The sequence below is a fragment of the Limisphaera ngatamarikiensis genome (genome assembly GCF_011044775.1).
GTDB lineage: Bacteria > Verrucomicrobiota > Verrucomicrobiia > Limisphaerales > Limisphaeraceae > Limisphaera > Limisphaera ngatamarikiensis.
The window spans coordinates 1-50,236 of the sequence record NZ_JAAKYA010000077.1; the positions used below are offsets into that span (position 1 = coordinate 1).

The following is a 50,236-nucleotide window of genomic DNA, read 5'->3' on the forward strand; positions in this document are numbered from 1 at the left end:
GTCCAGTCCGGGCAGGGCGCGGATTTTTTGCCAGAGGTCAAACTGCTGGGCCAGCGCTTCCAGGGCGGGCAACCCACCCAGGGTGGACTGCTTTTGAGCGGGGACGAACTCGAAGCGGATCCTGGGCGAGCGTTTGGTGACGGTCAGCATGCTTCATTGAGGCACGGCGCGCGACGATATTCAACGCCGAACCCAAAAAAAATCTTCACCCGCCGGTGCAATACCTCAGGCGATGGCCAAGGTTTGGGGTGGGCAACTGGGCGTTGCCGCGGCGTTGGGGGCGCGGCCGGGCCGTTAAACCCTGCCCGGGCTCGCAGACATGGCAATTAGGACGGCCCGCGGGGCACCCACGCCGGGTTGACCAAAAACCGACGCGGGGCTTGGGCTTTCCAACCCTTCTGCTGGCCCCTTCCAACCCTTCTGCTGGCCCTGGCACTGCTTCCCTGGAAGGGCTGTTTCAGGCTACTCCCTGGCTCTTGGGGAATTGCGTTCGTCCGGCTGCTCTGCGTCTCTCGCAACCCGAGGTGGTCACCGTCCCGCGCGGGCAATGGTTTGGGCAGCCCTGTCCGGTCGCCAATCACACCGGGCTCAGTTGAGCCAACCGGCCGCGAACGCGGCGGGGCGCTCGGACGGTATGGGGCGACGCCGGTTGCAGGGTGCCTTCGGTCGGCCGGCCTGGGTAAGCCGCGCCGAGGGTCGGCTCTTGTAAGCGCTGGAGGGAGCTTGGCGGGCAGGGTTGTCGGGGAGGTCGGTGCCGGATAGCGCTCCCAAGTCCCTGAAGGCGAGCGCCAAGGTCGCGACACGCGCGGCCGCAAAAGGATTACGGCGTAGGGCATAACCGCTCCTGGTGTGACCCAGAACCGGGAGACCCGGTTTCGGGAGCGTTGAGCCTGCGCACGCTGCGGCTCTTGGCAATTGGGGTCGGAAATTATGGGCGGGAGAGGGGGCTGTAGGCCACGCGTCGGGGTTCCCGGACCCCGGGGCGTTACGGGACGCGGTTCCCAATTGGGTCGACCGCTGAAGGCCGTGGCCCGTCTTCAGGCCGTGAGGACAGCCGCGCTTCCCGGCTGGCGAATAGCCGCAAACGAAGATGATTCGATACAACCGGCTGCCGGTCAGCTTCTTACGCCGTGCAATCGCAGGTTCCCCGGCACCAGCGCAGAGCCGGTCACAGGCAGGGTCTCGGGGATTTCGACTTGCCGAAGGGGGCGTTCGTGATGATGTTTTGGGCGCCAGGGCGGAAGGGTGGCTGAGTGGTTTAAGGCACCTGACTCGAAATCAGGCGTAGCCGCAAGGCTACCGTGGGTTCGAATCCCACCCCTTCCGCCACTTTTCTTGCTCGGATTCTCACGCGATACCTGGGTCGGATGGAGGTTCTACAATCCGTGCCGCGGCACTTGCCCGGGTTGTGGCCGGGATTGGAGCCCTGGTATTGCCGGGGCCGGTTGGAAAGGCTCTGGGTGGGGACCGGTGTGGGAGCAGGATTCACCGCGCCTTGGATCCGGTTCTCGCACGTGCTGCCGCAGGCGGTTCGATTCAGACCCTCGCCTTGGCGGGGGAATCGGGCCGGCTTAAGATGCGGGTGTGAAACTGCTGGTGTTTGCCCATACGCCACCCCCTCACCATGGGCAAAGTTACATGGTGGAATTGATGCTGCGGGGCTTTGGCGGGGATTGTCGAACGCGGCCCCGTTCTGCGGGACCTCATCCGCTGGGCATCGAGTGTTACCATGTCAACGCGCGGGTTTCCAAGGACCTGCAGGACATTGGGGAGTTCCGTCCGGCCAAGCTGGTGCTGCTTTTGTTTTATTGTCTGCAGGCCCTGTGGATCCGGTTTCGATACGGAGTGGAGAACTTTTATTATGTGCCGGCGCCGGGGAAATATTCGGCCTTGTATCGGGACTGGCTGGTGTTGGGGCTGTGCCGGCCGTTTTTCAAGCGGCTGATTCTACACTGGCACGCGGCGGGATTGGGGCGATGGTTGGAAACGGTGGGTCGGATGCCGGCGCGGGTGTTGACCTGGCGAGCGTTCCGGGACGCGGACCTGTTTGTGGTGTTGTCGCGGTTCAATCGGGGTGATGTTCAGAAATTCTGGCCGCGACGGGTGGCGGTGGTGCCGAACGGCATTCCGGATCCATGCCCGCAGTTCGAGACGAACGTGTTGCCGCGACGGCTTGCGCGGCTGGCAGTACGCCGGGCATTGGTTCAGGGACGGGCACCCTCCGAGGCGGACCGGCTGGCCGCAGGCGCGGATGCAGATGAGGTGAAGGTTCTGTTTCTGGGGCACTGTCTGCGGGAAAAGGGCTTGTTTGATGCGATCGAAGGCGTGGCTGGCTTGCACCGGCGCCTGCGCCGGGAAGGTGTGCCGCTGCGGCTCCGGTTGCTGGTGGCGGGCAGTTTCCCCCGCGCGGAGGAGGAAGCGGAGTTTCGTGCGCTGCAAGCGGATCCCGAGGTGGGACCGCTGCTCACCTACCTCGGCTTTGTGAGTGGCGAACGAAAGGAGCAAGCACTTCGCGAAGCCGATCTCATGTGTTTTCCCACCTTCTATCCGGCCGAGAGCTTCGGCCTGGTGATCGTGGAAGCCCTGGCATTCGGCCTGCCGGTGGTGACAACGCGTTACCGCAGCATTGCAGAGGTGTTACCGCCCGAATATCCCGGGGTGGTGCCGAGCCGCAACCCGGCGGCGGTGACGGAGGCACTGGCGCGCCAGATGTGGGCCGACGACTTCGTCGGATTACGGCGGCACTTTTTGAACCAGTTCACCTTGGAAAAGCATTTGGAACGGTTGGCCGCGGCGTTTCACCGACTGGAGGTGGATGACCCGACGGACCTGACCGAATTCGCGTGGGGGTGGGCCGGTGGACGTTCTGGCCGGTGAACCCTCCGGGTTTGTCGGTTGGGCGACCCCACTCGTTCGGGTCCGGGTCTGTCCTGTGTTTGGGAGGCCTTTGTACCCGCAGGGACGCCTGGGTGATGGGCCCCGGAGCTGAAAAACCAGGGGCGTTTCACAAGTCAAACGCTGCTCGTTAAGTTTTCGGTATCGGATGGCCCTCCGGGGTAAGCGATCGCGTCGCGTCGCGGCGCCGGTCGCCAATTCCGACCCTAATTCAGGAGGGCATTCGTGTGCATGCCGGCAGAGCCCAACCCGGCAGACCTGCCGGGTCCGGTCTACACAGGTTTGAGTGGTTGCGGCGACCACCCGACAGCTTTGCACGGGGGCGGCCGCCTGCAGGAATACCCGGGCCGGGCAGTGGTGGTGGGTGCCAGGGGATGAGACGGAAACGCCCGGGACAGCTGACGGGAAGATTAGAGGAACTGCGAGGTTTCCCACCAAGGAGCCAAAAGGTCAATGAATGTCTCGAGGCAGGCTGCGTTTTTCTCCAGGAACCAGCCATTGGGGCAACCCCAGGAGCAGAAGGTGCAGGAGGTAGGGTTCCGTCCTTCACGGACAGGTACGTCGAGGTTGATAAAACCGCTCCGCCAGCGCGCTACCATGAGCCCCAATGCGGCCACTTCCTCAGCGGCCTTGCATCGTTTGGATTGGGGCCGGGACCCGTTCGGGAGCAGTCGTGCGATTTCCGCCAGATCGCTGAACTGCCAGGTGTCCCCGAGCATGCCTTCCCGGTTGCCATGAGGCGCCGGTCCGACCCTCGTGAGCCCCAGCAACAGGCTCATTTCCCCTCGTTGTTACCTTCCTGGAGGCGGAATTCTTTCTGGGCGGATTGGGTGGGGCTGGGCTCCGTGGCGTCCACGGGTGTGGGTTGGGGTTCGGCAGGAAAGGGCGGATGCATGGGACGAAGGCATCACGCGGAAGTTGACGGGGCGTTCGGGCTTTCGAGCCCAAGCAGGGACCTACACCCGCGATTGCCCTGGCGTTGCCAGGCAGAGGCGCGTGAGGGCAGTCTGGTTGGCGTGAAACGTGAGTCATGGTTATGGGCCGGCGACAGACGCCGGCGGCGTGGCGGCGAAAGGTGCCAGAAGGCCCGGCTGCTCATGGATGGCACGGCACTCGGTCTGGTTTTGTTTTGGATTGGGTCTTCCTGGCCAGCCACGAGCCGCGCGGGGATCGACCCGTACGAGGTACAGGTGGTGGAGCAGGGGACCGGATGGCCGGTGCCGCTGGTGGAACTCCGGACGACGCACCAGATGCGATGGGTCACTGATAACGCCGGCCGGGTGGCCCTGGATGCGCCTGAACTGATGCACCGTGAGGTTTGGTTGGAGATTCGAAGTCCGGGTTACGGCCTGCCGGCGGACGGTTTTGGCATGCGAGGCGTGCGGGTTCGTCCCGTGCCCGGCGGGCGCACCAGAATCGAGGTGCAACGAAGTAGCATCGCGCGCCGCCTGGGTCGGCTGACAGGTGCAGGGTTGCTGGCCGAGAGCCAAAAGCTGGGGCTTTACGGGGATTCCCGGGAGAGCGGAGTGTGGGGTTGCGACAGCGTGCAGATTGCCGCCCACCGGGGTCGCCTGTACTGGATCTGGGGCGATACGACCCTTGGACACTATCCTTTGGGGATTTTTCATGCCACTGCGGCGGTTACCTCGCTCGACCCCATCCCGAGGGCCGAACCGCCGGTGCGGATCGAATTCCAGATGGTCACCAATGCCGAGGGCCGCCCCCGGGCCGTGGCGGAAATGCCGGGTGAGGGGCCGACCTGGTTGTCCGGTTTGGTGAGTCTTCCGGATCGCCAGGGTCGGGCGCGGCTGGTCTCGGCTTATGCCAAGATCAAGCCGCCCTTGGAGGTGTACCGGTGGGGACTTTGCGTCTGGAACGAGGAGCGGCTCCGGTTCGAACCACTGAAGGTGATTTGGACGAAGACCGACTCGGATCCGCGTCCGCCACCGGTTCCCGAGGGACACGCTGTGCCATGGGAGGATCCCGAGGGCCGGCACTGGATCTTGTTTGGCAATCCGTTTCCGTTTTTGCGTTGTCCGGCCTCTTTTGAAGCCTGGCAGGACCCGGCCCAGTGGGAACGTCTGGAGCCGCCGGAGCACTTGTTGTCTGCAGAGGGTGCCCCTGTGCAGCCGCACAGCGGTTCGATTGCGTGGCATCCATGGCGACGGCGTTGGGTGGCGGTTTTCATGGAACGGTTCGGCAAACCTTCGGCCTTTGGCGAGGTCTGGTACGCCGAGGCGCAATCCCCGCTGGGTCCGTGGGGCCGTGCGGTGAAGGTGCTCAGCCATGACAACTACACGTTTTACAACCCCCGCATTCATGCGGAAACCCTGCGAAGCGACTCACCCGTCCTGCTTTTCGAGGGGACCTACAGTCGGGAGTTTGCGAACCGGCCGGAGCCCACGCCGCGATACGATTACAATCAGGTGCTGTACCGGCTTGACCTGGATGATCCGCGATTGGCTCCGGCGCAGAGTCCGTAAGGGATGCGGGTTTGGAGTTCGACTGTGCTCGCCGGGATTGCGGGTGGGCTGGATGGCCCACGGGCATTCCGGAGTCTCTCCATCCGGAGTGTTCGCGCGCTCGAAGGCCGTGTTTCCGTGTGGCTTACAGCCTTGCCCTGTCGAAACGGGTGAGCAGGGATGTGGAAACAAGATTGGTGGGTTGGCAGGGACTCGAACCCTGGACCAACGGCTTAAAAGGCCGCTGCTCTACCGACTGAGCTACCAACCCACGGGAGGTTGCCTTGCGGCCGGAGGTGAAGCTCCGATGCAACATCAATATGGAGGTTGCGCGGCATTTGGCAAGCCGGCTTTGGATTCAACGAGCCAAAACCTGCGGAACGGGCCAGGACGAGAGGAGTTGTCGTGATTTGGGGTCGGCGAGTCCCGTATTCGCCCGGGATGCTCCCGACGCGCCGGGGTACTGCAGGGCGCAAAGCAGGTGTCGGCTTCTGTGAAGGATTGGGACCAAAAGGAAGCGGGCGTGGTGCGGCGCTTGACGAAGCGGAGTGACCGGTCGCGTTCCGTTTGCGGTTCGATTTGTGTTGGGGTCAAAACCGGACGCTGGATTGCGCCGGGCGGGGCTTGGACCCGAAAAGAAGGAGCCGGAGGCTGTGCCTCCGGCTCCGGGGTGATGAGGTTTCCACGCCGTCACCCGCGGCGCTCAGAAGGGTGGTGCGGCCAACTCGGAGGGTCGCTGTTCGCACCGCACCACGGTAAAACCTCTATACCAACCCTTAGCGAACAGCGAAGGATTCGCGCAGCTCCGATGGTTTAGACGGTCGGGAGCCGGTTTTGTTCAAACAGGGCCGGACCCGGCTACAGATTGCAGAAGCTGCTGAATCGCAACGGATTACGCCGCCCACCGTGATCGCCTGCCGTCGTGGACACACCTTGTGCTATGATTGGTGGCCGGTGGCGGGGAACGGCTCCGACGAGAAACGCATCGCGGCCGGTCTTGGCCATTGCGGTTGCGGACCCAAAGCGTTCGGTTCCACGGCTTGGTTTGCCCCGATCCGGCCTTTGAGGAGCCGATTTTGTTGTGCCCTCCTTTTACGGAGGTGCAACACGAGACCCTTGCGGGTCTCGCAACCCGGCCGGCGCCGCGGGTGGTGGCCGGGCCCCCGGCGTGGAGGCGGCCGGGTCAGCGCAGAAGTTGTTGTTCCAAGAAGAGGACCACCTTGCGCACGTTGGGATCCACGTCCATGCGATCCTGCACCAGTCGGCAGGCGTGCAGCACAGTGCCGTGGTCGCGGCCGCCAAAAGCCTCCCCAATGGCACTCAAGGAATGGTCGGTAAGCCGCCGGGCCAGGAACATGGCGATCTGGCGCGGAAACGCGATGTTTTCCGGCCGGCGCCGGCTGGTCATGTCCGAGAGCCGGATGTCGAAGTGTTCCGCCACCTTTTTTTGGATGGCTTCGATCGTGACCATGGAGCGCCCTTCCTCGTGGAGGATTTCGCGCAGCAGCCCTTCCACCACCGGAATGGTGAGGGGTTTGCCGGTGAGGGAGGCGTACGAGACCACGCGGATAAGGGCGCCTTCGAGCCGCCGGATGTTGCTGCGGATGTGCTTGGCGAGGAACTCGTAGATTTCGTCCGGCAGCCGGGCATTCATCAACTCGGCCTTTTTCCGGAGAATGGCCAGCCGCATTTCGACGTCCGGCGGTTGCAGGTCGGCCACCAAGCCCCATTCGAACCGTGACACCAGCCGCTGTTCCAGGCCCTGGATTTCGCTGGCCGGCCGGTCGCAGGTCAGCACGATCTGTTTTCGTTCCTCGTGCAGGGTGTTGAAGGTGTGGAAAAATTCCTCCTGAATCCGCTCCTTGCCGGCCAGGAACTGGACATCGTCAATCAGCAGGACGTCGGTTTGGCGATAGCGTTTGCGGAACTGGACCAGGCTGCTGTTTTGCAAGGCGTCAATGAACTCGTTGGTAAACCGCTCGCACGAGACGTACGCCACCCGCGCACGCGGTTTTTGGCCCAGCACAAACTGGCCGATGGCATGGAGCAGATGCGTTTTGCCCAACCCCACGCCCCCGTAGAGGAACAGGGGGTTGTAAGACTTGCCCGGGGCTTGGGCGACCGCCATAGCGCTTGCGTAGGCGAAATTGTTGTTGCTGCCCACGACAAACGTCTCGAACGTGTATTTCGGGTTGAACAGGGGTTCCTGGCCCGGCTTGGGTGGCGGAGCCGCGGCGGGGGCCGCGGACCTGCTCGAGGTCGGAGGCTCCGCCGTTTCTGTTTCCTGGCTTTCCGGTTTGGGACCGTGCATTTCGCCCACGACCTCAAACCGAACCTCCATGCGACGGCCGGAGGCCAGCGCAATGGCGTCTTCCAGCACGGAGCGATAATTCTCTTGAAGCCACAGCCCGGAGAAATCGTTTGCCACGCCCAGCACCAGCGTGTTGTTGCTCTGCTCCAGAGCCCGCACCGGGGCAAACCAAAGGCGGTAAATGTCGGGCGCCAGAAGCGTTTGCAAATGCTTCCGGGCCGATGCCCAGATCTTTTGCGCCTCGGTTTCTCCCGGTCGCTGCCCGTGTTCGATCTGCTTTTGGGTGAGCATGTTATTCACGCCAGCTTCAAGAGCCGTGCCGGTTTGGTGTCCGTCCGGTCCGGCTCTTAACACCAAATCCTGCTGTGGGCAACAGAAAGTTGACGCGGACCTTTCCGCCTGCAGACGGTTAGGTCCGTGTATACAACCTGCTGCCTTCCAACTACTTGGGAAATACCGCCCCGCGGCCCGCCACCGGTGTGCTACGCCCGTCCTCATGGCGTCACCACGGCCACGTAAGCGATGCCCCTTGTAGCGCAGCCTGCGGAACAGGAAAAGCGGAAGATGTTATGAGTTGTTCACGGGTTATTCACCGGCTGTCCCGAAAACGTCCCTTTTGGGGCAACTGACCCGAAGTGGTTAATTGCCAACTGGTTGCTATGACGCTGCCCGGGCCCTGGTGAATTACGCCCCGGCCTTCCCGGGTATGTGTGGGTGTGCACAAGTCGGGGCTGGATTGCCTGTCCAGGAACTCCCGGGACAAAGCGGGTGCGGGATGCCGGACAGGGCACGGAGACTTTCCGCGCCAGTTCACGCTTTGAACCGGCGTTGGACCCGTCCAAAATGCGGGCGTGCTCGTACGGTACAGACAAGCTTGGCCCCTTGTGCTGATTCTTTGGCTGGGCCTGTGTGAAGCGGCGGTGGCGCAGAACGAAGAGGCGGATTACCAGGCCGCTGCCAGGGCGTTTGAGGATGAGCTCTGGGCCCGCGCTGACAGTGAACTGCAACAGTTCGTTGAAAAGTACCCCGAGTCGAGCCGACGTCCCTTGGCGGTGTTGCTGCGCGCGCAGGCCCTGCTTCGACTGGATCGCGCGGCGGAGGCGGTAAAACTGCTGGAATCCGAACAAGCGCGGGCCGGGGGGATGGCCGACGCGTTTCTGTTTTGGCTGGGGGAGGCCGAGTTGCGACGGGGCAAGCACGACGTGGCTGCTGTGCGATTTCGGGAATTGCTGGACCGGTATCCAACCTCTTCGTTGCGGTTGGAGGCGGCAGTGAATGAGGCCGCCGCCCATGCGGCGGCCGGGGGCTGGGACCGCGTGGTGGAGCTGTTGGACGCCCCACAGGGCGCGTTTCAATCGCAGGCGCGCGAAAAACCGGAGGCCGAAGCCGCACTTCGCGGGAAACTCCTGCTGGCCGAAGGTCTGTGGCGGACGGGCCGGGCGGAGCCGGCACTGGCCCTCTTGAGCGCCCTGCGGGACGCCAAGCTGCCTTCTTCGTTGGCGTTTCGGCGGCTGTGGTTGGAGGTCAAGGCCCTTGAGTCGCTGGGTCGGGCTGCCGAGGCGTTGCCCCTGCTCACCAACCTTACATCCCTGGCCCGAACCATGGGCGCTCCGGTTTGGGAGGGACGCGCCCGCATGGCTCATGCGGCCGTGTTGGAGACCACAGGCGACCCGGTCGGCGCCCTCGAACTGTACCGGTTGAACCTGGCCACCAACCTGCCGGTCGATCTCCAGCAGGAGGCCGTGATCCGGCTGAGCCGGCTTGCCCTGGCCACCGACAACACACCGCGGGCCGTTGAGGCACTGGAAGGCTTTTTGCAAGCGAACACCAACAGCCCAATTACGGACCTTGTGACCGTGGTATTGGGCGAACTGGAGTTGGAACGGTGTCTCCGGACAGTGGACCAGCAACGGGGCCCACTTCCCACCAACCTTTTGGCCCGCGCCCGGGCGCGTTTCGAGTGGGTTGTCCGGCAGTTTCCGGACAGTCCCCACCGACCGCGCGCCGAACTCAATCTCGGTTGGTGCTACTGGCTGGTGGGAGATTGGGCCGGGGCCGCCGAAGCGTTTGGCAGGGCGGTCGCGCGCCTGCCCGAGGGTGTGGGCCGTGCGGTGGCCCATTTCAAGCTGGGTGACGTGGCGTTCCGTCAGGGGAAGTTCCGAGAAGCCATGGAGCATTACCAGGCCGTGGTTGCCCTGGCTGACCGATCCCTGCTTGTCCGCACACAGTTGTGTGAGCCGGCGCTCTACCAGGTGGTGCGGGCGGCCGTTGAAGTGGGCGATCTGGCGGCGGTGGAGCAGGCCACCGGCCGGATCTTGCAAGAGTTCCCGGGCAGTTATTTGACGGAAGCGGCCCTGACCTTGCAGGGGCAAGCCCTGGCCCGTCACGCCAATCCCGGGGCGGCTCGCGAGATCTTCCTCAGCGTTTTGGAAAAGTTCCCGGATACCGCAAAAAGGGCAGACCTGCAGCTGGCCATTACCAGGACCTACGAGCTGGAGGGCGATTGGAAAACGGCAGCCGAGCTGCATCGCCAGTGGTTGGAGGCTTTCCCGGACCATCTGCTGCGGCCCCAGGTGGAGTTCGCCCTCGGCTGGGCCCTCGCCCGAACCGGCGACACGGCCGGTGCCCTCCAGACGTTTACCAATTTCGTGACCCGCTACACCAACCAGCCTTTGGCTGCACGCGCCCAATGGTGGGTCGCCGACCACTACTTCAACCTCGGCCCATCCGCTTTCATGGACGCCGAGCGACAGTACCAGCTGCTGGCGACCGTGTGGAGCAACCACCCACTGGCGTATGAGGCCCGGATGATGGCCGGTCGGGTGGCCATGGCCCGCCAGGCCTGGTTGGACGCCATCGGCTACTTCACCAACCTGACCAGCGACCTGCAATGTCCCGTGCCGCTCAAAATCCAGGCCCTGTTCGCCTACGGGGATGCCGTCCGAAGGTTGCCCTCCACCGACACGAACACGCCCCTGGCGAACTTCGAGGAGGCCGCGCGCATCTTTGCCAAGGTCCTGGAATTGGAGCCGACCAACGCCGCCGCAGCCCGTGCGTGGGGAGAGATGGGCGAGTGCTATCTGCAACTGGCCGCCCGGGACCCGGCCTTCTACATCGCGGCCAGCAACGCCTTCCACCAAGCCCTGGCGCTGCCGGCGGCGGACCTGCCGACCCGGTGCCAGGCATGGATGGGCCTTGGATTGGTGAACGAGCGTTTGGGGGCCCGGCTTAACGAGCCGCAGCGGGGACATCTTCTGCGCGAGGCAATGGACCGGTACGTCGACGTCCTGTACGGCCGGCCGCTTCGCCCCGGCGAATCGCCGGATCCATTCTGGACACGCCGGGCCGGACTTGAAGCCGCTCGGCTGGCTGAATCTCTGCAGGAATGGCGTCAAGCCCTCCGGATTTACGAAAGGCTCCGCGAGCTTTTGCCGCCCCTTCAGCCCGCCCTGGAGAAACGCATGGAACGCTTGCGGGAAAGAATCGCCGCAACGTCTGCCGGGGAGTGAGGCGACGAAGCCGTTGCGGGTTGCGTGGCCTCGGAGACCCCGCCCCGACCGACGGCGCCCTGGCCCGCACTTGACAAACCGCGCTTTTGGGCCATGCTAATCCACGCGTAATCACTGCAAGACTCCCTTGCCGCGAGCAACAACCTGAACTCTTGCAGCACACGCCGGTCCCGAACCGACCTGCTCCCTTGATTGAACCCGGAGCCCCAAAAGTCGGTCCAATCGGGTAATCCGACCCAGTGCCGGGAGGCTGGGTGGAAGGTTGTCGGCTGCGGCTGTTGAGAACGATCTATGCCACGAGTAACGTCCAAACGATCCGCACGAAAGCGAACGGAAGAAAACGAAACCAACCCACCGGGCGTGGAGGGCCCGGAGGCCGCCACGGCGGACTCCACAACGGGCGGGGCGGCCCCGGCCGAATCCGCAGAAGCAGAATGGACGCCCGGGGTGGAAAGCCAGGAGGCCGGGGAGGGGTCGGGCCGGCGACGTGCCCGGCGTGGCCGCAAACAGCGTGAAGCAGAACCGCAGGAGCCCGCCGAAACCGCCCCCACCAACGCCGAGGAACCCTCCACGGCACCGGAGGTGATGGAGTGGTCCCCGTCCATGGAAACGCCCACCGCGGAAGCGGTGAAACAGGCTGCAGCCGAGGCCGCCGCACGCGAAAAGGCCGAACAGGAACGGCAGCGGGCCCTGGCCGCCGCACGCCAGGAATCCGAACCGCCGGCCGGCCGCCAACGCGACCGCATCGCCGAATCCATCAACATCGCCAAGCTCCAGGCCATGTCCATGAACGAGCTCAACCAAATGGCCCGCGAGCTGGGCGTGGAAAACTACGGCACGATGCGGAAGCACGAAATCATCTTCCAGATCCTTCAGAAAAATGCCGAACGTGCCGGCGTGATGTTCTCCGAGGGTGTACTGGAGATCCTGCCCGAAGGGTTTGGCTTCCTTCGGTCCCAGAGCTTCAATTACCTGCCCTGTCCGGAGGACGTGTACGTGTCGCCCTCGCAGATCCGGCGGTTCAACCTCCAGACCGGCAACCGCGTGGCCGGGCAGATCCGGCCTCCCAAGGAAAAGGAGCGGTTTTTCGCCCTGTTGAAGGTGGAGGCCATCGACGGCGAGGACCCGGAAAAAGCCAAGGAACGGACGCATTTCGACAACCTGACGCCGCTGTTCCCCACACAGCGGTTCATCCTGGAGACCGAACCGGACGAACTGAGCACGCGGGTGCTGGACCTGGTCTGTCCCATCGGCAAGGGCACCCGCGGTCTCATCGTGGCCCCGCCGCGCACCGGTAAAACGGTCCTCATGCAGAAACTGGCCAACGCCCTTCTCAAAAACCACCCGGAGGTCTACGTCATCATCCTGCTCATTGACGAGCGCCCCGAGGAGGTGACCGACATGGAACGCACCTGCCGCGGTGCCGAGGTCATCAGCTCCACGTTTGATGAACCGCCCGAACGCCACGTGCAGGTCGCCGAAATGGTGCTGGAAAAGGCCAAACGAATGGTCGAACGCAAAAAGGACGTGGTGATCCTGCTCGATTCCGTCACCCGTCTGGCACGCGCCTACAACACCATCCAGCCGCACTCGGGGAAAATCCTGTCGGGCGGTGTGGACGCCAACGCACTCCACAAACCCAAACGGTTCTTCGGTGCGGCCCGGAACATCGAGGAGGGCGGTTCACTGACCATCATGGCCACGGCCCTGATCGATACCGGAAGCCGCATGGACGAGGTGATCTTCGAGGAATTCAAGGGCACCGGCAACATGGAGGTGCACCTCGACCGTGCACTGGTGGACCGCCGAATCTTCCCCTCCATCAACATCGAGCGGTCCGGCACGCGCAAAGAAGAGCTCCTCTATCACCCGGACGAGTACGCCCGCATCGTGCTGTTGCGCCGCGCCCTGACGGGCGTGCCGCCGGTCGAAGCCATGGAGCTCCTGCTCAACAAGCTCAAACAACACAAAACCAACGTGGAGTTCCTCCTCAGCCTGGACGTGCGATGAACCAGGCCGGGGTCCGTCTGGGGGAATGGTTCAGGGCCGGATCGGCAGGTACTGGCCGATCCGGCCCTTTTCGGCAATTGAAAACGACCGGTTCACCTTGCCGGGCAATCAATCCAGGGCTACTGATTTCGCGGGCATACAATGAACATGCATCCTTGGTTGAAACAACAGGGCAATATCTGGCGATCTGCGCTGCCCTGGCTGGCCCTCGGGCTGGCCGCAACGCTGTGGACCGGCTGCCGCAGGGAACAAGTCCAGGTGTACGAGGTCCCGAAGGACGCCGGTACCACGGCCGCCGCATTCCCGCACGGCGAGTTGGGCGGGCCCAAGCCGCGTCTCGAGTACAACGTGCCCACCGGCTGGCTCGAACAACCGGCCCGCGCCATGCGGGCCGCCAGTTTCCTGGTGGGTGACCCCCACGGCGAGCATGCAGACCTGGGGGTGATCCCGTTGCGCGGGTTGACCGGCCGCACCCTGGAAATGTGGAACCTCTGGCGCCAACAGCTCGGTCTGCCCGAAGGATCCGCCGAGGAAATGGACCAGAGCGCCACTCCGGTGACCGTCGACGGACACCCCGGACGCCTTTTTGATTTGGTCACGACCGAACCTCCACCCGGAGAAACCCAGCGAATCCGCATCCTCGGGGCCATGGTCGACGTGAATGACGTCGCCTGGTTCTTCAAGATGACCGGTCGTGACACCTTCGTCAGCAACCAGAAACCTGCGTTTGTTTCCTGGTTGGGCTCGGTGAAATTCCTGCCCGACGCCGGGGCTGCACCGACGGCGGAAAGCGGGTCCACGCCGGACCTGCCCAACTGGCAGGTGCCCGCGGCATGGAAACCGGCTCCGCCCGGCCAGTTCCTGGTTGCCAAATACGTGGCCGGCGAGGGCGAGCAACAGGTCGAGATCAACATCAGCCAGTCCGCCGGTGAAGGGGGCGGCTGGGTGGGAAACGTGAACCGCTGGCGGCGTCAACTGGGCCTGACTGAAGCCGGAGCCGAGGAAATCAGGCAACAGACGGTTTCTCTCAGCCTTGCCCAGGGACAGGGTATGCAGATCGAATTGACGGGCACCGACGTCCGAAAGGGTACCCCAGCCCGCGTGGTTGGCGTGATGGTGCCGCTGGCCGATCGGACCTGGTTTTACAAACTCATGGGTCCGCCGGCTGCCGTGGAGGAACAGAAAGCCGCCTTCCTTCAGTTCGTGCAATCCGCCCGGTATTGATACGGAGCCATGCCTCTCGAACGCCTTTTCCGCATCTTCAGTTCCCTCCGGCTCACGGTCGCCCTGCTGATCCTTGGCATGGTGCTGGTCTTTCTGGGAACCATGGCGCAGGTCTCCATGGGGCTGTACCGGGCCCAGAACGAGTTCTTCCGGAGTTTTTTTGTCTATTGGGGGCCGCCGGGCGCGTCGTGGCGGATTCCGGTTTTCCCCGGAGGCTACCTGCTGGGTACCCTCATGCTGATCAATCTGGTGGCTGCTCACTGGCGCTATTTCCGTCCCGATTGGCGCAAAAGCGGCATTGTACTGATCCACGCCGGCCTGGTGCTCCTGTTGCTGGGCCAATTTGCCACCGACCTTCTGTCGGTTGAGAGCACCCTTCACCTTCGGGAAGGTGCGGCCAAGAATTATTCCGAGAGGGATCGGCACGTGGAGCTCGCCATTTCGGACGTAACCGATCCCGAGCGTGAACGTGTCGTGGCCATTCCGCACCGGATCCTGGCCCGTCAACAAGAGGTGGAAGCCCCCGGTTTGCCGTTCCGTGTGAGGATTCTGCAATTCCACCCCAACGCGGCGGTGTCGCAACGCACCGCCCAGTCCACCCGTCCACCACCCGCCAACCAGGGATTCGGTCCGCAAATCGAGCTGATCCCCCTGCCGCATGTGACCGAGATGAACAAACGCGACGTGCCTGCGGCGGTGATCGAACTTGTCACGCCGGAGGGTTCACTCGGTACCTGGGTGGTGTCCGAATACATCAGCCAGCCCCAAACGGTCACCGTCAACAACCGCACCTTCACGCTGGTCATGCGGTTGCAGCGGGTGTATGTGCCCTGGACCATCCGCCTCCTGGATTTTCGGCATGACCGCTATCCGGGGACGGACATACCGAAGAACTTTTCCAGTCGCATCCTGCTGACCGATCCCCGCAACGGCACCGAACGCGAGGTGCTCATCTACATGAACAACCCCCTGCGGTACGGCGGCTACACTTATTACCAGGCCAGCTACGATCCGGATGACCGGGGCACCGTGCTGCAGGTGGTTCGGAATCCGAGTTGGCTCACCCCGTACGTGGCCTGTGCCATGGTCAGCGTGGGTTTGCTCCTGCAATTCAGCATCCATCTCTTCCGATTCACCGCCCGTTTGAACCGATGAAAACCTGGTTGCTCAAATTTCTGCCTTGGGCCCTGCTGGCGGTGTTTGCCGCGGATATCATGGCAATTCTGCTGCCGCGGCCCGAGGGCGAATTCCACCTGCAGGCGTTCGGTCGGCTGCCCGTGCTGGCCAACGGGCGCGTCCAACCGTTCGATTCCCTGGGGCGCAACAGCCTCCTCCAAATCCGCGGCACCGCCGCGGTACCCCTGGCGGAGAAAAAGAGTTACGAGTTCTGGAAACACCCGCCCAAGCTCCGGGCCACCGAATGGTTGTTGGAGGTGATGACCCGGCCGGACGTGGCGGATACGCGACCGATCTTCCTCATTCATCATCCCGAGCTGCTGGATGAATACAACCTTCGCGGCAAGGGCGTGGAAAAGTCAGGGCTCCACTATTTCGCCTTCAACGACCTGAAACCGGTGCTCGGACGGATCGAGTCCGAGGGCCGACAAGCCATGAACGTCGACTCCCGGGCTCGCACGGCCTACCAACGACAGGTGGCCAAGCTCTTCAACGCCGTTGCCCTGTACCAGAGACTCAAGTTCACGCTGCAACCCGAGGGAACCTCCGACATGACCGCCGAACTGCGGGACTTTCAGGAAGCCATCCCGGCCGGCATGGCCGCCCTGAAAGCACGGCAGGCCGGCAAGGAATTCGACCGCGCGGCGCTGGATCGATTGGTGGATCACCTGCGCCGGTTCGATCTAATGGCCCAAATGGCCTATCCCTGGGTGGTACCTCCTCCCGCACCGGACGCGCCGCGGGATCAATGGCGAAATCTCGGTCAGGTGTTGTTCGAAGCGGGCCTGACCGGCAGCGAACTGCCCCGGCCGGTATGGTGGTTGGCTGAGATGGCCGCCGGGTACGCCCGCAGGGACGCCGACCGTTTCAACCGCGCGGTGGCCGAGTACCGCGATTGGCTCGCGGCGAACGCACCGGCCGAGGCGCGCAAAGGCCGGGCCGAGTTCTGGTACAATCAACTGCAGGCCTTTCTCCACGCCATGATCATCTACCTGTGCGCCTTTCTGCTCGCAGCAGTGGCCATGCTGGCGGTGCAGACCTGGCCCGCCGTGAGCGAGAGCCTGCGGCGTTCCGCCTTCCTGCTGGCCGTGCTGGCGGTGGCGGTTCATACAGCCGGGCTCGCTTACCGAATGTGGCTGGAGCGCCGTCCGCCCGTCACCAACCTCTACTCCTCGGCGGTATTCGTCGGGTGGGCCGTCACCCTCCTGGGGGTGGGAGTGGAACGGGCGTACCGAATGGGCCTGGGCGTCGCGGCGTCGTCTCTGGTGGGATTTGTCACCCTGTTAATCGCGCACAACCTGGCCCTGGGCGGTGACACCATGGAAATGATGCGCGCCGTCCTGGATAACAACTTCTGGCTGGCCACCCACGTGATTACCATCACCCTGGGTTACGCGGCCATGTTCTTTGCCGGCTTCCTGGGCATCCTTTACGTGGTCCTCGGTGTGTTCACCCCCCTGTTGGCCTACAGGTTGGAGGTGGGGAAGTCTGCAGAGGAACCCAACCTCCGCCCCTTCGGCCCGGATGACAAAGCTGCGGCGACCCTGGGTGCCGCCCTGGCCAAGATGATCTACGCCGTGGTGTGTTTCGGCACCTTGTTCAGTTTCGCCGGTACGGTATTGGGTGGCATCTGGGCCGACCAATCCTGGGGCCGGTTCTGGGGATGGGACCCGAAAGAGAACGGTGCCCTCATGATTGTGCTCTGGTGCGCGGCGATCCTGCACGCCCGATGGGGCGGGCTGATCCGGGCGCGCGGGCTGGCCAACATGGCCATCTTTGGCAACATCGTCACCGCGTTTTCCTGGTTCGGCACGAACATGTTGGGGATCGGCCTTCATTCCTATGGCTTCATGGACGCGGCGTTTCGGTGGTTGCTCCTTTTTTACGCGACCCAACTGGCCGTCATTGCCCTGGGACTCCTGCCATTGGAAAAGTGGCGGAGCTTCCGGGTGAACCGGGAGGCGGTGGATGCCCCGGTCGGTGCCCCCGAACCGGCCTCGGGCAGTTAGCGGGACGTTGAAAATGCGCACGACCCACTCCTCAGGGCCGGCGGTGCCGGGGTTTGCAGGGAGTGATTGCAGTAGGTCGCTTGACTGTTGCGACATCTCCTTGAAGCAATGCGGGCTTTGTATGTGCCCTCCCCCTGCAGGATCCCTTTTCGAGGCGGGCCTGAGTGGCTTTGGCCCCTCTAATCCGGGGCTGTGAGTCAGGGCCGCCTGCGAGGAAGCTCTTCGGCCGCCGGTCCATTCCATTGCCCAGCCCTTGGCAGGTTGCTGAAAAAGTAGCCTGGACAAGTGACCCGAAGTATGTACGAGTCGTCCGAGGCCTGTCCGCGGCAAGCCTCAAGCTTAACCGGAGTTCCTCACCCCCCGGCAGCCTGTCGGACTTGGTTTAATCGGGCAAATGTGGCTGTGGTTGGGGTGGCTGAAAGGCCGGGAGCATAGGGCTCAGTTCGGCGGGGCAATTCCGCTAGCCGCTCCCAGAGCGTGAATTCCATTGCACGGGTCTCTTCCCCCCGCGGTTTCAGCGGGCCAGCATCCGTTTCAGTTCCACGCCCTGCCGGTACAGCCGTTTGAGGTTGCAGTCGGACAGAACCGGCGTCCTTTGCCACGACAGTTCCTGCGTCCCTGCAAACGGCACTTGCCCGGATCTCCTCACGTTCTTGAGGATCCCAAACACCGTTTGCAGCGTTGGCTGGCGCATTGTAGAGCGTTTTGTCCGCACTGGTGCGTAACCGCTGGCGCATCAGTTCGCCCATACTGGCGATGGCGCGGCGGCGGGTTCAGGGTGTTGTTCCAGGCCGCTTCGGTCCCGGTGATGTCCGGTCTTCTGCACGGCTGTATATACGTTTATGCCGGTGGCAAAACCTTGGCTGAGCAGGGCCCGGAGCATGCGGGGCGGGTATCGGGGACGCACTGTGCCGCAATGGTTGAACGTGAGCTGGCGCAGGTCGAGGGCGGCGATGGCTCCGAGGATGGAGTGAACCCGATGATGGTCGGGCAGCCACGGCCTCAGATCAGGTGGAAACAGCAACGGTGAGTTGCGGTCCATGAGAACGAAGCCGCTCGCCATGCATTTCAGTTATGCCCAGCCGCACTCTTGTTCAAACGGCCGGCTAAAAATCGGCTTCCCTAACTCCGACAGGCTGCTACAGGTGAGGTATATGAACGCTTTCAAAAGGGTGCGATGGGGCGATCCTGGGGGTATTGCACGGATCCCGTGCAGGTCGGGGGCAGGGCCCTCCTGGCAGCGTTGTTGCTCTGTGGCCTGGCAGTCCAGGAGGCCCGGGCGGACAGACTGGTTTCCTGGGGACAACACATGATGCCCTTGCTTCCGTTGGGAGCGCGTTTCACGGCGGCTGCGGCCGCAGGAGGTCATAGCCTTGCGCGTCTCCCGAATTGAACGGGGGTGGTGTGGGGATCGAACGATGAGGGACAGGCCAATCCTCCGGAAGGTCTGAGCAATGTGGTGGCCATTGCCGTGGGTAGGTATCACGGCCTGGCGCTGCGGAGCGACGGGACGGTCGTCGGGTGGGGAGCCAATTACAAGGGTCAAGCCAGCCCGCCCTTGAATTTGTCCCATGTGACGGCAATTGGAGCCGGGGGTGATTGCAGCGTGGCGCTTGTGACCATGTATCCGCGTTTGGCGGTCCCATTCCTACGGAGCAGCGGTGAAATGGAGTTCACGCTTTATGGAGAGGATGGTGTTGCGTACACGATCGCGTGCTCGGCGGACCTTCGGGAATGGCAGCCATTGACCAGGGTGACCTGCGTTAACGAGGTGGCGCATGTCAGGGATGGGACGGCCGAGGGTTCGCCCCGGCGGTTTTACCGGGCAGTGTCGGATGAGCCGTTGAATTCCGCCGTGGCTGGGTCCCGTCGGCAGGGTTGAACCAGGACTGCGGGGAGAGAGAGCCTGTCGGCGTGGAGATTGGAGACCACCAGGGTGTCGAAGTTCACGGAAGCGGGCGTCGTTTGCGGGCGATTCCCCGGAACGGCGTTCCGCACCATTAACACGGCGCCGGGGGTTGGCCGCGTACGCTGGCCGGAGGACCTTCACTGGAGGCCTTCAACCGTGAGTGACTCCTTGTGTGAGGTCGACGGCGGGTTGGGCGATCGGACGGATGATTGATTTTCGTGAGGGAGGGAGCGTGTGCTTTCCAGAGCCCGGGAGGGCACGATGAGCCCGGTCTGAGTGCGCCTGCAGGGTGAGCCGCGGGCGGTTCGATCGCCCGCCGGGGCACGGATCATTGCGGACCGGTGGAATGTGCTGATTCGCGGCCCCAAGACGGCGCTCCGGGGTTTGGCATCCATGCGGTCCTGGTTTGCGCCTGGCATGGCCGCCAGGGCAGCAGCAGGTCCGGAGCGCGGACCCTATGATGGCGTTCGGGACTGCCACCCGGTGGAGAAGGCATGCCATTCGGCAGGCCGGCAGGCTCGTCCCTGCCGGTCCAATGCCTCCGCTTCCGGTGCGCAGGGTGAAACGAGGACCGTGCGGGACCTTGCGAACGCCCCATTTCGGTTTGGAACGCACCGGATCCACGCATCATTCGCACCGCAGGCGGTAGAAGCCGCTGGTCGTCCCGGGTAGCGATGTGAAAGTCCAGTTTGTGCCTTCCAATGGACCGGCCCCGGTGAGCCATCGCGGCGGGTTGAGCGAGGGTGTGTATTCCACGTAAACCGACCCGGCGGTCTCGGTCCATTCGAGGGTTACCTGGCCGTCCGTTCCGAATCGGATGCCCGTGATCCGGCCGCCGCGCGGAGCGGGCGGACCGTATTGCAACGGCCAGGCTGCCGACCAGGGCGAACTCAATCCGCGCTGGTCCTGCGCGCTGACGCGCCAATGATAGAGTGTGCGCCAGACCATGTTCTCCGCGCCGGGCAGGCTGCTCAGCGGCAGGCTCAACACCCAGTTCGTGCCCGGCGGCAGCTCGAGGGCGGGAGTGTTGGTCGCATTGATCACCGGCAGCGTGAACGCCGGGTTATCGGCCACCTGGATGTGGTAGGAAACGACATGGTCGCCCTCGTCCGCGTCGCCTGCTGACGGCCACCACAGCAACAGTACGTCCAGGTTGGTCAGGACCAGCCCCGGCGGCGGGCCGGCAATCACCGGCGCCGCCGGCGGGCGGTTGGTCTCGTTCACGAAGAACGTCGCCGTGGCCATCCACGGGCCGACGTTTGTGCCGTCGGTTGCGCGGCAACGCCACCAATACTGTGCGTTGTTCGGCAGGTCCGTGTCCACCTGCCACGCGGTGGTGAACGACCCCGAGGCAATGGCCGGCACCTGTGCCATCAGCTGCGACAACTGGGGATCGCCATACACCTCGAACTGATACGCCAACGAATCGCCCTGGAAATCCACCGCATTGCTGACGATCAGTGCCACATGGGTCGAATTGATTCCCACCCCGGGCGCGGTTGAAAGGAACACGGCGTATTACGCGAACCACGGATCGTCCCTCGGTGGCCAAGTGACCCGGATGGAGTGGGAAGTAATCTCCTCGAGCGCCGGTGCGGGAATAACCACAGGCGCTTCGCCGATCAGAACGTCGTCCACGTACCACCCGTCCATGACCACGGAAGCGTCGGTCACGAGGCGGAAGCGGATGCGGACGTTGGCCGCGCCGGCGTAGGGCGAGAGGTCGAGTTGCTCGCGGGTCATGTCGAGCGTCGAGCCGGTGTAAGCGGCCAGCGGCGTAGGCAGCCATGACGCCCCGCCTTTGGTGGAAACCTCCACGAGGCCAAAATCATATCCCGGCTCCAGGGCATGGTAGTGAACGAAACCCAGCACGGGGCGCAGGGTCCCGGCCAGATTGACCGACACTGCCATGGCCAGGGCTGCATCTGTGCGGTTGGTGTAGTACGCGCCGGGGCTGTTTGTCGCGGAATGCGTTGGTGAGGCGAATCGACCGGTGGTCAGACCCCAGGGCGACTCAACCTGCCACCGGCCCAGTCCGTTTTCGAAGTCATCGTAAAACAATGCCCCGGCTGCAAAGCCAGTGAACAAAACCGGGGCGACCCATGCCAAACCCAGGCGCAAGAACAGCGGCGGGGGAAATTGGAGACCTCCTACCCAACTGGCTTCCTTCATGATTGAACTTTGATGCGTGGCACGCGACAGGCTCCACGGATTTTGTCACACTGTGGGCGGATATTGGCCCGATGCCACGCGTTTGCCCTTCGAGAAACGTGTTCGGAGGGCCGGCCGATGTGATCAGCCGGGGAGACGTTTGTTCATTGGGGCGCGGATGGTGGTTGGACGTTGGATCGATCAGGGCGGATTGAGTCGGGGCGGGTTGAGTCTGAAGGTCAGCCAGGCGCCGAGGCAAAAGAGAAGGGCGCTGTAGCAGAAGGCCGTGCGCATCCCCAAGCTGGTCCAAAGTGCGCCGACGAGGGTACTGGACAGGAAATCGCCAATGCCGTTGATGGTGGCCAGTGTGCCAAATGCCATACCGTGGTGCTGCTCGTCCACCAGCTCTGCGCAGAGAGAATCTTCCAACGTCTCTTCAATCGCAACGTAGACCCCGCCCAGCACGAAGATGGCGACAAGGGTCCAAACCGTGATCGGGACAAGGACAATGGTCCAGGCCATGATCGCTGCGAGGGCATAGCCCGTGGCGAGGAGACGATGTTTGGGGTAACGGTCCGCCAACCCGCCGGCCACCCACGCAAACCCTGCATAGCAGATGTTGTGAAGGGTGTAGAGGCCGACGGCGGCGCCGGCCGCCTTGGCGGCCCCCCATTGAGGTGCAAGCTCCCGGGCCGCCAGAAGGATCAGCAGGGTATGGGCGAAATCACCGGCACCAAAGAATCCCACTGCAAGGAGGAACTTGCGGAAGGCGGGAGGCAGACTCCGGAAGCGATCGGTCAGGCTTATGTGTGGGACGGGTGTGCGCGTTTTTTCCTTTACGAGGAACGCGATGCATCCCGTCGCGAGCAGGCCGGGAACGAGGGTCAGGGCAAAGAGGGTGGGGTAGTGATGATGGACGGCATCCAGTAGGAGGAATGCGGTGGCCGGCCCCACGATGGCGCCCAGGGTGTCCATCATGCGTTCGAAGCCGAAGGCGCGTCCGTACGTGTCTCTTGTGACGGCTCCGGCGAGCAACGCTTTGCGCACCGGTGTGCGAATGCCGCGGCCGAGCCATGCCACCGCCCGACTCACCAACACATGCCATGCTGCCGTGGCAAGTCCGAACGACGCCGTGCCCAGGGCAGTGACCAGGTAACCGGTCACTGCCACCCACTTGCGGCGGCGGAGTTTGTCCGTGTAGTAGCCGCTGAGCATTTTGGCCAGGCTGGACAGACCGTCCGAGACCCCCTCGATGAGTCCCAACCAAAACGCTGCCACGCCCATGGTGGCCAAAAAGACCGGCAGGACGGTGGTGGCGATTTCATGGGACCAGTCGCTCAGGAGGGATGCCAGGCCGATGCCCAGGACGGTTCGGTTCAGCCAGCGCGGTCGGTGGGGACTGGTCGCGTCATTCATGGTGCCGGGGGATGAGATGTACGGCGGTGGCTTTGATGTGGGCGTGCACCGTGGCCCCGGGTCGGAGGTCAAGTTCCTCCAGCGCGGGACCGGTGATGAAGGCGTACAGGGGGAAACCGGCATCCAGTTCGACGCATGCCAGCGGGGTGCCCGGCCGGACGGACACCACACGGGCCTTCAGCCGGTTTCGTGCGCTGCTGGGCCGGCCCTCCTCGCGTTGGAGGACCACATCTTCCCCGCGAATGCTGATCAGGACGTGAGGTCCGGGCTCGGACGGTGCCAGCGCCACCAGCCGTGTCCTCCCTGACCCCACCTCAACCGTGGCCAACCCGTCAACCACATGGAGGACGCGGCCGGGCACGAGCGTCTCCACACCGAGAAACCGGGCGACCTCGGGCGCAACGGGCTTTCCGAACACCGCGGTCTTGTCGCCCTGCTGCACCACCCGCCCTTCAAGGAGCACCGTCACGCGGTCGGCCAGGTAGAACGCCTCGGTCAGATCGTGGGTCACCAGAAGGACAGTCAGCCGTTGCTGTCGCTGCAGTTCGCGCACAAGCCACCAGAGCTCCCTGCGCAGGCTGGCGTGCAACGCGCTGAAGGGCTCGTCCAGCAGGACCACCCGGGGCTGGCTAACCAGGGCGCGCACCAGACCCACACGTTGCCGTTCGCCTCCGGACAGGGTGGACGGGAAACGATCCAGGAGAGGTCCGATGCCGGTGACGGAGACGAGCTTCTCGAGCAGGGGACGAAACTGCGGTTCGGGCAGCCGCCGCGCTCGCGCGCTGTAACAAAGGTTGTCGCGTACGGTCAGGTGGGGGAACAGACCGAGCTGCTGGGGGACGTAACCCAGGCCGCGCTGTTCCACCGGGAGACGGGTGATGTCCCTGCCGTCCAATCGGACACAACCCCGTTCCGGCGCCAGCAGCCCGAGCACGGCTTTGAGCAGGGTTGACTTACCGGAGCCTGATGGACCCAGCACGGCGTGACATTCGCCCTCAGCCACGGAGAGCTGAACCTCGTGCAACCGGAACCCACCAGCCGCCACGGTCAGGGACTCCAGCTCAAGCATGGTTCACCCTTCCCAGCAGCCTTCGCGCGGCATAAAGGGCCGTCAGGCCCACGGCGACCAGAATCAGGATCAGCGCCACTGTCCCCTCGATGTCGGCCGAGGCCAGGCGCAAAAAGATGGCGATGGGCAGGGTCTCGGTGCGCATGGCCATCGTGCCGGCCACCATGACCGTGGCACCGAATTCGCCCAGGGCCTTGGCCCAGGACAGGATGAATGCGGCCAGCAAGCCCCTTCGGGCCAGCGGCAGCGTGATGGTGAAAAAGGCATACCAGGGCGTGGCCCCCAGGGTACGTGCCACTGTTTCCAGTTCCTGCGGCACCTCATCGAAAGCGGTCTTGAGCATTCGAACCGCTACACCCAGCACGGTCAAAAACTGCGCCACCACAATGCCGGCGAAGGTGAAAACGATGCGGACGACGTGATTCTGAATCCATTCCCCCAAGGGATGGTTCAGGAAAACCAGGAGCATGGCTCCCAGGGCGGCCGGCGAAACCACGATGGGAAACTCCAGCACGGTATCCACCAGTTCACGCCCCCGAAACCGGTAGCGCGACAGAGCGTAGGCAGCCGGTACGGCCAGCAGGAATGCCAGGGCGGCCGCGATCGTGGCTGCTCCGAGGGAAAGTCGTACCGAGTACAGAACCCGTTCGGACAACAGGGTGGTTCGCAAGGTTGGCGGGTCGAAAAACCAGGCCAGGGAGATCACCAGCCCGCCGTAGATCAGCAGCACTGAGAGCGCGGCAACGATGGTGGTCCGGCGAAGTGTCATTTCCTGATCCATTCGGGCGGTACGCGGTACTCGCCACCCACCGGTTTGGACTCGCCCACCCAGGCCGCGGCCTCTTCGACCGTGGTGAAGTAGCGGTGGCGGGCGAAAATCGCCCGTCCTTCCGGGCCGATCAAAAATTCGATGAACGCTTGTGCGGCCGCGCGGTCTCTGGTGAACCGCGAAACGGCCACAGGGATGTAGCCGATCCTCGGGATTTGCGCCTTCGGGAGGGGTACGGTCTCGATCCGGGCGGGATCCCAATGCTCAAACACGCTCCAGCCGATCACGGCATCCACCATCTTCAGGGAGATGGCCGTGGCGGTTTTTTCGCAGGATTCCGTGTAGTTCACCAGATTGCGCCGGAACGCCTCCTTTTCGGCGGGTGTGAACTCCCTCTCGATGATCTCCACCGCATAGGCACCGACGCACACCCCCTCGGGGTTGGCAATGGCCACCCGCAATCCGGGGCGGGTGAGGTCCCTTAGTGTGCGGATGTTGCGGGGATTGCCCCGCTGCACGTTGATGGCCGGCACCACATACACAACGACCTTTTCGGACTCGGGGAACACGTCGCCGTCGCGTTTGGCCTTCTCCATGTAGTCGGAAGAACCGGGGAAATAAATGTCCCCCTGTCGGGCCAGTTTCATCTGGGAAAGCACATAGCCCGATCCGCCAAACACCAGGTCGACCTTCACACCGGTTTTCTGTTCGTACAATCGCGCAACTTCCTCCGTGGGGGGCCGGGAGGCCGCGCCCGCGTACACGAGCAGCCGATCGGCACCCTGGACGGGCTGCGTCCATAGCCCCGCCACCAGCAGGAGGTTGAGGGCCAGAAGGGAGCCGGTACGCACAGGTTTGAGTCCGGGTTCACCCAACATGGCTGTCATCTATCTGCGTCACTGTTCGAATATTGCGAGCCTGACACCCGGGCGGTTAGCCCGGGCACCGCTGCCGGGCCGGACGCCGAACGAAACGGTCTCGCGCCGGCATGCGCAGATCTTCGCTAACCCGGGCCGGGATGCAAGGCTCGGACATTTCTGTACGAATCGACCGCGAGCTCAACCCGGCCTGCCCGGCAGACATTCGCAAACACACGCAGGAGTCGGGCCCACCCGCAGGCACGGTTTCCGCCAGCAACGTGGGGTAGGGGCCGGCCCGTTCCTGCGGCGAGCAGCGTCTCGGAAGTTCTGCCGGGCACTTGCGCGCGCCGGGACCGGACGGGCACCGCGCCCCCAAACGGGTTGGAAGAGCCAACGTGGCAGGCGGGCGGGTGCGGCGGGTCGTCTGGAGGGTAATTCCCTTCTGCTCCTCCACCATCCGCAACACCCCAAGGCCACGGCCCGGTTGTCCGTGGACGGTGGGGAAACTTCGAGCCAGGGCCTCGTGCGTCGAGCGAGACAACCCGGTCGTGTGGAATCGAACCCGTTCAGCCGGGTCGAGCGCATCCCTGCTGCTGCGCGGCAGCATCAGCAGGCGGACCGATGTGCTCCGAGCGTATTGAGCAGCCCGCACACTGGCCCCCGACATCCAGCCGATCGGGGCGCGGGTTCGTTGCGTGGACCGGGGGTCCGTGGCATGCACCGACCCGCTCTGCCACTGGCCATACAGGCCATCCCTGGCCATTAGGAGGGGCGTGGGGGTTTCCGCCGTGGCGTGTTGTCCGCGCACCTCGACCTTCCGAAACCGGCACGGGTTGGTCGGGAGCGACCATGCCCAATACGAACCGCCGGGTGCGAAGGACGAGAATTCGCGGCCGAACAACCACCCGACGGTACATTCCCTGGTCCGGGCCGGCGCCCGGGCGGTGACGATGTAGGGTGCCGAGCGCCTGCATTCGGTGACGCTAAGGATCGCTCGGGGAATCCATCCATGCCGGGCCGGCTCTGCCTGAAACCAGCCGCGTGTTCCCTGCCGCCGGGCCATCGGGCGAGGCCGTGGATCCGCACCTGCCATATGTCGGGCAATATTTGACAGGGGCACGCCACTGTCAACCACGGCGCCGTTGGACCTGATTACCGTCCGTTCGTGACCTCCGGCATGGGCGCAGGCGTCCCCTTGGAGAGGCCATGCTCCCCGGAGGTTGGTACTTCAGAACCGGAAATCAGGCATCCGGTACGGGAGAGCTTCCAGCCACCTGTTGTAGCAGTCGCCGAACCACGGTGGTGACCTCGCCCAAACAGCATGAGCCTTGCGGGTTGCGGATTTCACAGGCGCAGTGACCCGCTTTGACCTCGGCGGCGATGCGTTGGGGAATGGTGCACCGGCCCGTGGCGCGGATTTCATCAAGCACCATTTTTTCGGTGAAGCCGAAGCAATAGCAGAGGGGCACCGGGTCGGCCGTTTCCTTGAGCCCGATGCGCTCGCGCACATCAGCCCTGGTGAGTACGATTCCGCTCTCGTTGAAGTAGACCACGTCGCACCCGGCGGTGCGACAAAAGTGGAATTGCCCGGCTTCCACGGTTCTCAGGTGTTCCGGTCTGACGTGGTGTTTGAGCGTACGCAACCCCACCGGCCGGCCAGCTTGACCGCAGCGCGGGCAACCGGCCTTCATGGGGCCGGCGGGCTGTACCTCAGCCGGAGCGGGCGATGATTTCGGCGAACAGCACTCGGACATAGGGGGCTTTCAATGACCGGTCCGCATGGCAGGTTCGGCTTTGAACCCGGTTTCATCAATCGCCGCGATGATTTTCTCGGGCGAAATTTTCGTGGCGTCGTATTGCACGACGGCTTCTTTCGCGTCGAAGCTGACCCTGGCTTGCGTCACGCCAGCCTGCTTTTTCAAAACCGCCTGGATGTTCAGCGCGCACGCCGCGCAATCCATGCCGGGGATCTTCACCCGGAGCACGGCAAAGTTCCCATCCGACACAGCGGACGGAGCACAACAGGTGTCCGCGCCCGGCCGAGCGGCTGATAAAACTGCTGAGGAAAGGCTGGGAAAGGCCGCTGTGACCCAAACAAAGACCGTGGCAATCCACAAAACCGCCTTGTTCCATTTCGCCGCCGGCTTGGCTGCGCACGCCGAGCCCGGTTCGCAGGCGGCCTTCGGTTTGCGATAGGTCAAATACCACGCCAGCGCAAGCAGGGCGAGCGTGATGCCCAAAAACACGGGACGCCACTTTTCAAACACGGCGGAAGCGGCGAGCCCGCCCGCGCCCAATGCCACGGCAAGCAGCGGGCCGATGCAGCAGAGAGACGCGGTGATGGCGGCGAGGATGCTGCCGCCCAAACTGGCCGTTCGGAGCGCCTTCGATTTGTCCATAAAACCCTTCATTTTCGATTTCCGGACAAACCTACGGCCTCTACCCGGCTAGAGGGTCAAGGGATTTTTTCGAGGTTCTTTTTCGGAGGGGAGTGATTCCCGCACTCGCTCGATCAGGTCGCAGAATTCGCCTGCGCACTTGCGGGCGCGTGCGGTTTGGCCGGCCCATTGCGCCACGAGGGCTGCCAGTTCCTGCCGGAAGGCTTCCAAAGCCGCGATTCGGGCATCCAACTGCTGCAGATGTCTTTGCGCGATTTCCGCGACGCGGCGGCACGGGCTGCGTCCGCCTTCGCGCAGGTCGAGGATGCTCTTGATTTCTTCCAGGGAGAACCCGAGCCGTTGGGCCTTTTTGATGAACCGGACACGGCGTACGGCCTCCGGCCCGTAAAGCCGGTAGTTGGCGGCAGAGCGCTCCGGCTGGGGCAACAGGCCGAGCCGCTCGTAATAATGCAGCGTTTGGACGCCAACCCCGGCGCGCTTGGCAACTTCACCGACTTTCAGAACAGACGCAGCTTCCGCCTTCACGACTTCGCGTAGAGTTCACCACCTTTCTCGACGAACTGGCGAGATTTTTCTTCCATGCCCTTCTGGAGGGCCTCGTGTTCGGAGAGGCCGTGTTCGGCGGCGTAGCGGCGGACGTCCTCGGTGATCTTCATCGAGCAGAATTGCGGGCCGCACATGCTGCAAAAATGGACCGACTTCGCGGCCCAGCAGTGTCCAGGGGTTGTCAGTGCCTCTTTCTCGCGGAGAGGAGCGCGGCGTCCCGGGAGAGGGCGGCATCATCGACGACTGGGCTGTGACCGAGTTTCGCCCGGGGCATGGGCCGACTTTGCAAAATCCGCGCGCTCCACCGCGCTAACGGCCTGCCGACAACTTCGTCCACGGCCGTCGCGCTCTCGTAGGCAACTTCGGCGCGCACGATGAACGCGTCCCAGACAAGTCTCGCCTTGAAGCCGGCGCGCGATTGGTCAACGCAGCGAATTGACCGGGCACAACGAACTCATGGACTTCGGGATGGAATCCCTGTGATTGTGGAATCCAGACCGTCAAGCCCGTGTCTAAAACTCGAACTGAACTCCGAACACGCCGAAGAACGTCGCCCCCGCATCGAGGCGGGCGGTGTGGCCGGCGGTGGTCGTCTCGAAGTCGGTCAGGTATTGGAACTGCCCGCCGCCGTAGAGCGACCAGCGCTCGGTGAGCGCATAGTTCAACAGGCAACTCGCATATGCGCCGTAGAGCACCTCGGTTTCGGAGGTCGAGCCGCGCGTGGTGACGGGACTGCCGCCGCCGGGCGTGGTCGTGTCCGTGAAGTCGTAGTCCAGCGTGGCTGGCGCGAGCACAAATCCGCCGCTCACATTCAAGGCCCAGCGTTTGCCCAAATCCCATTCCGCAAACGGCCCAAGGCGGATGCCGAACAGCGAGCCGGAAAGTTCGTCCTGCGTGGCGAGCGTGGCGGTGGCGCTGCCGACGGTTCGCGTGGGGGAATCACTCAGCAGCGGGCCAGGGCCGCCGAACGTTCCGGCGTAGGGCGCGGCGGGCGGCAGCACGCCGTTGAGGGCATAGCTGTCGGTGATTTGCGAGGTGGTGATGGCTTGAGAACGGCAGGCGCTGATGCCGATGTCGGTGTAGCTGAAGGCCGCTTCGAATCCTCACCGGGCTTTGCCGCTTGTTCCGAGTTCGCCGAGCACGCGCTGGCAGGTCAGTTCCAAGCCCATCTGCGGGTCGTCGGTCGCACCGGAGATGGCGGAGGGCGAGGTGGTCAGAGTGCTGTGGAATTGGAGCGTGTCGCCCACGACCTGGCCGGAGTTCTGGTAACCCCAGTTCCAGGTCAGCCCGCCGTCGTTGCCGCTGCTGTCCACGCGCACGTAGCCGTCGTCGTAGGTGCGGTCAATGCCGCCGCCGGTGGCCGGGCCGGGGTTGCTGCTCGCCGCCGCGCCGCCGCTGCGCGAGAAGTCGGCCTTGAAGTTGAGGACGAAGCGCGCGCCGAGGCTGAAGCGGTTCGGATTGTTGTTCGCGGGATTGGCTTGCGCCCACGCGCCGAGGGGAGTGGCGACCGCGACCAGACTGGTGATGAAAATCGTTTTCATGGTGTTCAGTTTTCGAGAGTTGACTCAGGGCATTTCCACCACGCGATAGAATCGCGCGCCGACACTGGCAGGTTTGCTTTCCGTCTTGGGCGGCCCGTCGTCATACCATTGCGTGCGGGTGGCGGCGGCCGTGAGGACCGGCTGTGCGGTTTTCCAGGTGACGGAATCGGCGCTGTATTGCACGGCGTAACGGCGTCCGGGCGTGGTGGTGAATTCGATGAGGAAACGCCCGTTGGCAAGCTCTGCGCTGCGGTCGGTGACCTGGAGGATCGTGCCGGTCGGCGCGGCGGGAGGCGTGGCGGTGGAGGCCTCCGCAGTGTAGGTCGGCGCAGCGAGCGTGCCGCGGGTGGCCCGGTAGAATTCGACGACAAAATCCACGCTCGCCCCGGCGGCCAGCGGCAGGTCGTATTGCAGGAACGGCGTGCCATTGGTCGTGCCGCTGGCGTTGAACACGGTGGCGTTCGTGGCGAGCGCGCTGATGAGAATGCGCGCGGCCGACACGCCATTCGTGCCCTGGTTGGTGAGCCGGATGGTCTGCTCGCAAAGGCCAGTCTGCGGATTGATGACCACGCCTGAGAGCGGCGTCACCGTGAGATTAGCCGCGCCGCTGCAGGGTGAACTCGCTTCCTCCACGATGACCAACTGCTTGGGTTCACTGCCATTCTGCGCCCCGAACTGCATGGGGATCGCCGGCCCGACCCAGTTCAACGTGGTCGTGCTGAAGATGCGCACGCTGTCGCTGCCGCGAAACGACACCAGACCGAGACTGCCATCGGCGGTGAGGTCAATGCCGTAAGCCCCGGACTGCGTGGTGTCAACCATGTTGGTCACGAACGTGACCACCGGATTTGTGCCGCTGCGGTCCACACTATGAACGAGCACGTCTTGTCCTTGGTCCACGCTGAAGAGACGGCTGCCATCGGGGCTGATGACGATGCCGCGCTCGCCGAGCCACGTGGACAGCCCGAGTGAAATCACGTCATGGACCGGATTGTTGCTGGCGCGCACGGCGCTGTTGCGGGCGAAGACGAACTGGCCGTCTGGCGTCACCACCAGCTCGCGTGTCGAGACGCCCGGCGCATCCGCGAAATAGGACTGCGTGGGCACGTCCACGATGTAAATCCGCCTCGCGCGCGCGCCCACATAAAGCCGGTTCCCGTCGGGCGAAATAGCGATGCCCTCGGGCGAGGCGGCGCTGTCGAGAATGACTTCCTTCACGATGTTCCCCGACGGCAGGTCCACAAAGACCACCGTGCCATCGCCGTTTCCCGAGCCGCCATTCTTCATCGCCACGTAAAGGCGCGCGCCGTCAGGGCTGACCACCACGTCGTAGGGCTCGGTGGCGGTGACGTTCGTGCTCGCGCCCAGGTCAATCGTCTGCACCACCGTCCTGGTGGCCGTGGCGATGACCGAGATGGTGTTATCAAATCGGTTCGCCACAAACACCCGCGAGCCATCGGGACTGGCGGCAATCCCGCGCGGGTCGTCGCCCACTGGAATGACAGCCACCACGCTTTGGCAGGTCAGGTCCACCACCCAAACATCATCGGAACTGGTGTTGGAAATGTAGGCGACCGGAGCGGCGTTCAAGAGAAACGAGCCGGCACACAATGCCAGCCCGCAAAGAGGTCCGATAGATTTCAGTAGGCGGCACTATCGAAGCCGCCGGTGGAGGTCAACATGAAATCCACCGGCTCGGGAACGAGCCCCTGAATCCTTAGCCAGCAATTGGGGCGGGGGTGCAAAGGGTGTTTTCGAATCGGAGGAATCTCTAAACGGGATCGGGTAGGGCTCCGTGGCCCATCGGTGAGGTCTCTGTGGCCGATCGGGGAGGGGTCGTCCGGGCGCCGGAAGGGCCGCAGGGCCGTGCCAGGGTGGTTTTTTCCAAGATGCGGGCATGCTCCGCCCTGGCTGCCAGGGGCGGTCGGCGCGCGCGGGGTTTGTGCCGTGGCTCCAGTTCAGCCGGAGGGCACCGCCGCTTCCGCCGCCCCGGCCCGCCACCAGCGCGCTTGCCACTGGTGCCACCAGTCCAGTCCGGGCAGGGCGCGGATTTTTTGCCAGAGGTCAAACTGCTGGGCCAGCGCTTCCAGGGCGGGCAATCCGCCCAGGGTGGACTGCTTGCGGGCGGGGACAAACTCGAAGCGGATCCTGGGCGAGCGTTTGGTGAAAGTCGGCATGCTTCATTGAGGCACGGCGCGCGAGGATATTCAACGCCGAACCCAAAAAATATTCACCCGCCGGTGCAATACTTCAGGCGATGGCTAAGGTTTGGGGGAGTGGCAGGGTCTCCATGCCTGCCCGAAGCCGTGGCCGTGCGAGTGACGCCGCAATTCCATTGGACAAACCCCGGCCCTGCCTCCATATTGCCGCCATGTCGTTTGCAAAACTGGGGCTGAAACCAGCCCTCCTACAGGCGGTCGAAGCCCTGGGTTATTCTGAGCCGACCCCCATTCAAGAGCGTGCCATCCCCGTGATTCTGTCCGGGCGTGACCTTCTGGGTAGCGCCCAAACCGGCACCGGAAAAACGGCCGCATTCGGTCTACCCATCCTTCAGCAACTGGGCGATCATGCCCACGGTCCACGGGCGCTGGTCCTCGAACCCACCCGGGAACTGGCCGGGCAGGTGGAGACGGCGTTGCGCGAGTTCGCCCGCTTCACCCCGCTGCGTGTGGGGTTGGTCCATGGCGGCGTCGGTTACGGCCGCCAAAACGAGGTTCTCCGACGTGGCGTGGATGTGCTCGTGGCCACACCCGGTCGGTTGCTGGACCATTTGGAGCGGGGAACCTGTCGGCTGGATCGGCTGACCCACGTGGTGCTCGACGAGGCGGATCGGATGCTGGACATGGGGTTCCTCCCCGACGTGAAGGCCATCCTCCAGCAATGCCCGGAGGCACGTCAAACCCTGTTGTTCTCCGCCACCTTGCCGCCTGCGATCCTCGGGCTCATCCGCGGGGCCATGAAGGACCCGGAGACGGTCCGCATTGGCCAACACCGCACCCCTGCCGAAACCGTGACGCACCGGCTCTACCCCGTCGCCTCCGCCCAAAAGGAGGCATTGCTGCTGACGCTGCTCGACCGGCTGAACCATGATTCGGCCATTGTATTCTGCCGGACCAAACAAGGTGCGGACCGTCTGGCGACCCTGTTACGGGCTCATGACCACGCCGTGGCGGTCTTGCATGCCGACCGGACGCAAATCGAAAGGGAACGTGCGCTGCGTGGCTTTCGGTCGGGCCAGTACGACGTACTGGTGGCCACCGATATTGCCAGCCGGGGGCTGGACATTCCGGAGGTCAGTCATGTGATCAACTTCGACGTGCCCTTGCATCCGGAAGATTACGTGCACCGCATCGGCCGCACGGGCCGGGCCCGGGCCCGGGGCGAAGCCCTGACACTGATGACCGCCGAAGATGTCCGCCACGTCCGGGCCATCGAGGGGTTCATCAGGCAATCCATTCCCGTGGAGCGTTTGGAAGGATTTGAATACCGCTACACTGCCCTGTTCGACGCTGCAACCAGGTCCGCACAAGGCCGTCCGCGGTGGAATCGGGGTGCCCGCGGAGGACGGATTCGCGGCGGCTACAGCTACGCCCCCGGCCGGCGTTGAAGCTGACCGCGTTCGCCAGACGCAGGGCCGGATTCGCGCCTCAAAAATGCGCCACCGCTGGTGAGCGGACCGCAACGACCAGCCGGGTCCCTTGACCCTCGTATGGGGCATTTACGGGCGTGACCATGTCGGGCTGATCCAGTTTCGTTTTGCACCGCCTCCCGATGGGCCCCAATCTGAAAGCATGAAAGCAGTCATTTTGGCCGCCGGCCGCGGAACGCGCATGCGGGAACTGACCCGGGCACTGCCCAAGCCCATGCTGCGCGTCCAGGGTCGGCCGATTCTGGAACATATCGTGGAGGGATTGGTCCGGGCCGGTATTGGGGAGATTTTCATCGTCACTGGCTTTCAAGCCGAGATGATCGAACAGCATTTTGCTGATGGCTCCCGCTGGGGCGCCCATATCGCCTTTGGCCGCCAGACGGTCCAAAACGGGACCGGCAAGGCCCCCGAACCAGCCCGGCCCTTCATTGGTGATTCGCCCTTTCTGCTCACCTACGGGGACATCCTGGTCCGACCCGAAACGTACCAGGACGTTCGCACCCGCTTCGAAAAGAGTCCCTGTGACGGGGTGGTCACCGTCACCCGGGGCGAGGACGTCCGGCAGGGTGGGCTGGCCCTGTTTGACGACGCGTTCCGGTTGCATCGCATTGTGGAGAAGCCCTCGGCGGACGAACTGGCAGCCCTCCAACGCGACGGCTGGCTCGGCCCCGACGGTCCCTTCTGGTACAACGCCGGCATCTACGCGTTCCGGCCCGTGCTATTCGATTTCCTGAGCCGGCTCCAGCTCTCGCCCCGGGGCGAATACGAGCTGACCGACGCCATCAACGCCATGGCGGCCGCCGGACTGCGCCTGCTCGGGTTGCCCATCGCGGGACGATGGGTGGACGTGCGCGATCCCGAGGTACTCCGACGGCTGGAGGCCGAGTCGTTTTCCTCCTGAGAATGGATGGACTGCCGGTAAGGGCCGCAAACCCGGCTTCAATCCGCAACGGCCGGTCGGCAGTCGCCGCTGCCGGGGCCCGTGAGGTCCCTGGACCACGCATTTGCTGCAGAGCCGAATACCCGGAATTCATCCCGACGACCGACAGTCTACCAAACGTAACGGGGCGGATGTACCGGGCCGAGGCCGTGTTTCTCGAGCAGCTGCATGAACCGCTCGATGCCGCGCTTCTCATCGTCGCCAAGGTGATAATGGATGTGCCAACCCAGGTAGTCGCGGCGAAAGTCCGGCGTGTATTCGGTGCGCTCGCGTACGATGAAGTCCAGGGTTTCCAATCCGAAATCGCGGGTTTCCCGAAGCACGCGGCGGAGGGCGGTGTGGTCCACCGCCCGGCGCATCGCCCAGACCGCGAAAACAAACGGCAGGCGGGTCAGCTCGTACCACGCGTATCCGAGGTCGAAGATCTGGTGGTCGTGGGGCGCAAACAGAAAATCCAGGGCCGCATCGCCAATCAACAGGACGTTGTCCAGGTGCGGTGCAGCCGAGAGATCCTCCAGCGGCTGGAATCGGGGTTGCAGGCCGCGTTCGGCCAGGAGAACCCGCAGCAACGTGACGCTGGTGAGCGAGCCGGCATCGTAATACACGGTCTGCATCTGTTCCAGGGGCTGGCGGTGGGCAAGGAAAACGCTCTTCACCTCACCCAGACAGGCCACAGCCACCCCGTCCAGGATGTCGTAATCGTCATGCCATAGCGGTTCCACCACGCTCACCAGGGCGGCGTCCAGCTGCCCTTCTTGCAGCATGCGCGCCAGCTCCGCCGGCGTGGCAAAAACCAGTTCGTTCTCGATCCCGCGGCACAATGGCGCCGTGTTCAGCGCACGCACGCACCCCACACGAAAGGGATGCAGCCTGCTGCCCGGCTGGCCAGCCCCGGCATTCGAGTTCACAGGTTCCGAGCGACAACCGTGCTGGCCCGGGCCGGATGGAAAGGGTCGGTGTCCATCACCGGTTGCGCCCGTGTCGCCGGGTCTGTTTCCGTTTCCAGTCATCTTTGTGTGACCTCCTGTTGAAGGGCAGGGTACCGGTCCGGATCGGGATCGCACAACCCCGGCGGCGCCCCTGTGGCCGCCCGTTCTCCGCTTCGCAACCGCATCCCCGGGAAGGATTGGGCACCGGCGATCCCCGGCAACGCGGACGCCACCGAATCGCGGCTCCAGCATGAATCTCGCCATCCGCGAAGCGTGTCCGACCTCGCGAATGGTCCCACCGCACAAATCGTGGCTCACTCTGGTGTTCCGAATCAGAGCTCGAGCGGGCTCGGTTCAGTCCGCGTAGGCTTCGAGCTCGGCGCAGGAGCTGAAGCTCTGTGCCGGATTGTCGCCGCAAGCGGGTCGACCGATCACTCGAACCGCCACAGCCTCGATGGCGTTCGAAAACCGCACTTCGAAGCCCTCACCCGGGCGCAGCCCGGCCGCATCCGTGGCCGAGGCAGCCGGATACGAGTCCAACCTCGCCACGGTTTCCCAGGGCCCGTCCGGGATGCGGCGGATCTGTACCCGCGGTTTCCCTTCCGTAACGTCGAACCAGCCCCCGTCGTGGAAGGTCCGACCATGGCGAAATACCACACGGCTGATGCGCGCGGGGCGGGGCAATTCCACGGCATACCAGTCTTCGTCAGCCTTTGCGCCATCGTAGGTCACCACGATACTGTCCGGGTTTCCGTCCACGATGGACCCGGGCTGGTTTCCGGGGCGCGACCGGCTTTCCCGGCCGCCCAATAATAGGGAAAGACGCCGTTGCCAACCGGGTTCGGGGCCCCACAGCCACACGCGATACTCCCCGCCACCGGCACCGGCGTCGGCAAAGGGAACCAGCACGGCTTCCACCCGCTGCCCATCCCGGCCCTGCAGTGCGCGAGTGCGAAGCCGCAGGTGTCCTTCGCCGTCATACGAACATGTGCCGTCCATGGGAACGGTCCACCCAAGGGCAGCCAGCGGAGGCAGACCGGGATTGAGACCCCCATCACAAGCCATCACGAAAGGTCCCCAACACAGCGCCGACCGGCCACGGTTGCCATAGGTCCCGGGCACCAGCTGCGTCCCCAGTCGAAAGCGCAGTTCCACCTCGTCGCCGCTGCGCCATAAGCGAGCCGGCACGTCAACCCAGCCCTGCGCCATTCGGACCTCAAGAGGCTTACCACCCACCAGAACCCACACCGGATCCGCCCACTCGGGAGCTCGAATACGAAGACCAAACCGCACCGGCTCTGACAGGCCGAACGCAAGCACGGATCTGCCGTGCAAAGGAAACTCGCTGCGCTGCTCGACGGCAAGCTCCCTCCCGTTCAAGAGCAACCGGGCTCGGCAACTCTCAAAGGTAAGGATCGTCAGCACGGGTTCCCGTGCTGCCCCATGGAGAATTCCGTAGGTGACCATGGGAGCCAGCGCCAACCCGCGCGGACCACTCGATGCGCAACAGTTGATGCCCGCCACACCATGCTGTACGGCACCGTACGCCTTGTGGCCCTCCAGGGGGGTGAAATAGCACCAGGTCCGGCCCGACGGATGCTGGGCGGCGGTCAGGTGATTGTACAGGGTTCGCTCCAGCTCGCGCGCAAATCGGGCGTCGCCGGTGAGTCGCAGCAACTGCAGGTTGAGCTGCAACCAGGTGACCGTCACGCAGGTTTCGGCCACGTGGGCACCCTCATGGTTGGGCAGCTCATGGTCGCCCCGAAAGTGCTCGCCCTGACTGGCGCTGCCCGTCACGTACAATCGGCGCTCCACAATGTCTTCCCAGGCAGCCAGCACCGCCCTGAGATGGTCCGGATCGCCCGTGACCCGATACAGCTCGCACAACCCCACGAGATTGGACAGCATCTCGTACGCCTTCCCGTTGGCGGTGCGATCCACCCGACCGTGGGAAAGCAGGGCCGACAGAATCCGCGGTCCGCCGGGCTCTTCCCATGCACGCACCAGATATCGCGCAAAATCCAGATACCGCTGATCCCCCGTCCGACGATACAGGCGCACCATGGGTTCTAGCACACTGGTGGCGGCCATGCCCATGTGCGTGCCTGCCTTCAGGATGCTTTTTTCAGCCGGAAACGTGCGCACCAGCAGGTCGCCCATCCTGCGACACGCCAACAGGGCCGCTTCAGAGCCGGTGTACTCGTGATAGGTCAGCAGCCCGATGAGATTGTATTTGTGCGACCAGACGTCCCAGTCGGCGCCCGGGTACAACCCGAAGCGGTGCCCGGGATCATACGTGCCGAGATATCCGTCGGGTTCCTGGGTGCGGAGCAATTCGTTCACCGTATGGTCGAGCCTGGTCTTGAGTGCGGGATCACCGGAATTGGCCCACGCCAGCGTGGCCGCGTGCAACCACTTGCCGATATGCTCGCCGATCCATGGATGTTCCCCCGGCCGCCGCCGATAACCGGCCAGCAACGTGTCCAGGTCAACCTCCATCAGCCGTTGCACGCGATTACTCTCAACCCGTCGTCCCAGCCAGCCCTCCAGCCGGACCTCGCCCGGATCGACCAACGCCAACGCGTCCGGGATTCGTGGATCGACAGGGCAGGGGAGTGCACGACTCGGTTCACCGGCGCCGGCACCCTGTGGATGCAGAAAAGCGGTCGTCGCGACAACCCAAACCAGGAGCATTCGTTTCATCGGCCGGCAGCGTGAGCCGCCAGGAGGGCCATGGCAACCCTGCGGTGGCCCCCGACGACGGCCGTCGATCAGCGCCGGTTTTCGGGGGCGCCGTCTCCGGGCCCGGATGATATGCGTCATTGCCCGTCTTGCGGCGATTCGGTACGGTCATGGGCGCCATGGCGCGGCGCCGCCGGCGCCGCCCGGACGCGGATCCAAGGTCATCCATGAGAGACAGCGTACTCATCGTGGGGTCCACCGCTCTGGATTCCATCCGAACGCCTCGCGGCAGCCGGGATCGGCTGTTGGGCGGTTCGGCCAGCTATGCCGCGGTGGCCGCCAGCTTTTTCGCACCCACGCGGTTGGTGGGCGTGGTGGGAGACGATTTCCCGTCGCGCTACCGGGCACTCTACCAGCGCCACGGAATCGACCTGGCGGGATTGCAGCAACGAGCCGGCAAGACCTTTCATTGGGCGGGGGAATACGAACCCAACATGAACCGGAGGCACACCCTGTTGACCGAGCTGGGGGTGTTTGCCGAGTTCCGACCCGACCTGCCCGAACCCTATCGCAGGTCCGACTGGGTATTGTTGGGCAACATTGCTCCCGGTTTGCAGTTGCATGTACTGAGACAGCTGGCCCGGCCCCGGTTCATCGCCGCCGATACCATGGACCTGTGGATCGAGACAGCCCGGGATGAGTTGTTGAAGCTCCTGCGGCAGGTGGACCTTTTCATCCTGAACGACGGCGAGGCGGCTCAATTGACCGGTGAAACCAACGTGGTGGCGGCTTTGCGGCGGCTTCACGCGCTGGGCCCTCGCTTTGTGATCATCAAGAAAGGGGAGCACGGCGCGATCCTCTCGGACGGCGATGGGTTCTTCGTGGCCCCCGCCTTTCCGCTGGCCCGGGTGGTGGATCCCACGGGCGCGGGCGATACCTTCGCCGGCGCACTGATGGGCTATCTGGCCCGGAGCCGTGGCAGCTTGGAAACCCGCCTCCGTCGGGCCATGCTCTACGGCAGTGTCGTGGCCAGCTATTGCTGCGAAGGGTTCGGGCTTACCCGGCTCGACCGCATTCGGCGGGAGGACATCGAGCAACGGGCAAATCTACTGCGTCAGTACGCCCGAATCTGATCTCTGCCAGCAAAAGCGGTTCATGCAGCAGGTACAAGCGGGCCGGGAAGATACGTCGGCCGCGCCCTCCCCGGAACCGGGGGAAACCCGGTCAGGACCGGGTTCGGCTGCGTCCGGACTTCATCCCAACCGGGTTCCTTTAAGGCTCCAAGGGAGGCACGTCCACCCAGGCACGGCGCTGCCATGACTCCAGGCCTTTCTCGGCCAGTTGTACCCCCTTGGCGCCTTCGAGGAGGTTCCAACGGAACGGTTCGTCCCACACCACGTGCCGGAGGAACAGTTCCCACTGCACCTTGAAGGCGTTGTCGTAGTTTTCGTAATCCGGCACGCGTAGCCAGTGCTCGTAAAAGTTGATCGGATTCGGCAGGTCGGGGTTCCACACCGGCCGCGGCGTGGCGTGAGCGGGCTGGATCCAGCAGTCCCGCAGTCCGGCGACCGCCGATCCACGGGTCCCGTCCACCTGGATGGTCAGGAGATCGTCGCGCCGGACCCGCACGCACCAGGAGGAGTTGAAGTGCGCAATGATGCCATTCTCCAACTCGAAGGTTGCGTAGGCCGCGTCGTCAGCGGTGCAGCGGTAGGGCCGTCCCTGTTCATCCCACCGTTGCTTGATGTGGGTGGCGCCCAGGCAGGAAACGGCCTTGACCGGGGCAAAGAGATTGTCGAGCACGTACCGCCAGTGACAAAGCATGTCCACAATGATCCCGCCATCGTCCTCCTTCCGATAGTTCCAGGAGGGCCGCTGGGCCGGCACGTGCTCGCCGTCAAACACCCAATAACCGAATTCACCCCGAACGGACAGGATCTCCCCGAAGAAGCCGGATTGCACCAGCATTTGGAGCTTCCGCAGCCCCGGCAACCAGAGCTTGTCCTGAACCACGCCGTGCTTTACGCCGGCCTGCCTGGCCTTTTGATAGAGTTCGTAGGCCGTGGCGGTGTTGGTGGCCGTGGGTTTTTCACAGTAGACGTGTTTACCCGCTGCGAGGGCCTTGAGGACGGAACCGGCCCGCAATCCGGTGGTCTGGGCGTCGAAGTAGATCTGGTTCTGCGGATCGGAAAGGGCCGCGTCCAGGTCGGTGGTCCAACGCACGTTCTCGCCCATGGCAGCAAGTTTCTCCAGCTTGGCCGGGTTGCGTCCCACCAGGACGGGGCGCGGCAGGATCACCTCATCTTCACCCCGACGGACACCCCCCTGTTTGATGATGGCCAGGATGGACCGGATGTAGTGCTGGTTGGTGCCCATCCGGCCCGTGACACCGTTCATGATGATGCCAATGGTGTGCGTTTTCATGGTGTTCGAACGGTCATCAGTTCGGGTTATAGCAAACCCTTCCTGCCCGGACTGGTAGCCGTGCCCGGGTACGCTTCAGGCGGGTTTGGCGGTGCATTGGGGCCGGGCGCCGGGCGGCAGTGGCGGCGCCTCAATCCCGGCCCGTGGCAGTGTACCCTCCAACTCCTGCCGCCAATGCGCCACGTCGCCGGCCGGGCCGTACACATAAATCATCCGCAACGGTGTATCGCCAATGTTGGTCAATTGATGGTAGACCTTCGGCGGGATATACACCGCCTGACCACCGGTCACGACCCGGCGTTCCTCGCCCAGACACATCTCACCGGTACCCTCGAGGATGAAATAGACCTCCTCCTGGTCCTGGTTATGCCACGGGACCTGTCCCCCCTGGGGGTCAAGCGTTACGTAGCCCATGCAGAAATTCCGACACTGAATGGGGGCCACACCTCCGACAAGGTTCTGCGTGCGACGTCGCGCGGGGTACCGTCGACCCTCGATTTCACGCAAGTCCGATATGATCATGGCGCGTCAGGCTTACGCATGCAGCGGGGCCCCGTCAAGCTTGACCGGCCGGAATCCTACCCGGGTCAGGGGGCCATGCAGAACGCAGGGCAGGGGAGGGCCGGACGCCCGGACGGCCGTTTCACGGGAAAAACGGGCGCAGGATCTGGCCGGCAATCTGCACCGCCCGTTTCCGCCCTTCCAGGCTTTGTCCGAAGGTGTCGTCCTCCACCTCGATGCAGACCGGGCCCGTGTACCCGATTTCGTAAAGCTTCGCCATGAATCGCGCCCAGTTGATCTCCCCAAAGCCGGGAATGCGCGGCGTGTGCCAGAGCTTCGGGTAGGCAAACGTGCCCACCTCATTGAGCTTGTCCGCATGGACCTGGACATCCTTGGCATGGACGTGGAACAGGCGATTCTTGAATTCGGCCAGGGGCGCGATCGGATCCATCCTCTGCAGCACCAGGTGGGACGGATCGTAGTTAAGCCCAAAGTATTCAGAGGGAATCTCTTCGAACATGCGTCGCCAAATGACCGGCGTGGTGGCCAGGTTTTTACCCCCCGGCCATTCATCGCGGGTGAACAGCATTGGGCAGTTTTCAATGCCGATCCGGACGTTTTGTTCCTCGGCAAAGGCGATGAGGGGCTTCCAGGTCTTGAGGAACCGCGGCCAGTTCTCTTCCACGGTCCGCCGCCAATCGCGCCCAATGAAGGTATTGACCTGACGAACCCCCAGAAGGCTGGCGGCCCGGATCACCCGCTTGAGATGGTCCACTGCCGCCCGGGCCACGCCCGGATTGGGGTCCAACGGGTTGGGGTAGTAGCCCAGCCCGCTGATGGTCACCCCGTGCTGGGCACACAGCGCATTGATGTCGTCGGCCTGTGCCTGCGTGAACGCGATCACGTTCACGTGCGTCACCCCCGCAAAGCGGCGCTCGGCCCTGCCGGGGGGCCAACACATTAATTCCACGCAGCTGAATCCTTCCGCGGCGGCGAAGGCCAGGACCTCGTTGAGCGTCAACTCGGGCAGGATGGCAGATACGAACCCCAGTTTCATGGTCGTCCCTATGGTTGGCAGGTCAGCGCCGTCATTCGCGGTTGCCCGGATCCGCCCCGGACCGCTCCCTTATTCTGTACCCCGGCCGCGGTTCCCGTGGCAATGCCAATCGGCAGGGAATATCGCGCCCTCCAGCCGGGATCGATTTGGGGTCTCCGGTTCGGTAGCAGTTTGCCAAACTTTCATCAGGCGTGCCGATCGGGCGGGGTCGGGGCATGGACGCGGCGGGTCGGCCGTTCTTGAGATGGGATCCGGAACGGCACCCGGAACGTGGCCGACACGGCCGCCGGCCGCGTGGCGTGAAGGTTTGCTCTTTTCTTCCCCCGGTTCACGGTTAATTTGGAGGTTCAACAGAGCCGAGACACGCGAATGTCGATGGAGCCGAGCCTGATTCGAAACTTTTGCATCATCGCCCATGTGGACCATGGGAAGACGACCCTTTCGGATCGTCTGCTGCACCGGACCGGGACCATTTCCGACCGGGAGATGCAGGAGCAGTTGCTGGACTCCATGGACCTGGAGCGGGAGCGGGGTATTACCATCAAGGCCCACCCCGTCACGATGTACTACACCGCCCGCAACGGGAAGCGCTACGAGCTGAACCTCATCGACACACCCGGACACGTAGACTTCTCCTACGAGGTGTCGCGGAGCCTTCGGGCGTGCGAAGGCGCTCTACTGGTCGTTGACGCAGCCCAGGGCGTGGAGGCGCAGACCGTGGCCAATGTGCACTTGGCCATGAAACAAAACCTCACCATCATCCCCGTGATCAACAAGATCGATCTGCCCCACGCCAACATCCCCCTGGTCCGGCAGCAGTTGGAGGACATCCTGGCCATCCCGGCAGACTCGGCCATCCTGGCCTCCGCCAAGGAGGGCATCGGCACGGACGAAATCCTCGAAGCAATTGTCGAGCGAATTCCACCTCCGCAGCCCACCGGTGCGCCCAGTCTGCAGGCGCTTGCTTTCGACTCCTACTTTGACACCTACAAGGGCGTGGTGGTCTACGTCAGGGTCTTCAACGGGGAGCTTCGACCGGGCATGCAGATCCGGTTGCTTCATTCGGGTCAAACCTACGAGGTGAAGGAGGTCGGAAGCTTCAACCCCAAACCCTACGTCCGAGACCGGCTGGGTGTTGGGGAAACCGGCTACCTGGCCGCGGGTATCAAGAGCCCTTTCGAGGTGAAGCTGGGCGACACCATCACGGACGCCCGGATCCCTTCGCCGGCGTTGCCCGGTTTCCAAGAGGTCCGGCCAATGGTCTTCAGCGGGATCTATCCCATCAACACCGCGGATTACGAGCACCTGAAGGCCAGCATGGCCAAGCTGCAGCTCAACGACCCTGCGTTTGTGTATCAGCCCGAAACCAGCGTCGCTCTGGGGTTCGGCTTCCGTTGCGGGTTCCTGGGGCTGTTGCACATGGAGATCGTACAGGAACGGCTCCGCCGGGAATACAATCTCGACATCATTGCCACCTATCCCAGCGTGGTGTACCGGGTCCACCTCACCAACGGCACGGTCAAGGAGGTGGACAACCCGGCGCATATGCCCGAACCGAATTACATTGCGCAGATCGAGGAACCGATCATCCGGGCCTACATCCTGTGCCCCAACGAGTACATCGGCGACCTGCTCCTGCTGATCACCGAGAAACGCGGCGTGGTGGAAAACACCGAAACCCTGGATCCGCGACGCGTGATGCTCACGGCCCGCCTGCCCCTGAATGAGATCCTCATCGACTTTCACGACCGTATCAAAAGCATCACCCACGGTTACGGCTCCATGGATTATGAGCACGCGGGCTACATGCCCTCGGACATGGTGAAACTCGACATGTTGGTCAACGGCGAGCCGGTGGATGCGTTTTCCTGCATTGTTCACCGCGACAAGGCCGAGAGCCGGGGCCGACTGCTGGCCGCGAAGCTCAAGGAGGTGATTCCGCGACACCAGTTCCAGGTGGCCATTCAGGCGGCCATTGGCGGCCGCATCATTGCCCGCGAGACCGTCAGCGCGCTGCGCAAGGACGTAACAGCCAAATGCTACGGCGGTGACATCACGCGAAAGCGCAAGCTGCTCGAGCGGCAAAAGGAAGGGAAGAAACGTATGAAAGCGATCGGTTCGGTCCACATCCCTCAGGAAGCCTTCATCGAGGTACTCAAGACCGGCTGAGCTGCGTGCGGATCAAGAATCCCGAAATCCATCCGGAAGGGAGCGTAGACCCATGCTGTGGCTCCGCTGGTTGTTTTCCCGGACCGTTCGTGACGCCCTCAATCTCTGCCGGCACGTCGAGCGGTTGACTCATGCGCAGGCCGACCTGTTGAGTCCGGCCGCCCGCGAAGGCCTGCAAAAGGCCACCGCTGAACTGCGCAAGGTGCTGCGCGAAAGCGGCAACCCCATCGCACTTCGTGAGCAAATGGACGCCGTGGAGGAAGCCGCCCACCAGTGGCTGCTGCGGTATCCGCACCCACGGCTCCGCGAGAATTTTGAAGTCCTGTTGGTCGCCCTGGCCGTGGCCATGGGGATTCGGACCTTTTTCCTGCAACCCTTCGCCATCCCCACCGGGTCCATGCAGCCCACGCTCTTCGGGGTGACCTCGATCAACCTGCTCCAGTACCCGGGCTTTCAACCGCCCCGGGGCTGGGAACGAATCCGCGAATGGTTCGCGGGCGTTTCCTATGTGCGGGTGGTGGCCAGGACCGACGGGCCCATCCAGCGGGTTGACCCGCCCCTGCGGCTGCTGTTCTTCAACCTGAAACAGACGCTCTGGATCGGGGGCGTGCCCCACACCATTTGGTTCCCCCCGGACACGGGACAGGTGGACATTGCCGTCCGGGGCGGGCTCCGACCGGGCCAATTCTTCCGCAAGGGCGAGACCGTCCTCCACGTGCGCGTGCAAAGCGGTGACCACCTGTTTGTGGATCGGTTCACGTACAACTTCAGACTGCCCCGACGGGGGGAGATCATCGTGTTCGAAACCGCCGGTATCCAGGGCCTGCCCCAGGACCAATACTACATCAAACGGCTCGTGGCGCTGGGAGGCGAACGGGTCCAGATCGGTCAGGACCGGCACCTGATCATCAATGGGCGGCGGCTCAACCATCTCACATCGGGCTTCGATCTGGTTTACAGCTTCGACCCATCCGAACCGCCCCGTGACAGTCACTATTCCGGCCATGTGGATGGTCAACGCCTGGCACCCCTGTTCTATGAACATCCCGACGGTGTGGTGGTGCCCCCCGGCCATTACCTGGTGATGGGCGATAATACCCTCAACAGCCTGGATTCGAGGGCCTGGGGCCCTCTACCGGCCCGTAACGTCATCGGGCGGTTCTGGTTCGTCTATTGGCCCATTACCGAGCGGTTCGGTTGGGTGCCCCGGTGATGCCTGACCAAGATCCCAAGCCACAGACAGCTCCGGTACCACGCCGCCAAAAGCGGACCCGAAAACGAAGTCGTCCAATGGCCCTGGCCCGGCCAGGGATCCATGAAACTATCCGGCTTTCGGGTCCCGGGAGCCTTTTGGATTCCCACAAAGCTCAGCCCCCTTTCCAAGATGGGGGAGGGGGGCCAAAACCTGCTTTGCTTCGGGTTCAGAAGCACCTTCGCGCGTCCTGTTGTTCACTTGAACGTCCAAGCCGAACTCCTGCCACGGTCCACCCGGGCGTGCCTGGCTCTCGAGGGTTGAACCTCTCGGAAGACGGAGTGCCAACGATGGGTTTCCCAGCGCTCGAGGCTCCCGAAAACCACACCAGCGATATCGACTCAACTTGACGGCAACGTTCGAATCGACGCCCTTCCGCTCAGCCACCAGACTGCGCCGGGTTTCTCGCCTAGTTGAACCGCCCCCAAATCTCGGATCGCAAGCCCCCATCGGACCGAACTCGGACCGAAGTGCCTGGATCCGTCCCGAATGCCGACGGCCCTGAGTTTCAAGGCTTGGTACCCGGACACCACTATGCGGCGCCACGCTCACCCGGCGATGCTACGGCGCCCATCGATGGCCAACCGGCACTCCGGCGTTTCTCGCCATCGACGCAAACATCCGCACCGCCTGGATCAAGGGCCCTGGCGTGCCGCTGGAACGGAATTCCAAGGCCGGCCCAATCCCTCAAACGAGGCAGTCAACAGGGAGAGCACGCGCCAGCCCCAAGGACATACGATCACTTTTGAGTGCCCGAAAAGCCATCATCATTGCAGACGCGCCCGCTAAAGCTGCCATTCTGCGCCGCCTTGCTCGGCACCGCCGCGTCACTTGGCCTGAATTTGTCAACCCGCCACCCAGGCGGCCTCAAGTGCGGGCTCCTTGATCGTCCGTTGCTCACCTGGGTTCAAGTGCCAGGGATGTCCGAGACGCACCGGTTTGGGGTTTCCGCGCCGGGACTGGCGACGGTGGTGAAACCAAGGTTTGGACGGCATTTGGTGTTTGCCTGCATTCGGCTGGGAGCGTGGCCCGCGCTTTGCTTCCGATAATTCAGCACAATGTATGTTCTATTGCATATACAGCGGCACGGGCCGGAACGGCACTGCATATCGGCCTCCAAAAACGCAAATCGAGGTTTCGCCGTAACCGCAGCCGCTAAAAGCGGTCGGGAGATGCTCTTCCTCGCGTTCCTTTCGTCGCAAAATCCTCCAAGCCACATCCGCACCCGGCCTGAAGCCGGTCTTTCCGGCCAGCCCCCACCGACCTGGTAAGGGCTTGGCATGGCCGCAGTCATGACATTCCGGAGGAGGCCGGACTTGGCCTGGAAGTTCTCCGGCTGGTGTCCCCAAAGCTTGTTCCGCCCTTGATTAGATCGCTCCTTCAGGAATGCGGAGTTCGGGGTCGGGAGCGAAATATGCCCGAACCGGGGCGATGTTGACGTGGTGTCTCAAGGGCGGTCTAGCGGTCGTGGATCGGGTCGGCGCAACCGCCGAGGTGCCTCTTCGGAGGCATGGCGGGCAACAGTGCCGGAGAGGAAAGCTGTGAGACGCTTGTGGGACGGAACGGCAGGACGCGGGGGCGCTGGAAATCGTGGGCCGTCCAGCCATGGCCGGGTCGTGTTGGGCAGAGGTATTGCGCAGAGCGTTCTCAGCTGCGTGGTCGTGCGTCCGGGTGCGGGTGCGTGGTGGGCGGTGCCGGTACAAACCCGAACCTGCGCTTTGCGGGGGGCGGCGATCCCGGGGTCGGCACCCAAATCCGGAGGCGCGGGTGTTCGAGCACTTACTTTGCCGAAGTGCGGGAGCAGCCGTGGGAAACTCCGGGACCATGTCGGTCGACCCCGCAGTTGGGGATGAAGGTTGGCCCGTGGCTCAGTCCGTGCGGAGGTTTGGCCGGTTCCGCTGCCATGGCTCTGTCCTTGGCACCCGGCTGTCAACCTGACTCCGCCTGGGCTGCAGTCCGGCAGTGGGCGGATGGACCGCCTTGTCAACGGCGCAGGAACTTGGCCACCGCTTCGGTCCGGGTTCGGACCTGGAGCTTTTCGTAGATGCGGCGGATGTGGGTGTGCACGGTTTCGTACGTGACGCCGAGCTTTTCGGCGATTTCCTTGTACAGGAAGCCCTGGGCAAGGAGGTCCAGGACCTCGCGCTCCCGCGGCGACAATTCGAAATCCGGCTCGGGTGGTCGCGCCGGCGGTTTTTGAAAGGACTGGACCACCTTGCGGGCGATGTGGGTGGTCATGGGGGAACCGCCCTTCATGACGTCGCGGATGGCCTGCAAGAGCTCGGCCTTGGTGGAGCGTTTGAGGAGGTAGCCGGTGGCACCGGCGGCCAGCGCGTTGAAGATGTTGTCGGTGTCCTCGTAGACGGTGAGCATGATGAACTGGGTGTCCGGGCATTGATCCTTCAGCCGGCGGACGCACTCGACGCCGTTGATGCCCGGCAGGTTGATGTCCATGAGGACCACGTCGGGTTTCAAGCCGGGTACGGCTTGCAGGGCTTCCTCGGCCGTGGCGAAGCGTCCCACGCAGGCAAACCCTTCGGTGCGCTCGAGCACCCTGCCAAGGGTCTCGCGCAGTTTTTCGTTGTCCTCGACAATGGCAACCCTGATGGCCATGGTTCGAAGCGGCCCCGGTTTGGACGCGCTGCGTCAGTTTCGCACCACAGCATACAGCCCGCCGAGGAGACCGGACAGTCCAAACCACGCGCGACCGGCCGGAAATGGGCGAGTGGTTTTTTTTACGGCGCCGTAGGGTCACCTTCAGGGAGCCGCTATGCCGGTGGGGAAGATGAATCGTACCAGGGTCCCCCGCCCTGTCGCGGACTCGATCCGCACCGTCCCACCGATGTCCTGCATCCGCTTTTGCATGTTGCCGAGTCCATGTCGTCCACGCGACGAGGCATCCGGCGGGAGCCCGCAACCGTCGTCCTGGATCTCCAGTACGGCCCGACCGTCTTCGAGTCGAACACGGAGGTGAACGCTTTGGGCCCGGGCGTGTTTGACAACGTTGTGGATGGCCTCCTTGGCTGCCAGGTAGACGTTGTGGCGCACCTCGGGCGCAAGGGGTCGGTCCGGTAACGGCGGCACTTCCAGCCGGTATTTGAGTCCGGCAACCGACAGGTATTCCTGGGCGTACTTGCAAAGGTAATTGATCAGTCCCTCCAGGGAGTCGTGTGCGGGATTGGTGGCCCAAACGATTTCGTCAAGGGCGCGGGTGGTTTCGCGGGCTGTTTCGGTGATCTGCCGGGCGTGTTCCTCAACTTCTCGCGGTTGGTCCTTGTCGGTCTCCAACATTTCACCAAGCAGGGCCACCTGGACCAGGTTGGCTCCCAGCTGGTCATGGAGATCCCGGGCAATACGGGCGCGTTCCTTCTCGAGGGCCTGTTGCAAACGGAGCTGACGGCGGAGTCGGGCCGTGGAGAGCCAGTGCACCGTCCCGGCGATGGCGCCCACCAGGGCCAGGGTGGTCAGTGTGAGAAACCAGGTCGTTCGCCAGAACGGAGGTTGCACGATGATGTCGAGACCTGCCGGTACCGGGCTCCAGACACCGTCCTCGTTGGCGGCGCGGACCTCGAATCGGTACCGACCCGGCGGCAACCGGGGGTACCGGACCAGCCGGGTGCCGTTGGCGGATGTCCAACGGTCATCATAGCCGGCCAGCCGATACTCAAACGCGGCGCGTTCGGGTGCGGACAGATTCAGGCTGGTGAAAGAAATCTCGAGTCGGTGCGGGCCCGGAGGTATGGTGAAAGCGGTGGGTTCGGCCGCGCGAAGTCCTCGCAGGTAGATCGCCTGGTTGTCCATCCATACCGATTCGATCCACACTGGCGGTGGAATGCGATTGGGCTGCAGGTTGTCCGGATCAACGGAAACCGCACCCTGGACGGTGACAAACCACAATCGCCCGTCCGGTGAGCGGGTGGCGGCCGGTTGGGATCCCTGGGTACATTCCTCCGTGGGCAAACCGTCGGCGCGACCGTACACACGGCCGGTCAGACGCCGGGCCGTCCCGCTTCGAACGGCTTCCAAGGTGTCGGGCGGCACCCGCATCAGACCGGCATTGGATCCGATCCACAACGCCCCCTCCGGCTCGGCGTAAAGGTAACCAATGCTGTTGCCGGGCAGACCGGTTTGGGTGGTAAATCTTGTCCAGCGTCCCTTCTGATGGACGGCCAGGCCATGGCCGGGTGTCCCGATCCAGAGCGTCCCATGAGGATCGGCCCAGAGGCAGGAGACCTCGTCGCTGGGCAGGCCGTCGGCGGATTTGCGCCAGTGGGTCCACCTGCCCTCGCGGAGGAAAAACAGTCCACCGCCCGCCGTACCGACCCACAAGGTCCCTTCCTCGTCTTCGGCAATGGCGCGGATCGGCTCGGGGCCGGG

At 63.8% G+C, this 50,236-nt stretch carries 37 protein-coding genes, 2 tRNA genes and 1 pseudogene; 14 read left to right on the forward strand and 26 right to left on the reverse strand.

Features of this window, described 5'->3' with window-relative positions; all coding sequences use genetic code 11:
• Nucleotides 1–1,239 precede the first annotated feature (1,239 nt).
• Both G4L39_RS11050 and G4L39_RS11055 read left to right on the forward strand, forming a co-directional pair.
• A tRNA-Ser gene (locus tag G4L39_RS11050) sits at nucleotides 1,240–1,329 on the forward strand.
• Between the two features lie 255 nt (nucleotides 1,330–1,584).
• A complete protein-coding gene (locus G4L39_RS11055) occupies nucleotides 1,585–2,877 on the forward strand; it encodes a glycosyltransferase (protein WP_165108236.1) in 1,293 nt (430 codons plus the stop codon).
• A gap of 428 nt (nucleotides 2,878–3,305) precedes the next feature.
• Here the strand turns inward: G4L39_RS11055 and G4L39_RS11060 are convergent, their stop codons facing one another.
• On the reverse strand, nucleotides 3,306–3,674 hold the full coding sequence (locus G4L39_RS11060) for a hypothetical protein (RefSeq protein ID WP_165108238.1): 369 nt from the start codon (nucleotides 3,672–3,674) through the stop codon (nucleotides 3,306–3,308).
• 318 nt (nucleotides 3,675–3,992) lie between these two features.
• On the opposite strand from G4L39_RS11060, the gene G4L39_RS11065 reads away from it, so the two are divergent.
• Nucleotides 3,993–5,378 (forward strand): hypothetical protein, encoded by a 1,386-nt coding sequence (locus G4L39_RS11065; RefSeq protein WP_240893952.1) that lies wholly within the window; start codon nucleotides 3,993–3,995, stop codon nucleotides 5,376–5,378.
• A 174-nt stretch (nucleotides 5,379–5,552) separates the two neighbouring features.
• On the opposite strand, the gene G4L39_RS11070 is transcribed toward G4L39_RS11065, so the two are convergent.
• Nucleotides 5,553–5,628 (reverse strand) — tRNA-Lys (locus tag G4L39_RS11070).
• Between the two features lie 912 nt (nucleotides 5,629–6,540).
• Nucleotides 6,541–7,959: a chromosomal replication initiator protein DnaA gene (gene dnaA, locus G4L39_RS11075; RefSeq protein WP_165108319.1), complete on the reverse strand. Its 1,419-nt coding sequence runs from the start codon at nucleotides 7,957–7,959 to the stop codon at nucleotides 6,541–6,543.
• Nucleotides 7,960–8,552: 593 nt separating this feature from the next.
• Between dnaA and G4L39_RS11080 the strand changes: the two genes are divergently transcribed.
• The 5 genes from G4L39_RS11080 (at nucleotide 8,553) to G4L39_RS15475 (ending at nucleotide 17,596) form a co-directional block, all read left to right on the forward strand.
• The gene (locus G4L39_RS11080) at nucleotides 8,553–11,177 is read left to right on the forward strand and encodes a tetratricopeptide repeat protein (protein WP_165108240.1); all 2,625 of its coding nucleotides are present in this window, start codon (nucleotides 8,553–8,555) and stop codon (nucleotides 11,175–11,177) included.
• A gap of 291 nt (nucleotides 11,178–11,468) precedes the next feature.
• Nucleotides 11,469–13,187, forward strand: a complete 1,719-nt coding sequence (gene rho, locus G4L39_RS11085; protein ID WP_283950757.1) for a transcription termination factor Rho — start codon at nucleotides 11,469–11,471, stop codon at nucleotides 13,185–13,187.
• 147 nt (nucleotides 13,188–13,334) lie between these two features.
• Complete coding sequence (locus tag G4L39_RS11090) at nucleotides 13,335–14,411, forward strand: hypothetical protein (RefSeq protein WP_205880964.1); 1,077 nt, start codon at nucleotides 13,335–13,337, stop codon at nucleotides 14,409–14,411.
• A gap of 9 nt (nucleotides 14,412–14,420) precedes the next feature.
• Nucleotides 14,421–15,566, forward strand: coding sequence for a cytochrome c biogenesis ResB family protein (locus G4L39_RS11095; protein ID WP_165108242.1), 1,146 nt, complete (start codon nucleotides 14,421–14,423; stop codon nucleotides 15,564–15,566).
• A complete protein-coding gene (locus G4L39_RS15475; RefSeq protein WP_205880965.1) occupies nucleotides 15,563–17,596 on the forward strand; it encodes a cytochrome c biogenesis protein in 2,034 nt (677 codons plus the stop codon). The genes G4L39_RS11095 and G4L39_RS15475 overlap by 4 nt, the downstream gene beginning before the upstream one ends.
• A gap of 514 nt (nucleotides 17,597–18,110) precedes the next feature.
• Here G4L39_RS15475 and G4L39_RS11105 read toward each other — a convergent pair.
• Complete coding sequence (locus G4L39_RS11105; protein WP_165108244.1) at nucleotides 18,111–18,290, reverse strand: hypothetical protein; 180 nt, start codon at nucleotides 18,288–18,290, stop codon at nucleotides 18,111–18,113.
• A gap of 42 nt (nucleotides 18,291–18,332) precedes the next feature.
• Nucleotides 18,333–18,659, reverse strand: coding sequence for a hypothetical protein (locus tag G4L39_RS11110; RefSeq protein WP_165108245.1), 327 nt, complete (start codon nucleotides 18,657–18,659; stop codon nucleotides 18,333–18,335).
• Nucleotides 18,660–18,998: 339 nt separating this feature from the next.
• Between G4L39_RS11110 and G4L39_RS11115 the strand changes: the two genes are divergently transcribed.
• A complete protein-coding gene (locus G4L39_RS11115; RefSeq protein WP_205880966.1) occupies nucleotides 18,999–19,478 on the forward strand; it encodes an RCC1 domain-containing protein in 480 nt (159 codons plus the stop codon).
• 654 nt (nucleotides 19,479–20,132) lie between these two features.
• On the opposite strand, the gene G4L39_RS11120 is transcribed toward G4L39_RS11115, so the two are convergent.
• From G4L39_RS11120 to G4L39_RS11185, 14 genes and pseudogenes are all read right to left on the reverse strand, one after another.
• Entirely contained in the window at nucleotides 20,133–20,972 is an 840-nt protein-coding gene (locus G4L39_RS11120; RefSeq protein WP_165108248.1) for a fibronectin type III domain-containing protein, read from the reverse strand.
• Nucleotides 20,973–21,023: 51 nt separating this feature from the next.
• The gene (locus tag G4L39_RS11125) at nucleotides 21,024–21,677 is read right to left on the reverse strand and encodes an immune inhibitor A domain-containing protein (protein ID WP_165108250.1); all 654 of its coding nucleotides are present in this window, start codon (nucleotides 21,675–21,677) and stop codon (nucleotides 21,024–21,026) included.
• Nucleotides 21,678–21,857: 180 nt separating this feature from the next.
• Entirely contained in the window at nucleotides 21,858–23,072 is a 1,215-nt protein-coding gene (locus G4L39_RS11130; protein WP_165108251.1) for an MFS transporter, read from the reverse strand.
• Nucleotides 23,065–24,141 carry an ABC transporter ATP-binding protein gene (locus tag G4L39_RS11135; RefSeq protein ID WP_165108252.1) on the reverse strand — a complete coding sequence of 359 codons (1,077 nt, stop codon included), beginning with the start codon at nucleotides 24,139–24,141 and terminating at the stop codon, nucleotides 23,065–23,067. Before G4L39_RS11135 ends, G4L39_RS11130 begins: the two co-directional genes overlap by 8 nt.
• Nucleotides 24,134–24,910, reverse strand: a complete 777-nt coding sequence (locus tag G4L39_RS11140; protein WP_165108254.1) for an ABC transporter permease — start codon at nucleotides 24,908–24,910, stop codon at nucleotides 24,134–24,136. The genes G4L39_RS11135 and G4L39_RS11140 overlap by 8 nt, the downstream gene beginning before the upstream one ends.
• A complete protein-coding gene (modA, locus tag G4L39_RS11145) occupies nucleotides 24,907–25,788 on the reverse strand; it encodes a molybdate ABC transporter substrate-binding protein (RefSeq protein WP_165108255.1) in 882 nt (293 codons plus the stop codon). The genes G4L39_RS11140 and modA overlap by 4 nt, the downstream gene beginning before the upstream one ends.
• 1,223 nt (nucleotides 25,789–27,011) lie before the next feature.
• The gene (locus tag G4L39_RS11150; protein ID WP_165108257.1) at nucleotides 27,012–27,524 is read right to left on the reverse strand and encodes a putative iron-sulfur cluster-binding metallochaperone; all 513 of its coding nucleotides are present in this window, start codon (nucleotides 27,522–27,524) and stop codon (nucleotides 27,012–27,014) included.
• Nucleotides 27,525–27,533: 9 nt separating this feature from the next.
• A complete protein-coding gene (locus tag G4L39_RS11155; RefSeq protein ID WP_165108258.1) occupies nucleotides 27,534–28,169 on the reverse strand; it encodes a mercuric transporter MerT family protein in 636 nt (211 codons plus the stop codon).
• A 48-nt stretch (nucleotides 28,170–28,217) separates the two neighbouring features.
• Entirely contained in the window at nucleotides 28,218–28,694 is a 477-nt protein-coding gene (locus G4L39_RS11160; RefSeq protein WP_165108260.1) for a MerR family DNA-binding protein, read from the reverse strand.
• Nucleotides 28,691–28,873: pseudogene (locus tag G4L39_RS15480) on the reverse strand (phosphomethylpyrimidine synthase ThiC); the annotation flags it as partial. The pseudogene G4L39_RS15480 and the gene G4L39_RS11160, both read right to left, overlap by 4 nt.
• A gap of 354 nt (nucleotides 28,874–29,227) precedes the next feature.
• Nucleotides 29,228–29,716, reverse strand: a complete 489-nt coding sequence (locus G4L39_RS11170; RefSeq protein ID WP_165108261.1) for a hypothetical protein — start codon at nucleotides 29,714–29,716, stop codon at nucleotides 29,228–29,230.
• 102 nt (nucleotides 29,717–29,818) lie between these two features.
• Complete coding sequence (locus G4L39_RS11175; RefSeq protein ID WP_165108263.1) at nucleotides 29,819–30,256, reverse strand: hypothetical protein; 438 nt, start codon at nucleotides 30,254–30,256, stop codon at nucleotides 29,819–29,821.
• Nucleotides 30,257–30,280: 24 nt separating this feature from the next.
• Nucleotides 30,281–31,846 (reverse strand): beta-propeller fold lactonase family protein, encoded by a 1,566-nt coding sequence (locus G4L39_RS11180; RefSeq protein ID WP_165108264.1) that lies wholly within the window; start codon nucleotides 31,844–31,846, stop codon nucleotides 30,281–30,283.
• Between the two features lie 368 nt (nucleotides 31,847–32,214).
• Nucleotides 32,215–32,433, reverse strand: a complete 219-nt coding sequence (locus G4L39_RS11185; RefSeq protein WP_165108265.1) for a hypothetical protein — start codon at nucleotides 32,431–32,433, stop codon at nucleotides 32,215–32,217.
• Nucleotides 32,434–32,627: 194 nt separating this feature from the next.
• Here G4L39_RS11185 and G4L39_RS11190 point away from each other — a divergent pair, with 194 nt between their 5' ends.
• Together G4L39_RS11190 and G4L39_RS11195 are read left to right on the forward strand one after the other, a co-directional pair.
• The gene (locus tag G4L39_RS11190; protein WP_165108266.1) at nucleotides 32,628–33,863 is read left to right on the forward strand and encodes a DEAD/DEAH box helicase; all 1,236 of its coding nucleotides are present in this window, start codon (nucleotides 32,628–32,630) and stop codon (nucleotides 33,861–33,863) included.
• Nucleotides 33,864–34,047: 184 nt separating this feature from the next.
• Nucleotides 34,048–34,806: a nucleotidyltransferase family protein gene (locus G4L39_RS11195; RefSeq protein ID WP_165108267.1), complete on the forward strand. Its 759-nt coding sequence runs from the start codon at nucleotides 34,048–34,050 to the stop codon at nucleotides 34,804–34,806.
• Nucleotides 34,807–34,955: 149 nt separating this feature from the next.
• On the opposite strand, the gene G4L39_RS11200 is transcribed toward G4L39_RS11195, so the two are convergent.
• Both G4L39_RS11200 and G4L39_RS11205 read right to left on the reverse strand, forming a co-directional pair.
• Nucleotides 34,956–35,690: an MqnA/MqnD/SBP family protein gene (locus tag G4L39_RS11200; protein WP_165108268.1), complete on the reverse strand. Its 735-nt coding sequence runs from the start codon at nucleotides 35,688–35,690 to the stop codon at nucleotides 34,956–34,958.
• Between the two features lie 438 nt (nucleotides 35,691–36,128).
• Nucleotides 36,129–38,477: a glycoside hydrolase family 127 protein gene (locus tag G4L39_RS11205; protein ID WP_165108269.1), complete on the reverse strand. Its 2,349-nt coding sequence runs from the start codon at nucleotides 38,475–38,477 to the stop codon at nucleotides 36,129–36,131.
• 206 nt (nucleotides 38,478–38,683) lie between these two features.
• Between G4L39_RS11205 and G4L39_RS11210 the strand changes: the two genes are divergently transcribed.
• Nucleotides 38,684–39,589, forward strand: a complete 906-nt coding sequence (locus G4L39_RS11210; RefSeq protein WP_165108270.1) for a PfkB family carbohydrate kinase — start codon at nucleotides 38,684–38,686, stop codon at nucleotides 39,587–39,589.
• Between the two features lie 139 nt (nucleotides 39,590–39,728).
• On the opposite strand, the gene G4L39_RS11215 is transcribed toward G4L39_RS11210, so the two are convergent.
• The 3 genes from G4L39_RS11215 to G4L39_RS11225 all read right to left on the reverse strand — a co-directional run bounded on the left by G4L39_RS11215 (nucleotide 39,729) and on the right by G4L39_RS11225 (nucleotide 42,438).
• Nucleotides 39,729–40,880, reverse strand: a complete 1,152-nt coding sequence (locus tag G4L39_RS11215) for a Gfo/Idh/MocA family protein (protein ID WP_165108271.1) — start codon at nucleotides 40,878–40,880, stop codon at nucleotides 39,729–39,731.
• A 75-nt stretch (nucleotides 40,881–40,955) separates the two neighbouring features.
• Nucleotides 40,956–41,402: a cupin domain-containing protein gene (locus G4L39_RS11220; RefSeq protein WP_165108272.1), complete on the reverse strand. Its 447-nt coding sequence runs from the start codon at nucleotides 41,400–41,402 to the stop codon at nucleotides 40,956–40,958.
• 121 nt (nucleotides 41,403–41,523) lie between these two features.
• Complete coding sequence (locus tag G4L39_RS11225) at nucleotides 41,524–42,438, reverse strand: sugar phosphate isomerase/epimerase family protein (RefSeq protein WP_165108273.1); 915 nt, start codon at nucleotides 42,436–42,438, stop codon at nucleotides 41,524–41,526.
• Between the two features lie 375 nt (nucleotides 42,439–42,813).
• Between G4L39_RS11225 and lepA the strand changes: the two genes are divergently transcribed.
• Together lepA and lepB are read left to right on the forward strand one after the other, a co-directional pair.
• The gene (gene lepA / locus G4L39_RS11230) at nucleotides 42,814–44,607 is read left to right on the forward strand and encodes a translation elongation factor 4 (RefSeq protein WP_165108322.1); all 1,794 of its coding nucleotides are present in this window, start codon (nucleotides 42,814–42,816) and stop codon (nucleotides 44,605–44,607) included.
• 52 nt (nucleotides 44,608–44,659) lie between these two features.
• Nucleotides 44,660–45,820 (forward strand): signal peptidase I, encoded by a 1,161-nt coding sequence (gene lepB / locus G4L39_RS11235; protein WP_165108274.1) that lies wholly within the window; start codon nucleotides 44,660–44,662, stop codon nucleotides 45,818–45,820.
• Nucleotides 45,821–47,842: 2,022 nt separating this feature from the next.
• On the opposite strand, the gene G4L39_RS11240 is transcribed toward lepB, so the two are convergent.
• Nucleotides 47,843–48,472 (reverse strand): response regulator, encoded by a 630-nt coding sequence (locus G4L39_RS11240; RefSeq protein WP_165108275.1) that lies wholly within the window; start codon nucleotides 48,470–48,472, stop codon nucleotides 47,843–47,845.
• Nucleotides 48,473–48,616: 144 nt separating this feature from the next.
• Nucleotides 48,617–50,236, reverse strand: a 1,620-nt coding sequence (locus G4L39_RS11245) for a sensor histidine kinase (RefSeq protein WP_240893954.1), incomplete at its 5' end; no start/stop codon positions are given.

Coding starts and splice junctions, on each gene's coding strand:
- G4L39_RS11060 (WP_165108238.1), bottom strand. CDS start 3,674: ATGAGCCTGTTGCTGGGGCTCACGAGGGTCGGACCGGCGCCTCATGGC.
- G4L39_RS11065 (WP_240893952.1), top strand. CDS start 3,993: ATGGATGGCACGGCACTCGGTCTGGTTTTGTTTTGGATTGGGTCTTCC.
- dnaA (WP_165108319.1), bottom strand. CDS start 7,959: ATGCTCACCCAAAAGCAGATCGAACACGGGCAGCGACCGGGAGAAACC.
- rho (WP_283950757.1), top strand. CDS start 11,469: ATGCCACGAGTAACGTCCAAACGATCCGCACGAAAGCGAACGGAAGAA.
- G4L39_RS11090 (WP_205880964.1), top strand. CDS start 13,335: ATGCATCCTTGGTTGAAACAACAGGGCAATATCTGGCGATCTGCGCTG.
- G4L39_RS11095 (WP_165108242.1), top strand. CDS start 14,421: ATGCCTCTCGAACGCCTTTTCCGCATCTTCAGTTCCCTCCGGCTCACG.
- G4L39_RS15475 (WP_205880965.1), top strand. CDS start 15,563: ATGAAAACCTGGTTGCTCAAATTTCTGCCTTGGGCCCTGCTGGCGGTG.
- G4L39_RS11105 (WP_165108244.1), bottom strand. CDS start 18,290: ATGCGCCAGCCAACGCTGCAAACGGTGTTTGGGATCCTCAAGAACGTG.
- G4L39_RS11110 (WP_165108245.1), bottom strand. CDS start 18,659: ATGGCGAGCGGCTTCGTTCTCATGGACCGCAACTCACCGTTGCTGTTT.
- G4L39_RS11125 (WP_165108250.1), bottom strand. CDS start 21,677: ATGAAGGAAGCCAGTTGGGTAGGAGGTCTCCAATTTCCCCCGCCGCTG.
- G4L39_RS11130 (WP_165108251.1), bottom strand. CDS start 23,072: ATGAATGACGCGACCAGTCCCCACCGACCGCGCTGGCTGAACCGAACC.
- G4L39_RS11135 (WP_165108252.1), bottom strand. CDS start 24,141: ATGCTTGAGCTGGAGTCCCTGACCGTGGCGGCTGGTGGGTTCCGGTTG.
- G4L39_RS11140 (WP_165108254.1), bottom strand. CDS start 24,910: ATGACACTTCGCCGGACCACCATCGTTGCCGCGCTCTCAGTGCTGCTG.
- modA (WP_165108255.1), bottom strand. CDS start 25,788: ATGTTGGGTGAACCCGGACTCAAACCTGTGCGTACCGGCTCCCTTCTG.
- G4L39_RS11150 (WP_165108257.1), bottom strand. CDS start 27,524: ATGTCCGAGTGCTGTTCGCCGAAATCATCGCCCGCTCCGGCTGAGGTA.
- G4L39_RS11155 (WP_165108258.1), bottom strand. CDS start 28,169: ATGGACAAATCGAAGGCGCTCCGAACGGCCAGTTTGGGCGGCAGCATC.
- G4L39_RS11175 (WP_165108263.1), bottom strand. CDS start 30,256: ATGAAAACGATTTTCATCACCAGTCTGGTCGCGGTCGCCACTCCCCTC.
- G4L39_RS11185 (WP_165108265.1), bottom strand. CDS start 32,433: ATGCCGACTTTCACCAAACGCTCGCCCAGGATCCGCTTCGAGTTTGTC.
- G4L39_RS11190 (WP_165108266.1), top strand. CDS start 32,628: ATGTCGTTTGCAAAACTGGGGCTGAAACCAGCCCTCCTACAGGCGGTC.
- G4L39_RS11195 (WP_165108267.1), top strand. CDS start 34,048: ATGAAAGCAGTCATTTTGGCCGCCGGCCGCGGAACGCGCATGCGGGAA.
- G4L39_RS11205 (WP_165108269.1), bottom strand. CDS start 38,477: ATGAAACGAATGCTCCTGGTTTGGGTTGTCGCGACGACCGCTTTTCTG.
- G4L39_RS11210 (WP_165108270.1), top strand. CDS start 38,684: ATGAGAGACAGCGTACTCATCGTGGGGTCCACCGCTCTGGATTCCATC.
- G4L39_RS11215 (WP_165108271.1), bottom strand. CDS start 40,880: ATGAAAACGCACACCATTGGCATCATCATGAACGGTGTCACGGGCCGG.
- G4L39_RS11220 (WP_165108272.1), bottom strand. CDS start 41,402: ATGATCATATCGGACTTGCGTGAAATCGAGGGTCGACGGTACCCCGCG.
- G4L39_RS11225 (WP_165108273.1), bottom strand. CDS start 42,438: ATGAAACTGGGGTTCGTATCTGCCATCCTGCCCGAGTTGACGCTCAAC.
- lepA (WP_165108322.1), top strand. CDS start 42,814: ATGGAGCCGAGCCTGATTCGAAACTTTTGCATCATCGCCCATGTGGAC.
- lepB (WP_165108274.1), top strand. CDS start 44,660: ATGCTGTGGCTCCGCTGGTTGTTTTCCCGGACCGTTCGTGACGCCCTC.
- G4L39_RS11240 (WP_165108275.1), bottom strand. CDS start 48,472: ATGGCCATCAGGGTTGCCATTGTCGAGGACAACGAAAAACTGCGCGAG.